At 33.3% G+C, this 57671-nt stretch carries 47 protein-coding genes and 9 pseudogenes (1 of these 56 cut by a window edge); 12 read left to right on the top strand and 44 right to left on the bottom strand.

Features of this window, described 5'->3' with window-relative positions; all coding sequences use genetic code 11:
- Positions 1-414: 414 nt before the first annotated feature.
- The 4 genes from ycaC (at position 415) to ACK1U5_RS02825 (ending at position 4453) form a co-directional block, all read left to right on the top strand.
- Positions 415-1059: an isochorismate family cysteine hydrolase YcaC gene (ycaC, locus tag ACK1U5_RS02840; protein WP_274415584.1), complete on the top strand. Its 645-nt coding sequence runs from the start codon at positions 415-417 to the stop codon at positions 1057-1059.
- 310 nt (positions 1060-1369) lie between these two features.
- Complete coding sequence (locus ACK1U5_RS02835) at positions 1370-2014, top strand: hydrolase (protein ID WP_000067163.1); 645 nt, start codon at positions 1370-1372, stop codon at positions 2012-2014.
- The gene (locus tag ACK1U5_RS02830) at positions 2011-2604 is read left to right on the top strand and encodes an antibiotic biosynthesis monooxygenase (RefSeq protein WP_000806851.1); all 594 of its coding nucleotides are present in this window, start codon (positions 2011-2013) and stop codon (positions 2602-2604) included. The genes ACK1U5_RS02835 and ACK1U5_RS02830 overlap by 4 nt, the downstream gene beginning before the upstream one ends.
- Before the next feature lie 13 nt (positions 2605-2617).
- On the top strand, positions 2618-4453 hold the full coding sequence (locus tag ACK1U5_RS02825; protein WP_070756681.1) for an amidohydrolase: 1836 nt from the start codon (positions 2618-2620) through the stop codon (positions 4451-4453).
- Between the two features lie 305 nt (positions 4454-4758).
- Here ACK1U5_RS02825 and ACK1U5_RS02820 read toward each other — a convergent pair whose 3' ends face one another.
- The 3 genes and pseudogenes from ACK1U5_RS02820 to ACK1U5_RS02810 all read right to left on the bottom strand — a co-directional run.
- A complete protein-coding gene (locus ACK1U5_RS02820) occupies positions 4759-5637 on the bottom strand; it encodes a LysR family transcriptional regulator (protein ID WP_000423205.1) in 879 nt (292 codons plus the stop codon).
- A gap of 218 nt (positions 5638-5855) precedes the next feature.
- Positions 5856-6225 (bottom strand): annotated as a pseudogene (locus ACK1U5_RS02815) (MarR family transcriptional regulator).
- Positions 6226-6626: 401 nt separating this feature from the next.
- A pseudogene (locus ACK1U5_RS02810) lies at positions 6627-6755 on the bottom strand (MFS transporter); the annotation flags it as partial.
- Between ACK1U5_RS02810 and ACK1U5_RS02805 the strand changes: the two are divergent.
- Positions 6743-6987: pseudogene (locus ACK1U5_RS02805) on the top strand (TetR-like C-terminal domain-containing protein); the annotation flags it as partial. The pseudogenes ACK1U5_RS02810 and ACK1U5_RS02805 sit on opposite strands and share 13 nt — an antisense overlap.
- A gap of 413 nt (positions 6988-7400) precedes the next feature.
- Here ACK1U5_RS02805 and colA read toward each other — a convergent pair.
- The 10 genes and pseudogenes from colA to ACK1U5_RS02755 form a co-directional block, all read right to left on the bottom strand.
- Positions 7401-10283: a collagenase ColA gene (colA, locus tag ACK1U5_RS02800; protein WP_113710657.1), complete on the bottom strand. Its 2883-nt coding sequence runs from the start codon at positions 10281-10283 to the stop codon at positions 7401-7403.
- A 159-nt stretch (positions 10284-10442) separates the two neighbouring features.
- A pseudogene (locus tag ACK1U5_RS02795) lies at positions 10443-10589 on the bottom strand (IS4 family transposase); the annotation flags it as partial.
- A gap of 110 nt (positions 10590-10699) precedes the next feature.
- On the bottom strand, positions 10700-11500 hold the full coding sequence (locus ACK1U5_RS02790) for a hypothetical protein (RefSeq protein WP_000483298.1): 801 nt from the start codon (positions 11498-11500) through the stop codon (positions 10700-10702).
- A gap of 120 nt (positions 11501-11620) precedes the next feature.
- Positions 11621-13000: an alpha/beta hydrolase family protein gene (locus ACK1U5_RS02785; protein WP_097813982.1), complete on the bottom strand. Its 1380-nt coding sequence runs from the start codon at positions 12998-13000 to the stop codon at positions 11621-11623.
- Positions 13001-13437: 437 nt separating this feature from the next.
- Positions 13438-13995: a TetR/AcrR family transcriptional regulator gene (locus ACK1U5_RS02780; protein ID WP_223272768.1), complete on the bottom strand. Its 558-nt coding sequence runs from the start codon at positions 13993-13995 to the stop codon at positions 13438-13440.
- A gap of 288 nt (positions 13996-14283) precedes the next feature.
- Positions 14284-15234, bottom strand: coding sequence for a magnesium transporter CorA family protein (locus ACK1U5_RS02775; protein WP_087875543.1), 951 nt, complete (start codon positions 15232-15234; stop codon positions 14284-14286).
- Between the two features lie 294 nt (positions 15235-15528).
- Positions 15529-16554, bottom strand: a complete 1026-nt coding sequence (locus ACK1U5_RS02770; protein WP_087875544.1) for a ParM/StbA family protein — start codon at positions 16552-16554, stop codon at positions 15529-15531.
- Between the two features lie 35 nt (positions 16555-16589).
- Positions 16590-16991, bottom strand: coding sequence for a hypothetical protein (locus ACK1U5_RS02765; protein ID WP_000683210.1), 402 nt, complete (start codon positions 16989-16991; stop codon positions 16590-16592).
- 85 nt (positions 16992-17076) lie between these two features.
- On the bottom strand, positions 17077-17463 hold the full coding sequence (locus ACK1U5_RS02760) for a general stress protein (protein WP_000549439.1): 387 nt from the start codon (positions 17461-17463) through the stop codon (positions 17077-17079).
- Positions 17464-17798: 335 nt separating this feature from the next.
- Complete coding sequence (locus ACK1U5_RS02755) at positions 17799-19337, bottom strand: alpha/beta hydrolase (protein ID WP_113710656.1); 1539 nt, start codon at positions 19335-19337, stop codon at positions 17799-17801.
- Positions 19338-19910: 573 nt separating this feature from the next.
- Between ACK1U5_RS02755 and ACK1U5_RS02750 the strand changes: the two genes are divergently transcribed.
- Entirely contained in the window at positions 19911-20276 is a 366-nt protein-coding gene (locus tag ACK1U5_RS02750; RefSeq protein ID WP_000714887.1) for a YxeA family protein, read from the top strand.
- Positions 20277-20363: 87 nt separating this feature from the next.
- Here ACK1U5_RS02750 and ACK1U5_RS02745 read toward each other — a convergent pair whose 3' ends face one another.
- From ACK1U5_RS02745 to ACK1U5_RS02725, 5 genes are all read right to left on the bottom strand, one after another.
- Positions 20364-21074, bottom strand: coding sequence for an alpha/beta hydrolase (locus tag ACK1U5_RS02745; protein WP_061139104.1), 711 nt, complete (start codon positions 21072-21074; stop codon positions 20364-20366).
- 103 nt (positions 21075-21177) lie between these two features.
- Positions 21178-21633 carry a TspO/MBR family protein gene (locus ACK1U5_RS02740; protein ID WP_000749742.1) on the bottom strand — a complete coding sequence of 152 codons (456 nt, stop codon included), beginning with the start codon at positions 21631-21633 and terminating at the stop codon, positions 21178-21180.
- A gap of 97 nt (positions 21634-21730) precedes the next feature.
- Positions 21731-23161: a cryptochrome/photolyase family protein gene (locus ACK1U5_RS02735; RefSeq protein ID WP_061139103.1), complete on the bottom strand. Its 1431-nt coding sequence runs from the start codon at positions 23159-23161 to the stop codon at positions 21731-21733.
- Between the two features lie 72 nt (positions 23162-23233).
- Positions 23234-24055 carry an SDR family oxidoreductase gene (locus ACK1U5_RS02730; protein WP_000604774.1) on the bottom strand — a complete coding sequence of 274 codons (822 nt, stop codon included), beginning with the start codon at positions 24053-24055 and terminating at the stop codon, positions 23234-23236.
- A 5-nt stretch (positions 24056-24060) separates the two neighbouring features.
- Positions 24061-24486 (bottom strand): MarR family winged helix-turn-helix transcriptional regulator, encoded by a 426-nt coding sequence (locus tag ACK1U5_RS02725; protein ID WP_001061041.1) that lies wholly within the window; start codon positions 24484-24486, stop codon positions 24061-24063.
- A gap of 309 nt (positions 24487-24795) precedes the next feature.
- Here ACK1U5_RS02725 and ACK1U5_RS02720 point away from each other — a divergent pair.
- Positions 24796-25056, top strand: a pseudogene (locus ACK1U5_RS02720) (DUF3841 domain-containing protein); the annotation flags it as partial.
- A 65-nt stretch (positions 25057-25121) separates the two neighbouring features.
- Here the strand turns inward: ACK1U5_RS02720 and ACK1U5_RS02715 are convergent.
- From ACK1U5_RS02715 to ACK1U5_RS02665, 11 genes and pseudogenes are all read right to left on the bottom strand, one after another.
- On the bottom strand, positions 25122-26582 hold the full coding sequence (locus ACK1U5_RS02715; RefSeq protein ID WP_000567229.1) for a sensor histidine kinase: 1461 nt from the start codon (positions 26580-26582) through the stop codon (positions 25122-25124).
- Positions 26579-27265 (bottom strand): response regulator transcription factor, encoded by a 687-nt coding sequence (locus ACK1U5_RS02710; protein ID WP_001168370.1) that lies wholly within the window; start codon positions 27263-27265, stop codon positions 26579-26581. Before ACK1U5_RS02710 ends, ACK1U5_RS02715 begins: the two co-directional genes overlap by 4 nt.
- Positions 27266-27799: 534 nt before the next feature.
- Positions 27800-28381: a PadR family transcriptional regulator gene (locus ACK1U5_RS02705; protein WP_069604626.1), complete on the bottom strand. Its 582-nt coding sequence runs from the start codon at positions 28379-28381 to the stop codon at positions 27800-27802.
- Positions 28382-28457: 76 nt separating this feature from the next.
- Complete coding sequence (locus tag ACK1U5_RS02700) at positions 28458-29981, bottom strand: MDR family MFS transporter (RefSeq protein WP_000225814.1); 1524 nt, start codon at positions 29979-29981, stop codon at positions 28458-28460.
- A 224-nt stretch (positions 29982-30205) separates the two neighbouring features.
- Complete coding sequence (locus ACK1U5_RS02695) at positions 30206-31423, bottom strand: NAD(P)/FAD-dependent oxidoreductase (protein WP_069604627.1); 1218 nt, start codon at positions 31421-31423, stop codon at positions 30206-30208.
- Positions 31424-31597: 174 nt separating this feature from the next.
- Positions 31598-32623, bottom strand: coding sequence for an alpha/beta hydrolase (locus ACK1U5_RS02690; RefSeq protein ID WP_048568434.1), 1026 nt, complete (start codon positions 32621-32623; stop codon positions 31598-31600).
- Positions 32624-32880: 257 nt separating this feature from the next.
- A complete protein-coding gene (locus tag ACK1U5_RS02685; protein WP_001086248.1) occupies positions 32881-33402 on the bottom strand; it encodes a hypothetical protein in 522 nt (173 codons plus the stop codon).
- A 63-nt stretch (positions 33403-33465) separates the two neighbouring features.
- A complete protein-coding gene (locus ACK1U5_RS02680) occupies positions 33466-36072 on the bottom strand; it encodes a DUF2309 domain-containing protein (protein WP_087875548.1) in 2607 nt (868 codons plus the stop codon).
- Positions 36072-37604: an NADH dehydrogenase subunit 5 gene (locus ACK1U5_RS02675; RefSeq protein WP_048568432.1), complete on the bottom strand. Its 1533-nt coding sequence runs from the start codon at positions 37602-37604 to the stop codon at positions 36072-36074. The genes ACK1U5_RS02680 and ACK1U5_RS02675 overlap by 1 nt, the downstream gene beginning before the upstream one ends.
- 607 nt (positions 37605-38211) lie before the next feature.
- Positions 38212-38574, bottom strand: coding sequence for a DUF2294 domain-containing protein (locus ACK1U5_RS02670; protein WP_000842548.1), 363 nt, complete (start codon positions 38572-38574; stop codon positions 38212-38214).
- Between the two features lie 176 nt (positions 38575-38750).
- Positions 38751-39911, bottom strand: a pseudogene (locus tag ACK1U5_RS02665) (MFS transporter).
- A 137-nt stretch (positions 39912-40048) separates the two neighbouring features.
- Between ACK1U5_RS02665 and ACK1U5_RS02660 the strand changes: the two are divergent.
- On the top strand, positions 40049-40924 hold the full coding sequence (locus ACK1U5_RS02660; RefSeq protein ID WP_087875549.1) for a LysR family transcriptional regulator: 876 nt from the start codon (positions 40049-40051) through the stop codon (positions 40922-40924).
- Positions 40925-41043: 119 nt separating this feature from the next.
- On the opposite strand, the gene ACK1U5_RS02655 is transcribed toward ACK1U5_RS02660, so the two are convergent.
- Complete coding sequence (locus ACK1U5_RS02655; RefSeq protein WP_070756704.1) at positions 41044-41409, bottom strand: YxeA family protein; 366 nt, start codon at positions 41407-41409, stop codon at positions 41044-41046.
- A 349-nt stretch (positions 41410-41758) separates the two neighbouring features.
- Complete coding sequence (locus ACK1U5_RS02650; protein ID WP_087875550.1) at positions 41759-42601, bottom strand: polysaccharide deacetylase family protein; 843 nt, start codon at positions 42599-42601, stop codon at positions 41759-41761.
- A gap of 395 nt (positions 42602-42996) precedes the next feature.
- On the opposite strand from ACK1U5_RS02650, the gene satA reads away from it, so the two are divergent.
- Positions 42997-43554: a streptothricin N-acetyltransferase SatA gene (satA, locus tag ACK1U5_RS02645; RefSeq protein ID WP_113710655.1), complete on the top strand. Its 558-nt coding sequence runs from the start codon at positions 42997-42999 to the stop codon at positions 43552-43554.
- A 98-nt stretch (positions 43555-43652) separates the two neighbouring features.
- Here the strand turns inward: satA and menA are convergent, their stop codons facing one another.
- The 7 genes and pseudogenes from menA to ACK1U5_RS02610 all read right to left on the bottom strand — a co-directional run bounded on the left by menA (position 43653) and on the right by ACK1U5_RS02610 (position 48905).
- Entirely contained in the window at positions 43653-44564 is a 912-nt protein-coding gene (gene menA, locus ACK1U5_RS02640; protein WP_087875551.1) for a 1,4-dihydroxy-2-naphthoate polyprenyltransferase, read from the bottom strand.
- Positions 44565-44843: 279 nt separating this feature from the next.
- On the bottom strand, positions 44844-45248 hold the full coding sequence (gene arsC / locus ACK1U5_RS02635; protein WP_087875552.1) for an arsenate reductase (thioredoxin): 405 nt from the start codon (positions 45246-45248) through the stop codon (positions 44844-44846).
- Between the two features lie 25 nt (positions 45249-45273).
- Positions 45274-46314 carry an ACR3 family arsenite efflux transporter gene (gene arsB, locus ACK1U5_RS02630; protein WP_000826532.1) on the bottom strand — a complete coding sequence of 347 codons (1041 nt, stop codon included), beginning with the start codon at positions 46312-46314 and terminating at the stop codon, positions 45274-45276.
- A gap of 18 nt (positions 46315-46332) precedes the next feature.
- Positions 46333-46770 carry an ArsI/CadI family heavy metal resistance metalloenzyme gene (locus tag ACK1U5_RS02625; RefSeq protein ID WP_001270993.1) on the bottom strand — a complete coding sequence of 146 codons (438 nt, stop codon included), beginning with the start codon at positions 46768-46770 and terminating at the stop codon, positions 46333-46335.
- 60 nt (positions 46771-46830) lie between these two features.
- On the bottom strand, positions 46831-47136 hold the full coding sequence (gene arsR, locus ACK1U5_RS02620) for an arsenical resistance operon transcriptional regulator ArsR (RefSeq protein WP_002103330.1): 306 nt from the start codon (positions 47134-47136) through the stop codon (positions 46831-46833).
- 611 nt (positions 47137-47747) lie between these two features.
- Positions 47748-48164 (bottom strand): annotated as a pseudogene (locus ACK1U5_RS02615) (Nif3-like dinuclear metal center hexameric protein); the annotation flags it as partial.
- Between the two features lie 84 nt (positions 48165-48248).
- On the bottom strand, positions 48249-48905 hold the full coding sequence (locus ACK1U5_RS02610) for a CPBP family intramembrane glutamic endopeptidase (RefSeq protein ID WP_113710654.1): 657 nt from the start codon (positions 48903-48905) through the stop codon (positions 48249-48251).
- Between the two features lie 400 nt (positions 48906-49305).
- Between ACK1U5_RS02610 and ACK1U5_RS02605 the strand changes: the two are divergent.
- Positions 49306-50736: pseudogene (locus tag ACK1U5_RS02605) on the top strand (IS4 family transposase).
- 205 nt (positions 50737-50941) lie between these two features.
- On the opposite strand, the gene ACK1U5_RS02600 reads toward ACK1U5_RS02605, so the two are convergent.
- A complete protein-coding gene (locus ACK1U5_RS02600) occupies positions 50942-51451 on the bottom strand; it encodes a DinB family protein (RefSeq protein WP_001076310.1) in 510 nt (169 codons plus the stop codon).
- Positions 51452-51798: 347 nt separating this feature from the next.
- Between ACK1U5_RS02600 and ACK1U5_RS02595 the strand changes: the two genes are divergently transcribed.
- Positions 51799-52344: a dihydrofolate reductase family protein gene (locus ACK1U5_RS02595; RefSeq protein ID WP_050821975.1), complete on the top strand. Its 546-nt coding sequence runs from the start codon at positions 51799-51801 to the stop codon at positions 52342-52344.
- Between the two features lie 88 nt (positions 52345-52432).
- Here ACK1U5_RS02595 and ACK1U5_RS02590 read toward each other — a convergent pair.
- A pseudogene (locus ACK1U5_RS02590) lies at positions 52433-52597 on the bottom strand (IS4 family transposase); the annotation flags it as partial.
- A complete protein-coding gene (locus ACK1U5_RS02585; protein WP_001075128.1) occupies positions 52558-52995 on the bottom strand; it encodes a YkvA family protein in 438 nt (145 codons plus the stop codon). The gene ACK1U5_RS02585 and the pseudogene ACK1U5_RS02590, both read right to left, overlap by 40 nt.
- 423 nt (positions 52996-53418) lie before the next feature.
- Between ACK1U5_RS02585 and ACK1U5_RS02580 the strand changes: the two genes are divergently transcribed.
- Positions 53419-53805: a hypothetical protein gene (locus ACK1U5_RS02580; RefSeq protein WP_000135751.1), complete on the top strand. Its 387-nt coding sequence runs from the start codon at positions 53419-53421 to the stop codon at positions 53803-53805.
- A 337-nt stretch (positions 53806-54142) separates the two neighbouring features.
- Here ACK1U5_RS02580 and ACK1U5_RS02575 read toward each other — a convergent pair whose 3' ends face one another.
- The 3 genes from ACK1U5_RS02575 to ACK1U5_RS02565 form a co-directional block, all read right to left on the bottom strand.
- Entirely contained in the window at positions 54143-55999 is a 1857-nt protein-coding gene (locus ACK1U5_RS02575; protein ID WP_069604633.1) for an alpha/beta fold hydrolase, read from the bottom strand.
- Positions 56000-56057: 58 nt separating this feature from the next.
- A complete protein-coding gene (locus ACK1U5_RS02570; protein WP_061654899.1) occupies positions 56058-56624 on the bottom strand; it encodes a TetR/AcrR family transcriptional regulator in 567 nt (188 codons plus the stop codon).
- Positions 56625-56808: 184 nt separating this feature from the next.
- Positions 56809-57671: the 3' portion of a M20 family metallopeptidase gene (locus ACK1U5_RS02565; protein ID WP_069604634.1), read on the bottom strand. 343 nt of this gene lie beyond the right edge of the window; the window shows 863 of its 1206 coding nt (coding positions 344-1206); the start codon falls outside the window, past its right edge; the stop codon is at positions 56809-56811.

The raw sequence follows: 57671 nt of genomic DNA, 5'->3' as shown, positions 1-57671 counted from the left end.
GTGAACTCTAAGTATGAAACTCTATTGTTCCAATGCATTCATTTTCTCCTTTTGGAACAATCCCCCCTCTAATACCTTTTTCATCATAAAATAATTACTGAACATTACTCCTATTCAATTGTAATAACAAAAATAGGTGACTATCAATATTGTTCTATCTATAGGATGTATAGGTGAAACCAATCTATTTTATAGTGAAAACAACTATAGTTACGACCTATACGAATTATAGATAATTTAGAATTGATTAACGAATCAGTTTTCAAATACTATAAAATTGTATAGCACTTCATGTTCTGTGAATGCTGCTATAACCAATATTATTGGTCAGCTTAGTTATAAACGAAGAAACTTATGATAGTATCCGACTATTTAAACTTTCTTCGATTACTTAATTTTTAGGAGGAATACATAATGACTGATCTCTATTCTCGTATTAACAAAGATGATGCTGTTGTGCTTTTAGTAGATCATCAAACTGGTCTTATGTCCGGACTAGTACGTGACTATGGTGTTGATGAATTCAAGAACAATGTTTTAGCTCTTGCTCATACTGCTAAGTTTTTTGATTTACCAGTTATTTTAACAACAAGTTTCGAAAACGGGCCTAATGGACCTTTAATGCAAGAATTGGTTGATCTCTTTCCTCATGCACCAAAAATAGCTCGACCTGGACAAATTAACGCATGGGATAATGATGATTTTGTAAAAGCAATCGAAGAAACTGGAAAAAAACAACTTATCATCGCAGGCGTAGTTACGGACGTTTGTGTTGCTTTCCCGGCACTTTCCGCTATAAAAGCTGGATATGAAGTATTTGCTGTTACGGATGCTTCAGGAACTTTCAGTAAACAAATTGCAGATGCTGCCAATACTCGTATGGCACATAGTGGTGTGCAACTTATGAACTGGTTTAGCGTAGCTTGCGAATTACAACGCGATTGGCGCAACGATGTCGAAGGTTTTGGCAATTTGCTTGCTAGCAATCTTCCAGGCTATCAAAATATAATTGGAAGCTATAGGGGAGCTCAGCGAGATCTTAGTAAACAAAATGCATAAAGTGAAACTTTAATCAGTGGGGGTTTTGTTCATCCCCCACTGATTATTAGTTGAACCAATCGGGCTTTTACAGGCAGTTGATCCCCCACCTAACTTCTTTGCTTCCGCTGAATTTTGAGGTGGGGGTCTTACTGCCCGTTAATGCGGGATAAATGTATTTCAAAGAAATAGCTTTAAATCACTTTCAAAAAAATGGATAGTATACATTTAGTGCTGATTAAATCAGCACTCTCTTTTAATTTAAAAGGTATAGCAAAAATTTTATTTTTACGATTACAATTTTAAACAATTAAAAAAGGAGCGTTTTATTATGAGTAATTTAGAATTGTTAAATCCGGAGAACAGTGCATTAATTTTGATTGATTTTCAACCTCAAATGACTTTTGGAGTTGCAAGTATTGATAGACAAACATTGATTAATAACGTTATGCTACTTGCTAAATCAGCAAAAACTTTTAACGTACCTACTATTCTTACTACAGTTGAGACACGCAGCTTTTCTGGTTATTTTTGGCCACAAATTCTTGATATATTCCCAAACCATGAAATTATAGAACGCAGTTCAATGAACTCTTGGGAAGATCCAAAATTTGTTGAAGCAGTTAAAGCAACAGGTAGAAAGAAATTAATATTTGCAGCACTTTGGACTGAAGTTTGCCTTGCATTCCCTGTGCTTGAAGCAATGAAAGCTGGCTATGAAGTGTATGCAGTTGATGATGCTTCAGGTGGTACTAGTCTGACAGCACATAACGCTGCTATGCGTCGTGTAGAACAAGCTGGTGCAATTCCAGTGACAGCAATTCAAGTTTTACTTGAATACCAACGTGACTGGGCACACAAAGACACTTATGATGCTGTAATGGAAATTGTAAAGGAGCACACTGGCGCTTATGGTCAAGGAGTAGAATACGCATATACTATGGTGCACGGCGCGCTTCCAAGCAGGAAAATATGAAACAAGAAGGAGTAGCTGTCGAAGAGACTTATACAGGGAACACGATGGATGCTGCTGATCCAGTAACAACGATTGTTACATGGGAAATTCAACAAGGTAAAGAAAAACAGTTTGAAACATGGAGACATGAAATCGAAGCTGCCGCTACTAAATTCCCAGGGCATTTAGGTGTAAATCTAATAGTCCCAAATAACGAATCGAGAGAGTATACTGTTATTTTTCGCTTTGATACGTATGAGCATCTACGTGCTTGGCAAGAATCAGACATTCGCCGGGATTTGTTAAAAACGGCAGAACAATTTCAAGTTACTAATCCGAGTTACAAAACTGAAAGTAGTTTGGCTTATTGGTTTGTTACTCCGAAAACGCCAGTTCCACCGCCAAAATGGAAAATGTCTATCGTTACCCTTTTGGGTGTATGGCCTCTTAGCATGTTAGTTCCTAAAGTGATAGGACCTATTATAAAACATATGAATCCTATTATGTCGGCCTTTTTTGTTTCAGTATGTATAGTGTCCTTGCTATCATGGGTAGTCATGCCGATTTTCGGTAAATTATTTCATCCATGGTTACAAAATAATAGAAAGTAGACGAGGTGTGAACATGAATTTACCGGATATGATCTTATATAACGGAAAAATTACTACCCTTGACCCTTCTCAGCCTGAGGTATCTGCTATCGCCATAACTGATGGTTTAGTCACTGCAGTAGGTGGAGATGAGCTTCTTAATAGTGCCACGGAAAAAACAAAGAAAATAGACCTTAAAAGAAAGAGAGCTATTCCAGGCCTGAATGACTCTCATATACACGTTATTCGTGGTGGTCTGCATTATAATATGGAATTACGTTGGGAAGGCGTGCCATCACTTTTTATTGCTCTAGAAATGCTCAAAGAACAGGCAAGGCGTACACCTGCTCCTCAGTGGGTAAGGGTAGTTGGAGGTTGGTCTGAATTTCAATTTAAAGAGAGACGGTTGCCAACTTTGGAAGAAATTAATGCCGTTTCTGAAGACACTCCTGTATTTGTGCTACATCTTTACGATAGAGCACTGGTAAATCGTGCTGGGCTGCATGCACTGGGATATACAAAAGATACACCAGACCCTCCAGGCTGCTTAATTGAGCGGGATAAACGAGGTAATCCAACGGGCCTTTTAATTGCGAATCCTAACGCTTCTATTCTTTATTCAAGTTTGGGTAAAGCACCAGCACTTAATTTTGACGACCAGATTAATTCAACTCGCCATTTTATGCGCGAATTAAATAGATTAGGTATTACAAGTGCTATTGACGCAGGTGGTGGATTCCAAAATTATCCTGATGATTACAAAGTTGTTGAACATTTAGCCGAGAAGGAACAATTAACTTTGCGTATTGCTTATAATCTATTTACGCAAAATCCAAATCATGAATATGAAGACTTTGCTTCATGGGCAAAAATTGTTTCTCCAGGTCAAGGAACTGATAAGTATAAAATGAATGGTGCCGGAGAGATGTTAGTATTCTCAGCAGCCGATTTTGAAAAATTTCAAATGCCACGGCCTGAACTAGCTACGATGATGGAAGCTGACTTAAAGAAAGTAATTTCTCTATTGGTGGAAAACCGTTGGCCCTTCCGTTTACATGCAACTTACGATGAGTCAATCACACGTTTCTTAAATGTATTCGAGGAAGTTAACAGTGAAATTCCTTTTAATGGTCTACGATGGTGGTTTGATCATGCAGAAACAATCTCAGATCGTAGCATGGAACGTGTTAAGGCTTTAAATGGCGGTATTGCCATCCAAGACCGCATGGCTTTTCAAGGTGAATACTTTGTTGATTTATACGGAAAGGAAGCTGCAAAGCGTACTCCTCCGATTTATCGTATGTTAGACCTTGGTATACCTGTTGGCGCCGGTAGTGATGCAACTAGAGTTTCCAGCTATAACCCTTGGGTCGCTCTTTATTGGATGGTTGCCGGAAAAACCATTGGTGGACTTTCGATATACGATGAAAAAAATAAACTGGATAGAAAAGTAGCCCTGGAATTATATTCAAAAGGAAGTGCGTGGTTCTCTGGTGATGAAGGTAAAAAAGGAACCCTTGCAGTAGGTCAGTTTGCTGATCTTGCTGTATTGTCTGCTGACTACTTTACTGTGCCAGAAGAAGAAATCAAAAACCTTGAATCATTACTCACAATTATGGGCGGACAGGTTGTGTATGGAAATGATGAATTTAAAAATTTATCACCTGAATTGCCGCCAGCATCACCTGACTGGTCACCGACGGGAGTTTATGGTTATGGCGGTGCTAACCTAGCCAACACTATACTTTCTCACGATGCCCATGATAACAAGTTACATAGTTGCAGTAACCCTCTCCATCAACACACTCATACCGTAATAGGAAAAGATGGAACTACATGGGGTATTGGTTGTACTTGCTTTGCTTTCTAAGCTAAAACCACCGGTATAATGCCGGTGGTTTTCTTTCTGCAATAAGGATATGTAGATTCGAAATAGCATTGTATATCTCTATTGGAATCTATTACTATTTAATAGGACAAAAGAGTTGATAGCTTAAACTTGATTTGATTTTTACATCCTTCTCTCCGTGCAAAGCCTACCCCTTTCCCTTAAGTAAAAGTCAAAAATCGATCACACCACACATATAAAGCCACTGCCCTTTGACTTTAATATTTGCTTTATCTTAAGATTTATAGATTTTTTCAAATTTTACACTAGAATCATTATTATTTCTATTACACTGATACTTTTTGCGAATCATTTAACTTCTGCATAAAGATGCGTGCAGCAAAACTTAAAAATTTATCATCAAAGTGAATAAGATTAATATCTTGACTTGGTGTTGGATCAGTAATACGAACTATGCTCAAAGTATCATTATTAACAAAGTTAACCAGTGAACGAGGTATTATGGCAACCCCATGTCCATTGTATACAAGGCTCAATAGAGAAATAGAAGATTTTGTTTCTATATTTGCTTCAGATAAAGATAACCCTAAACTCTCACAATATATTTTAATAGATTCACGACAACTACATGAAACCATTATTCTACTCAGCCCTACTAATTCTCGAAAAGAAACAAATGATTTTTCATTCAAAGGATGATTTTTTGGAATGACAAGGACGAGCTCTTCACTATACAAAAGGGTGTTTGTTAATGTGTCTGGAATTTGAGCACTACGTGTAATCCCAAAATCAATATTTTTGTCAACGATTTGATTTACGGCAACTTCGGATTCTACAATTTTCACTACGATGTTGGGATAATGTTGTTGAAACTTCATAATATAAGGTGTTAAATAAGTAAGGTCCTCTAATAGACCTCCTATAGTAATCACACCTCTTTTTACACCCTTTAATTCAAAAATTTCATTATAAACGTCATCAAATTGTTGCATGATAAATTTTCCTTTATCAAATAGCAGCTTACCCGCTTCTGTCATTTTGATACCTCTTCCAACTCGATGAAACAAGGGTGTATCAAGTTCACCTTCTAACACACGGATTTGTTGACTTAAAGTCGGCTGTGAAATACCTAGAACTTCCGCAGCTTTAGTAAAACTATTATTATTACAAACTTGAATAAAATACTCTAAATGACGTAATTCCATTCTTGATACCCACTCTCCGCTTTATGAAAGATTTATAATTTAAAGGACGATATGTATACGTTAACATAACAACTTTATTTCCTACTATATTAATTGCAATTACATAATTTCTTTATTTTGTACTACAATACATTTACTACTATTTATTAATTTTCCCTCCTATTTATTTAATTTATATTTAATTAGGATATTACTAAACAGAAATAACATCTAAAAACTTACACTTTCTGTGCGTAATATCCTAACTTTTTCAACTGTTTACTTATCATTTTTTCTCAATATAGTCCAAACTACCAAATATTTGCCGAATCCCCTCTCTATGCTGTGGAAAAATTAGTGTCACCAATTCAATACCTTCTGAAATAATTGATGCATACGTGATACAAAAACTTACAAGTAATATTTTGTCCCCAATTTTTTTATAGGCTGATTAGCTTTACTGTATAGTAGCTCAAGCACTGCAAATTCAGTTGCATTAAGTCCATAAATTTTTAGATCCTTTTCAATAAGTTTAGTGATTGGCTGTAATTCCCTTGATAATATAACAATTAACTTTAAAGATAAGCTCTCATCGTTAATCACGCTCACAATTACCAATCCTTTACAAATTATCTTGAATTCGAGATTTATTATATTATCGTCTAAATATTATGTCAATCATTCATTTTAGCTTTATCAAGCCACTTATAATTTATTTCTCAACATAAGACATATGGAATTGTTAGAAAATAACTGTTAATATATAGATATCTCAATTACGTTATTTTTTAGAGGGCTTGTTGTCTAGCGCAAGCTCTCTTTTTTCATAGTCTAAATGGAATTCGGACACATTTTATATGGTGAGTTTTGCCCTCTTTTAGCGATAGAGACAAAAAATCTGGTTGTGATGTAAAAACTTCAAAATAACCGCAAATAATCTATAAAACTCAGACATATCAATGAATACGCATTCAAGCGATTCCGATCCACAATGCTACACTCCATCCACCTCAAGCGTATGCCCATCCTCCGACAAAGGATCCAACAGCACCACCCAAAAAGAAAATAGACATGAATAATCCATTTAAGCGACTACGAACTTCTGGTTGCAAAGAGAAAATCAAACGTTGACTTAAAACTGGCAGAAGAATATCGTACTCGATGTTTCCGCCCCGTCGACTGCAAGCAAAGCAACTTCTAGAGAAGGGAATTCAAAGAGGAGAATTGAAAGAAAACCTTGATATTGAATTATCCATCGATCTCATTTACGGACCAATTTTTTATCGGTTGCTAGTAACCGGTGATAAGTTGGATGATTCCTATGTACATCACTTGGTAACAAGCGCATTCGATGGAATACGATTAACATGAATAACATTCGAAAAAAGAATTAAATGCGCCTTCCTCCTATACGAATAAAATTTCGCTTAACTTAATAAATAAAATATCTAATTATTTAAGCAGATGTATATGAATCGGTCCCCCACATACATCTGCTTAAGAGTTGAGAATTACCCTAAATGAATGAACATGCAAAAAAATTTATTCTGAGGATTTTACGATATTTTATTTAATCGAAATGTGACATAACTCCTAATATTAGTTTTATTAAGACGCAAGCTCCCTCTCTTCTATTTTTTAATTGAATATTTTAGGTTTATAATGATTTATTTTTAGAGATAATTACCTAATTTATTAACTTATTTTAGAGTAAAAATTAGGAGAAGCCTATCGTGACAGACTCCTCCTAAAAAACAACCGTTATATACATATGGAAAATAAATTTATTTTATTAATAATGAATATTCACCAGTGTTATCATCAAATTTATACACATTCAAATAATATTTCCCTGGTTTCGCTACGAATTTTCCCTTTATAGCATTTCCTTCATCTTCACCACAAACTACGTAATTTTGCATGTCTGATTCATGATAAAGTACCCATGTCATCCCAATGTTTTGTTCATTTACCACAGAAATATCTACTTCTTTTGGAACTGTAACATCAAACGTATAAACATCTGTTTGATCAGGAGCAATCAGATTTCCTTTTACAAGCTTATTAAATGGGAGTACCTTTTCCTCTTCAAGGGATCCACCTGTTTGCGGATCTTGTTTTACAGTAACTTTTGTTTGTTCTTTACTTTCTTTTCCTCTACTATCTTTCACAGTTAGTTCCACAGTATATGTTCCTTTTTCCCCATATACATGGGTAGGGTTGGCTTCAGTACTTGTTGTACCATCTCCAAAGTTCCATAGATAAGAAATAATTTTTCCATTTTCACTTTCTGTACCATCACTATGGAATTGAATTCCTTCATTTACTATCCCGCTATATGGTCCATTCATATTTACTATAGTCGTTGTTTTTTCTTTTTCCTCTGTTGCAACACCATGGAAAACAATATCATATTCAAATTGATTGGCTGCATTCACACGATAGTTAACAAAATAGGCTGTAACTGTTTTATAGCCGCTCCATCCTGTTTGAGACAACTGCTCCAAGGTTTGATTGACTTGTTTACTCATTGTTTTCCAGTCTTCAGACTCACCTTTTGATGTACTACCTATGTACTTGCCTTCTACAGTAAATGTGTTAAAAAATTGAGACTCATGTTTTGTGATTTTTGCATCTTTTATATTAGTTACATCGACAATTTCTTTCTTCACTTCAGCTAACGGCTTAGGTGCATGTTGTATTAAGTAATCATTTGTTACTTGTGGTACATTGTATTTATCTTGATTATCAATCAACTGCTGCATATACGTTTGATATTCTGTATTCAGCTGTGCATCTTTACTTAATGCTTCACGATACGCGTCATAATTTTTCACATCGTTTGCACGGATTAAATCCTGAATCTTATCAAAGGTTTCAAAGTGGTGATTATATAGATAAGACTGTAGTGCAAAGGAATAATTATAAAAATCCCATGATCCATATTTTGCGAACAAAGTTTGCTTTGCAGTATAACGGCTTGCCGGATCAGATGATAAGCCACTTATAATACTTTTACGTGGAACAACATTATTTGTACGTGTAGATCCTGCAAAGAATTCTGCATTCCCTTCTTGGAACCAAGTTAAGCGTTCATTTTGATATAGTTCTCCACTCCCAAATAAACCAGGAACCTCGTATCTTCCTTGTAAATAATGAGTGAATTCGTGACGGAATAACTCTTCTAGACTATAAATACTCTGTTTTGGTGTACGCTCATATGTAAAGAAAGTACCCTTCTCTTCAATATAAATACCGCCGTTGTTCGTTTCATATCCATATAATTGTCTATTTAATTGATAATCATCTGGATTATTATAAATTACAATTGTCAGCACATCATCTGCGTTACCTGGTTCTAGTGCTTTATCATTTCCAATTACACGGTGATATTGTGCCTTTACTTCTTTGGCTGCCCAATATAACCTTTTAATTTTCTCTTCTGTTACTTTATCGCCTGTCTTAAAAACAATAGATCCATCATCAAATGTATATGTTTTAGGTAAGTATTGTAACTTCCCTTCTTCACGTATTTTCTGTAAATCTACTGTATTTCCATCATAATCTTTTCCACCGTAGTTTGTTTTGATTTGCTCTACCGCTATAAAATAAGGTCCACTTAGGCGAGGATACATATTCATCGCTTGTGTAATAACTTCCAATCCTTTGTTTGGATTGCTATGAAATTTCCCTAAACGTCCTGCATAATAAATCCCATTATTAATTAGCCAACTATTGTCAGTTGTTAAATTCCGTATGAGAGCAATTCTACTAACCTCATTTATAAAGTTATCTATCTTTCCATACCACATTGTTGCATTAGGCTTTTTATTCGTTTCCTGCAAATAAGATTGTATATCATAATCAATACCTTTTACGATTTCATATACAGCTTGTTCTTTCATATAATCATTAGCATACATAGAAAGGTTATCATTAAACTGTTTTAAAATATTTGCTGCATACTGTACTGTTTCAGCATCACTAGAAGCATTACTAATTAATTTCCCATACGCAACTACTACTCTATCTTGCTCAGCTGTACCTAATGTAAAGTTTGGATTTTTTGCAATAGCTTTTAATGCTGGTAAACATTTGTCATGGAAGCTTCTCTCATTTAAGTAACCTACTTCATTATTAAAATATCCCACATAAAAAGCAGAACGTAATATCTCAACAAAAGTTTCAATTCCCATTGAGTCCTCTTTCGTAAAAGATTTCCCTCGTCGTCCTAATTCATTAATGATAACGTTCATACGTTCTCTATTTTGATAAAAAGCTTTCGTATCTTGATTGAATTGAAATAAGTCTGTAATTTGATTCCATGAAACTCTTGATAGCGTATCAATGAATTGACTATCAGGCATTTTATTCAGTTCTGCCAGAGTATAGCTTTGCTTTAATTGCCTGTCATTATGTTTCATAACCGAAGTTGGCCTTTGTGAAAAATCACCTACTTTTAAACGCTCTTCAAAAGTTAAAGTTCCATCCGCTTTTGTAGCATGTGCAATTTCATCTTTTAAAGTTTCTGTCCCAATCGGTTTCATCTGTAACGTATTATAGGGTGCTTTTTCTTCTGCGGATACCTGTGTTTGAATACTTCCAAATGATAATGCCATCGTACTAATACCGATCATCATTTGAGTAAATTTTAAATTCTTGTTCATAACATTTCCTCCATTTATATATTCCACCCAAAAATATAACATTTCATTTTAATAAATTATCATAAAATGTATTATTACATATTGTTTAATATGAATTTCTGTATAAATTAATATTAAACAAAGCATTATTGAATCTCTTTCTTTTTCCATACATACTCATAAATTGAGTAAACTTTTTGTTTGGAATTTACAGGTTCGTTGCACGAAACCAGACTCTCTGGCAAGATTTCTTAAGATGTTCGGGGATAAATAACATTGAATTTCTTGAGCAAATAGTTGTAGTTCATCAGATACAAAAATAGACATAAAAAACGCTATCCTTTCCTAGGATTCTAGAGAAAGAATAACGTTTTTTTACTCGTTCAGTACTTAGTAGGTATAACTTTTTATATTTCAAATGACTTTTCTCTCTAAAATTATTTTTCATACAAATTTTCAGATTCTAAAAAATCTATAAATTTCTTATAATGTGTCACTGTTCTTTCTAAAGCAATCATTAAAACAAATATAAAATAAATTGCTTGAATTCCATTCATATAATTAAAGAGTGATTCAAATATATATACAATACTTGCAATCATAGAACAAAACCATAAATAAAATTTCATTTTCAGTTTTTTAATTTTTTGCTTAGTTGTCTTACAAGGCTGGCCATGAACTCTTATAAACAAATAAATTGCTGTATGCAAAATAATAATTGAAAATTGGAAACTTCGATTGTCCTCTGAACTAAATTCAGAGAAACCTATTTCTAATGAATGTAATACTATCCAAATAGAAAACAAAGATAGCACGAAGACATATAAAAAACCAAATAATAATTCAAAAATAAATAACCAAGGTTTATTTAATATTGAGTAAAATGGATTTAGATATTTTATGGTTAATAAAAATTTCTTCACTAAATCAGTAATAATAATTGATGTATTAGTTATATTCATATAGAAAAGTAATGTTATTGGAACCAATAACATTATAGCAATGCCCCAAATGGTAATCTTAATACCGGATAAAAAGAAAACAGCTCCAAAAATTACAACTGAAAAAATAAAAGTTGATATTGGAACAAACATTAAAAATATAAGAGTTCTTATTAAGATTAACTCCCCTAAAAAATCTTTTATTATGAAAACATGTATTTTTTCCTCCTTGTAATTCTTCACAGTTTCAACTATTTCTTTCTCGGATAAAAGAAAATACTTCAATCTATTAAACATAAAAAAACTCCTTTATATTAATTTAAAAAAGATTGACCTCTGTATGCTACAGAGGGCAATCTTTCTTGATGATTAAAATATATACCCAACTGTTAGCAAATATATTAAAAGACATTGTCATCAATTCACTTTAAATTTCACTTCTGGGTATTTGGAGTCCAATTTTTCAAGCGCAGAGCTATCGTCTACCTGTTTCACATATCGATCAAAAAAAGCGAGACTGAATTCGTTTATAATACGGTGAACGTATCTTGGATCTTCATCTAAGCTTCGTAACAAAGGAGAGAACAAATGAAAATCAGTGAAACTCGTATGATTGGTATGGGGAATAACCATTGACATGCCACCACCTGCAAGTGCATGGTCACTACGAACTTTTCCCTCTAAAAAATCTTCCGTGGAATCATCACTAGTCTCTGCATTCATAATCAAAAACGGTTTTCCAACTCTAGATTTCGGAACATTTTCCCCATATAATGTACCATCCATATTGATGGCTGCTTTGACACGGGAGTCTTCCACTAACACTTGCGCAGCTGTAGCTCCACCATAAGAATGTCCAAACATTCCAATTCGGGATGTATCCATTCTTCCTGTAAAGCGATTATCTTTATCGCTTTGGTTAAGCTTCTCTATTTGATTAAGTACAAAAACAACATCTTCCTTCCATAATTTGATATGGCGATCTCGTTCGGCAAAATCAGTTAAATTGATCGACTGTACAAAAGCGGTTCTGCCATCTGGAAAGACGGTAGCTGCAGCATCATAGGTATGATCAATTCCTACGACGATGTAACCTTGGCTGGCCAACTCCTCCACCTCAAACGTGTTTTGATTGCGAAAACCGCTTAAACCATGGGAAAAGAGTAGGACCGGATAACGTTCCTCTGAATCTGACAATTGAGCTTCCATGAATGCATTCGACTTCATCAAGCCTAGATGATGAAACGCGAATGCTGGAATAGACAATGATTTTTCCAACCCCTTGGCAATCTCATCCGAGTTATGGATATAAGGTGCGCGATTCATCTCTCCTTTTTCTTTTGCAGGATACCAAACCTGAACCATCAGCTCGCGCCGGCCGTTCAAATCTTTCATATAAGGTTCTTCTCGATTATAATCAATCCAATGATAAAGTGTAGTACCAACCTTGAAGGGACCGCTCGTTTTTTCAAATAAAACTACCGGCATGAGGGAAGGAAGCATGACCGCAATAGTCAAATAAATGACCAGTAGCGATGTCTTGACTGTGAATGCCCCACAACTTTTAACGTTCTTTTTTGATTCAGCAAATAGATAGCAGCTTGTTAAAATAAATGGGGACAAATAAGCAGGAATCATCTGCCAGCGATACCCTTCTACGATAAGCTGCACAACAACCACACAAAAGGCAACTGTTAGAATAAAGACAGACCATTGTTTTATTTTCTCACTAAAAAACAATATACAGCCTAGAATACTAAAATTCACAATGATTATAACAGTCTCAAAAAAATCCATTTACATTCCTCCTATACCCGTATTTTATCTTCAAGGACATCCCAGCCAAATTGAAAAAACAATTTAAAATTACAAACTTTTCGTTTCCATCTCTGATTACCTTAATTTGTACCTTTAGTACCAAAAAATTATTTTCGGTACTCATTTTATATTATACCGAAATCTTCCAGACTGTAAAGTATAATTACCCTTAAGTAAAATCGACATAAAGTGAAACTTTAATCAGTGGTGTTTTCTTCATCCCCCACTGATTATCAGCCCTCACCAATCGGACTTTTATGGGCAGTTGATCTCCCACCTAAATTCTTTGCTTTCACTGAATTTTGAGGTAGGAATCTTACTGCCCATTAAAGCGGGATAAAAATAAAAAATGAGCGGGGCTACGTTAACCTGTATGGTTATTGTGACCCTACTCATTTTTTATGTAGAAGTACTATTTAATCCTTACTTGTGATTCCATGCAATATGATATCGGTCATCATTGCAAGTGACTCTTGTAGAGTAATTTGGTTAGAGGCTATACTCCCCTGTTCAAAAATTGATTTCATTAATGTTTTGAGTGTTTGGATTAGCACTGGAATGTCCATTGAACGTAAAACACCGGTATTGATGCCCTCTTCAACTAGCCCAGTAATTACCTCCCATTCTTCATTTATGCCTTGTTCTATTTTTGCCCACTGCTCTGGATGGTAACGTCGCAGTTCAATCAGTAAACGTACGAAGCTGTGCTGAAAATCCTTAGGCACAATTAAAAGAATCCCTTTTAATTTTTCCGGTATGGTCAAATTCGAATTATCGATAATTTCCCGAAAACGTATTTGGGCTTCTTCATTTATTTGCTCAACTACATAACCAATAAGCTCGTCCTTAGATGGAAAATGCTCGTAAAGCGTACTTTTGCTTACACCTAGATCACGAGCTAAATCACTCATTGTGAATTTTATTCCCCTTACATGAAAAAGCGCAATAGCAGTTTTGGCAATCCGATCTTTCATCATTTATTCACCTCATACCAAAATAGTAAAGTTATTATCTCTCCAGTACTATAATAGTACTTCGAGTACAAGAATAGTTTAACTTTTTATTTCTTGAAGGTCAAACGTGATGAAGATGATGACATTTCACCTCATAGCCTTTAAATGAAAATATTATGTTTTTTATGGAAACCAAGTTTATTTTTATCATTGCGGGGACATCAAAACTTTAACTTGATAGGGATATGGCACTACCCCAATTAATAAATATTATTAACTATATGTCTATCATATTTTTTATAAACAGGATCAATTAGATTTAAAAAAAGACTTCTTTTTCTTTACTCGTAATAAATCACCTGTCCACCCTTTGAATCGCATATACATATACATACCCGCTGTTGTGAAAATAATAAATAAGAGAGCGATTAAATAGCTATATTTCCATTCTAGTTCAGGCATGTATTTAAAATTCATACCCCATAATGCTCCTAAGGCTGTCAAAGGCGTACTCACAGCAGTTAATACAGTAAGAGCTTTCATAATTTCATTCCCACGATGAGAAGAAACAACTTCTTGTAAATGAATCATCGTGTCTAATTCTTCTTGGTACTCTTTAACAAGTTGTAATCCACGCTCTAATTTTACGTGTGTTTGTTTATAACAAAGGGTGTTTATTAGTTTTTCTAACCAAGCTTCTTTTAGGCCTTGTAACACTTCTTGTATTAAGCGAAACACATGTGTGTTCATAAATAATTCATGACGAATATGATAAATCCTTTCTAAAACTGCTATGTTATTATGATGATAAAAATCCCATAACACATTTCTGAAATTGTTTTCAAAATAGTCAACCTTTCGTAAATAGTGAGATATAAATATCGATAAGATGGCACATAGTCCTTCAGCGGAACTATTACAATTTTTTATACCTATAGGGAAATTATGTATTAATTCTTGAAAATCTTCTTCCTCTTTTTCTTGGACCGTTATCAGTATCCCATGAGCTACGAAATAATGAAGAAATTTTTGAATTTTGGCGTCCTTTTTATCTTGATCATATAAAAACGAACCATATACACAAGTTTGACTTGGTGATAACGTATAAACATATAATCCATTTTCACAAGGAGAACTTATTTTCTTTACAAATTGAGGGAAATAAGATGTTACATCACGGGGGATTATAGAAGAAATTTCTTCAAGCTCACTAGTTTTCACATGATACCAACTCCATTTCGTCATTTTTATGCATTCCATATTATTCTTCCTTTCTAAATAGTTTTATGTTTGATTGAATCATATCCGTAATATGAAATTTGTATGTAGGTATCCATATCTTGGAGGAAAAGTTTTTAAATCATCTAAATTACAAAATAAATGCATAGGAGGTCTTATTCTTTAAAAAGGAAGACCCCCTATATATTAGTTATTTTTATTCTCAATTTTAAACATTTCCTCTATACAAGCACTTTTTATCTTTTCTTATTTATATTTGGAAAAGAAGCCACACAATTTGGCACGTCTATTCAACGAACTCCATTTCGGTCGTCATTATAATTTGGATTTATATGCAGATTGATTGGTGATGTCCTCAAATACTTGACTTCCAATAATATAGTATCCATGAAGCGCGGCCTCTTTTGAAGCGTCTACCATACGGAAAGAAACAATTTCACCTTGCATTTTTTCAATTTGTTTTTTGTGGAGATCTACTATTCCTCCTGTCCAAATAATAGTATCATACTGGTCTAACTTAAATTGTTCTTGTAATACACGCATGATGTCTTGGAAATGTGTATCCAACTCTTTTTGAATTAAAATATCCACCTGACTTGTCTCATAATTTTCTTCTTTATCTCCATATCCTTTTTCTAATATTTTTGGCATGTCATTAATATGCAATTGATTACTTTCATCCGCATGATTCTGCAGGATATTCTTAATATTTTTCAAAGGCTTGCTACATCCTAGTTCCGTCTCATAATGATTTAAAATGACATTCTGTTTCATATCTGTCATTTCTAATGTACGAAATCCACCATCAATAATTAAGATGCGATCTTGTTCCTGAATGATTCCCTCTTTTAAGAAATAGGCATGTAAAGCGATCGGTTGCTGAAGAATCAAAGCATTTTCAACCGTAATATTAATAAATTTCCCATCAATTTGTACGGAAGTTTCTTTTTTTAGTGCACGTTGTAATTGCTCATGCTGACTACCAAAACAAGTGACTGGAAGCCCGGTAACAACTAAAGGTAACACGACATTTTCTTTATAATCCTTTGCAATGCAACCAAATATTTGTTGTTTAAACTCTTCGCTTTCATAATAATTTTCTATTTCTTCGTCAAATGGAGGAAGAAATGAAGCGTCAGATTGATGTGCTTCATTTCCCATGTAGTATGCAAAGTCTAAGTCTATAAAACTTACCTTTGTTAAATCTTCACTTTCAGCATGATTAGGTACAGGAGCTAGTGTGGCAGCTTCACTCTTAATCGTCACCTCAGAATCTACATCCTGTCGATATGCCCGCTTAGTAAAACCAATTCCTACATCAATTGCATACAGAGATTTCATACTTTTTTCCTCACTTTCTCTTTTTAGAATTAAATCTAAGCACTCTCTTCTTTCCCTTCTTTCACATATTTCTTTTCATTTTCCGTTTTTTCTCCGTCTAGGTTCTTACTATTTTGTTTTATTTCATTATCCTTTTCATCTTTTTTCTTTTTGTTATTTTCGTTTTCTGTTAAATCTTTAATAGTAGAAATGACAACCGGTGTGGCTGTAAGCAGTTGTGGTAATGTTTGTTTTGCAACATTAGCTGCAGTTACAGAGAATTGTTTACTTGTCTCGGTTACCTTCTCTAATGTTTCCTTTATGTTTCCTTCTTGTAGTTTGTCTTTTACGCTTTTTCCTTTTGTTTGTATAGCTTTCCGATTTTCTTTTTTTAACAGAGATACTATGACTCCGGTCGTAATCCCAATCACAGCATATTTAAATATTGTATGTTTCATTTTTCTCACCCTTCTCTACTTTTATTTTCTTCCATGCTACAACCTAAAATAATTAACTTATCTATTTATCAGATATTGCAATCTATTAGAGAGAATGATAGTTTTGCGGCTGCCTATCACTCGCCGTTAGTGTTTCATCTGTTACTAGAAGTAAAATTCTCCCTTGATCTAGTTTTTCTTCATATAAGTTAGCTTCCTCCTTCGACAACCCCATTTCCTCCATTTGATTTCGGAGCTCGTCCCCTTTTTTGGAGAAAAAGTTGATAATACTTGTGCCCAACCCTTGTTCTTTTACTCCAATCGTATTTGTGTTTGTATCATCCGCAATCTTTTTTGTTATATGTTTTTCATGTGTTAAGACGTAAATGTCATCTTGGTGAATCCCTTTCAATTCTAGCTCTTTTACTTTCATAACTACTTCCTGTTCATTTTGATATTCATAAACCACCGGTTTTCTTTCATTCTTATGCATCGTATTTTTCCTCCCTTAGATTTTTTATTTTCTTATTTAGTTGTTATGTAATATGTAATACACCTATTTTAAAGATGTTAAACCTAAATTTTCAAAAAACTTCACATAATAGGTTATTAATGTTTTTGAATATCAAGGAAATGTCACGAGCACTTTGCTTTGATAACAGCGTTACAAATAACGCTTTATTTGGAAGACAAGTCCATTATTTTATAGAAATCATAGAAAAATAAAAAAGCACTCCTTTTCAAAGAGTGCTAAAAAAAACATATAACCTAATAAAAATATTTCTATTTTGATTACAGAAAGAAAGTCTTTATTAAAACATATGGTTGCTAATTTAATTGCGATCTGCCTTGCACCCAAGCAGCAATATCATTTATAACATACTCAGGAATATTAGCAGGACTATAATATTCATCCGGTTTACTTATTTCCCCATCGCCCTCTGTAAAGAAATGATTTAACTTTGGATATAGTCGATAATCAACGTTATTTCGTTCTTTTAATTGTTCTTTCCAAAGAGGAATTTCGATTTTTGATTGAACTTGATAGTCTCTTTCTCCTTGAATAATAAGAAGTGGTGTCTTTTGTTCTTTTGATATTTCTGCTGCTTTAGTTTTCCGAATAGAATCCCAAAATACTGCTGATCCTAAGTAAAAATCTTTTGGAGGATTCTGACCAGAGAAATTTGGATCATTTAATAATTCAAATTGCGATTTGTAGAATTTATATTGCTCCTGGTTCATTGCTCCAATAGAAAAAAGATACTCAAATTGATCTAAAACAACGTCTTGAATCGTACGAGCTGGTCCACCCATTACAATTGCCCCAGCAATATTTTGATTTTGGTCTTTTTCAATCATTTTCGGAAGCATCATTCCACCTTGACTATGACCAAGAATATATATTTGATTCTTATTTATTAGAGGCTCATTTTTAAGAAATTGAGTTACAAGAAGAGCATCATCTGTTGTCTCTTTATCAACTGTATAGAAGGGACTGAATTGTGTTTTCAGCCCATGTTCATACGTTCGTTTATTATAGCGAAGGACAGCAATTCCCTTCGATGCAAGACCTTCAGCTAAATCGCGAAATGGTTTTAAAGCAAACGCTGTTTCATCCTGATCAGTTGCTCCTGATCCTTGAACAAGAATAACCGCTGGAAAAGGACCATTTCCTTTTGGAACCGACAATGTTCCTGGTAATGGAAATGCACCACTTCCAACTACTACTTCTTTATCAACAAATGATTCAGGCTTACTATATGATGGACGCTCAGCAACAGGACTAAACGACATGCTTAGTTGAAAATCGTCTATTTTTCCAGATGGATCTAGTTTAATTAGTAAAGGTACAGTCATTTTTTCAAAAACTAATTGAATCTCCACATTTGTATGAACAGGATTTGTCTCTTTTTGTGTAACCTCTCCAATTTCTATAAAAGAACCTGCTTGTAATTGAACTGGCAGTCCCTCCCAATAGCTCTTCAACCATTCTTCGGATATTATTTTCTGTAATGACCTTGAGGTTAAATCAAATGCAGATTTATAATCTTCACTATTCATATGGCGAATAAATGAAAGAGTAGTAGATATAACAGGATTTTCATCATCACTATTGTCTATTTTTTTTATATTTGTGTTTACTTCCTTTAATTTTGAAATAAATTGGTGGTTAAATGGATTATTATATGTATTAGGATATAAATTTGTTTTCAAAATTTCCGTATTCCGTGCCTTATACAAACTTGAAGAACTCGTAAACTTTTCAGGTGAAATTACTTCCTCCGCATATGAGACTGAGGGAATTGCTATTGTAAAAATTGCACTGATAAGTAATAACTTATTACTTATTCTTCTTTTCTTACCCATACTTATTGATTCTCCCTTCAAAATTTAAAATTTCTAATACAATATGCCAACTATAAGGAAAATAAAAATTACCAAAGAGATTAATAATCTATTTTACGATCCCCCTCTCAAGTTAAAAATCTATCATTAACAAACTTCAATAAAAAACGCCTTCCCCCTCTTTTTTTATTGTTGGATTTTCCAATGACCTAGAAGCACAGCACGAAATTACATGTAACCTACCCATGAGATTCTCTGTTTCAAAAGAAAAAAGCACCCCACTAGATGCTTTCTTTAATTGTTCTCACTATCATTTATTTAGGTAATTCTCTTATTACTGTAAGATAAATTCATTCTATTTCCTAAATCTCACTTATTTCTTAATTCACTCATACCAATATAAAACCTAATAACCTACCATCAAAAAATAAAGAAAACAGGTTATTTGGCTATTCATTTCGTAAACTTAATGCTCAAATTAGTTTTTTTCACAAAGTTAAACTTTATTAAGAAAAACTTAAAGAATTTCCCTCTATATTCATAAGAACTTTTTTCTATACTCAAAAATGTAAATAGACAAAAGGAGAAACGATCATGAAGAAATTTGTAATTTGCATACTAGGAATAGGCCTCCCTATATACTTACTACCTTTTATATTACGCGGAGATTTAGACAGATTTAATCCGATTGCTGAAGAAAAAAATGTATATGCCGTTGCGAAAGGATATGGTGTTCCAGATTATCATCATAAAGGCAAAGCTATGTACTCACTAAAAGCTGTTGACGAATTAAGTAATGAAAAAGAATATACAGTTGGAACGAACACGCCTAATGATTTTATAAGAAAAACTTACTTAAAAATTCATGTGAAAGGAAAATATGTGTATTCTTACGATATTATTTCTAAAGAGGATATTCCTGAGAAAATAAGGGGACAATTGGAGATAGCAAATAAATAAAAGAGCCAATTCATACGATTTGGCTCTTTATTCTCTCTCCCATCTACCGTTTGGATAATTCTTTCGGTAGATTTATTAAATTCGTTATCATTGTTCCAATAACCATTGTTCAATTACTTTTACTGTTTCATCTCGTTGTGCTTTTGCCGTAATTAAACTCGCATTATCACCTTTTTGCTCACCATACATGCCAAAATGAGCATGGTTTCCCCCTTTTATCATGTGCATAGTTGTATTTTTCGACATTAACTTTTTATTGTTCTCTATTTTTTCTACAGTTGCTAAAGCATCTACTTCCCCATAAATTGATAACATCGGAATCGATTTTGTAGAAAAGTCATCTGCAGGATACGAACCTAAGAAAATAATCCCGTCTACCTTGTCTTCATGCTGAGAGGCATACTTAGAAATCATAGCTCCGCCCATTGAATGCCCCGCAACATACCATTTTTGAACTTCAGGATACTTTTCAATTACACTATCTACCTCATTTATTCCAAATATCGCTAAGTTTAATGGTAACTTAGGCATTACTACAAAGTGCCCATCTTTTGCAAGAGCTTCTCCTAAGTAACTATAAGCCTCAGCTTCTACTTTAGCTCCTTGATAAAAAATAACCCCTACTTTCGCATCTTTCGCTCCAAAAACGATATTATCTTCATCTTTTTTATCATCTACTAACGACAAAGCCTCTTGCGTCGGTTTATAAGTAAACTGAGACCAAGTTAAAAAAGTAATACTTCCTATAATTAAAATAGCTAGTAAAGAGTACAGCGTAATTTTTATCCATTTCTTCACAAAGATGACCTCCATAAGATGTATATATTCCATATTTCGGATTATCATTAACACACATAAAAACTCGAGCATTTTTATTATGCTCAAGTTTTTATTTACGCCTTTAATTTATACTATAAATGGTCCAAGATAAATATGTAGCAAATGCAGTCCATAAAAAATATGGAATTAGCAACCATGTCGATACTTTAGATAAATTGGAAGAAACCGCTATGAGAAGCAACGTAGTAATAGCGACTAGTAAACAATCTATTGTTGCTAAAAACAAATTCTTTTGGCTAAATTGAAAATAGCTGAACGCTTGATTGAATATATAATTTAAAAGGAATAAAAACCAAAATGTTTTTGGCTTAAATCCATAGTTGTTGTAAATAATTGCTACTGATAATGCAATAAGTCCAAATAATACAGCCCATATCATTCCGATTGTCATACCAGGAGGTGTCCAAGACGGCTTTTCTAACGCATCATACCAAGTACGATCAATAGGGAATAAAACACTAGAAACATAAAACAAACCATATGTTAGTAAAAATACTATAATACTAGATTTTTTCATAAACATTCTCCTTTTTACTAGAAGATTATAGAAACTTTATATGATTAGTATGTCCTTATAATGGATAAAATTCTAAATACATATTGTTTAACCTATTTCATACAAATTCTTTTATATTTTTATATGCACAAAGGGCTCTCTCTCGTGCTGCCTTATGATCAACAATCGGATAAGGATATGTATTCCCAAGTTTTATATTGGATTTTTGTAAAATATGCTCAGGTGCTTCCCAAGGTTTATGTATATATTTGTTTGGGATATCTCTTAATTCTGGTACCCATCTTCTTATATACTCTCCATTTTTATCAAACTTTTCTCCTTGTGTGATAGGATTAAAAATACGAAAGTACGGGGATGCATCTGCTCCACTTCCAGCAACCCATTGCCATCCCATTGTATTATTTGCAATATCAGCATCTAGTAGTGTATCCATAAACCATTTTGCACCTTCTTGCCACGGAATTAACAAATGCTTTACAAGAAAAGAGGCTACAGCCATTCTTGCCCGATTATGCATAAAACCGGTTTGCCATAGTTCTCGCATTCCCGCATCAATAAACGGATAACCAGTTTCACCCTTCTGCCATACTCTTAATAACTCCTCTTCCTTATTCCACGGAAAATGTTCAAAGTTTTTATTAAGAGGTTTATATACTGTAAACGGATAGTGATATAGCAAATAATAAGAAAACTCTCTCCAAATTAATTGGCGTATAAAACTAATCACTTGTTTTTCAAAAAAACTACATTGTCTTTCGGTACTTTTATTTATTAAGTAGTGATACATTAACTTCACTGATATTTGGCCAAATGAAAGATATGGCGCCAACATTGAATGAGCATTTTGATTTGGAAAATCTCTTCCTTCACTATAAGAGGCTAATTTACTAGAGAAAAATTTCTTAAATGTTTTGTATGCCCCTTCCTCTGTAGGCTCCCATATTGCTTCCATATGAGATGTCCACGGTATAGTCGGCAACAAGTGTAATTCTGAGACAGATAAGCTTGCTGGTAAAGAACTTCCCCACTTTATACTCTGTACTCTGCTAATAGGTTTAGGTATTACCTGCTTTTGAAATGCATTGTAAAAAGGCGTAAACACCTTATATTCAGTGTTATCCTTCTTTTTTATAATCCACGGTTCTAATAATAAATGCGAATTAAATTCCTTACAAATAATACCTTTATCTTCTAATATCATTTTCATTTTTTGATTAGATTTTAACCTGTCTGGATCATAACAACTATTCCAATATACAGCCGTTATATCTAATTGTTTTATGAGAGAAAGTATTTCTTCCTGTGTATTTCCTTTGCGGATTATTAAAGTAGAGCCCAATGCCTTAAGTTGCTTTTGGACATCCATTATAGCATGGCGTAACCACCACTTTGCCGCACTTCCTATTGAAAAAGTTTCATCTTGTACATATACCGGAAGAACCTCCCCGGACTGAACAGCCTCAAATAGAGCTGGGTTATCATATAAACGAAAATCTTTTTGAAACATAACGATAATTTTGTTTTGCATGGCTATCCCCTCTTACTCTTAAAACATAATAGATTCTTTATGTGAATAATCCTCTTTTTTACTTTTGCATTATTATATTAATAATTCTTTGTAATCGTAAACAAACGTTTCCATAGTTATTGGACTTCTATCTAGTAAATTCGATAAATCTGATGTGACTTTTTTAGCTAACCCTAATTTTGCAGTTGTATATATTCCAATCATAACCCAAATAAAGTCACTGTTAAGTCCCTTTTGAATCATTCTTTTTCTAAATTTAAATATACTTGGATTTGTATAAGTAATATCTTTATTTATTATTTTTGAAATAATAGCAGCAACTTCATAATATGTTAATGCCTCATTTCCCGTTAAAGAATAAGCTTTAAATTCATGTCCCTCTTCGGTTAATATTTTAGCTGCAACTTCTCCAATATCCCGTACATCTATAAAACTTGTTTCCCCTTTACCAGCAGGTACTTCAATTATTTTTTCATTTCTTAATTCATCACCATGTTGTGATAATAAATTTTGCATAAAAAAACTCGGTCTTAGGAATGTGTAAGGGATCCCAGAAGCCTTTATCATAGCTTCAATTTTAGCATGAGGTACTATCGGATTTTTTTCTACACCTAATAAAGATAAAAATACAATGTGTTTTATACCTATTTCTTTTGCGACATCTACAACAGGCTGGAAATACTTTTTTGCATCAGCTAGATGTGGTGGTCTTATTAGAAAGACTTTAGTAACACCTGTTAAAGCCGCCTTTACAGATGAAGGGTTTTCAAAATCAAAATACACTCCTTCAGTTTCTCTACTGCGCGTTGTGACTTTGAAAGTAGCATTTCTTTTTATTAGGCATTTTACAACCTCTTTTCCTACATTCCCCGTAGCACCTGTTACTAAAATCATTTTAATCACCCTTTATTTTTTTGTAAATTTTGAATCATACTTTGCAAAACTCGAACTGTATTTTCTACTTCCTCTTTAGGAATACTAGCTGTAGCATTTTTTATAACTTCATCGCTTACATTTTCTATCTCCTGTATTAATGTCTTAGTTTCATCTGTTAAAAATATTAAATGTGACCGTTTATCTTTAGGATTATGTTTTATAAGAATCCATTCTTTTTGCAATAATCTTTGTATAATTCCGGTTACTGTTGGACGGTCTGCTAAGAGCCTTTCAGCAATCATAGCCGGGGTGGTTCCATTTGGATAAAGAGATATATCCTTTAGCACAGACCATTGCTGAGCTGTTATTTTATATTCTTTTAATTGATTTGATAATTCTGTTTTCGTCATTATACTTACCTTGTGTAATAAATAGCCTAAATTATTCATATAACCTCCAATATAGTTAGCACACTAATTATATAGTTAGTATACTAACTATAATGTGTAATTACAAACTTCAATTAATAGTTTATATATAAAAGATATATCAAATTCTTATTTTGTACTATTTCATATTATATTTAAAATCTTCTTTAATCCTGTTTTGCATGTATTGTACACTCTATATACAAAGGTTATTCCTTGCTGTTACTTTAAATAAGCATTTACAATTGTATCTAGCATAGGTATTTCTTATTGTCCGATTAGTCATATTTATTCTTAATTCTGCAAAATAAAAAGAAACTGGAGAAAAATATAGGAAAACAATTTGATAAACAGTCAAACTTAAATACATTTATTGATTCAACAATCCTATGGACTTTTCAAAACAAAAATGCTATAAATACACTTTTGAATGAAGGTAAGCTTATAGCCAATCCTATTTTTGTTAGTAAAGAAGATTGCACAGCATATAAATACATTGTAAGACACATGAAACAGAAAGGTATTGACTTTACTATAGATTTCCCCATTTGGGCATGGCATTCATGCAATGGTTACAAAAAGAAGCCTACTATTGTTTATAAATGCTTTATTTAAGCATTTATATTAGTTACATAATGAAAATTTTTAAATAGTTTTTAAACATTTTTTAAAAGTTGTAATTCTACATGTATCGTAAGACTATTTCCATGACTTTCAGCCCATACTTTACCCTCATGCAATTCAATTGTGCGCTTTACAATTGCTAAACCAATTCCGGATCCGTGTATTTGACTCGACCGTGATTTATCAACTCGATAAAACTTCTCAAACATCTTGCTTAATTCTTGTGCTTCAAGATGATCTGTTTTATTTGTAATACAAATAAATGCCTTATCTTCTTCTTTTTTTAGTTCCACTATTACTGTTGAATTTGAAAAACTATATTTTTCAGTATTAGATAGTAAATTATCAAATACACGCACCAGTTTTTCTATATCTGCCCATACCCAAATATCCTTATTAATGATATTTAGTTTAACAATTAATTGCTGTTTTTCAAAAATCGGGATATACTCTCCTACTAGCTGACCTAACAAATTGCCCAATTCTACTTTTTCTTTTCTCAACTTAACATCAGGTAAAGATAATTTTGTGTATTCAAACAATTCATTAATGAGAGTTTTTAATTTTAATGTTAAATTATACGTATTTTGAATATACATTTCTAATTCTTCTTTATTTCGATATTGTTTTTCATTTACTAATGCTAAATATCCAATAATAGACGTTAAAGGGGTACGCAAATCATGAGAAATATTGGTAATAAATTCACTTTTACCTTTCTCAATTGCTCTCTCTTTCTCAAAACGCTCCCTTAATTGACTAGCCATCCAATTAATATTATAAGCTAAAGAAGATAATTCATCTTTTCCTTTAACACGTATGGAATGTTTCCAATCTTTTTTTACAATCTTTTGAATACCTCGTTCAATTTCTTTAATGTATCTTGTAATAGGGATCATAAACAGCAAAAATAAAAGGATGAAAATTAATATACTGCTCACCAAAGCAAGTAATAAATTTTGATTATATTGAGTTGGTGAGATTGTTTTATTCGAATTTGGAGATTGTACCATTACATATCCAATTCCATCTTGAAATGAAACTGGTGAAACAAACAATATGAACTTCTCAAACAAAGGATTTCTGACGTTTGGTGTAACATTTAATTTCTCCTGTAATAATTCCTGTGGGAGATTATCCTGCAATTGAAAATTATGTGAACGATAGATAATATGGCCTTTATAATCTAATACTAAAAACCTTAAATTTTCATTCTTCTTTTGGATAGATTGAATCATCGGTATAACTTGTTCTATATGCCCAGATTCCAAATTACGCTTTTGTATATCATTAGTTATCCCTATCGCTATTTCCCTTATTTCGGCTTCTTTTTCAATCTGTTGATTATAAGAAAGTAGATTTGCACTTTTCATTGCTATGAGAAAAAAAGTAACAACCGCAACGATGAAACAGAGCAAAAAAATTAAAATAAGCTTTATATTTAAGCGTGTAGAAAAGAATATATTATCCCTTAATTTCGTACGATCGATCATACTCTATAGCCAACTCCCCATACTGTTTTTAAATAAACAGGCTGACGAGGGTTTTCTTCAATTTTTTCCCGTATTTTAGTAATATGAACCATGACTGTATTATCTGATTTATAAAATGAATCTTCCCAGACCATCTCGTATATTTTTTCTACACTAAAAACCTTTCCTTTATTTCTCACTAATAAAGAAAGTATGTCAAATTCCTTTGGAGTTAACCTTACTTCTTCATTTCTAATGAAAACTTGTCTTGTCTCCTCGTCTACCTTAAGATGGCCTATTTCATGAATAAATTGTTTTACTTCTTCTGTTTGATAAACACGATATCTTCGTAATTGAGATTTAATTCTTGCCATTAATTCAAGTGGATTAAACGGTTTGGTAATGTAGTCTTCTGCCCCACTCATTAATCCCTGGATCTTATCTATATCCTCATCTTTAGCTGACAAAAAAATTATAGGCATTTGATACTGTTCTCTTATTTTTAAACAAGCCTCTATGCCATCCATTTTCGGTAACATAATATCTAAAATGATTAAATCAATTGTTGTATTTCTTAAAGTTTCTAAAGCTTCTATAGCATCCGATGCATCTATAATTTCATACCCTTCATTTTTTAAATAAATGGATACGATTTTTCTTATCTCTATATCATCATCTACAATCAAAATTTTTTCTTTCTGCATCATATTTTCTTCCTCTCTGACATCTCGTTCTATGCTGTAGTATTATACATTTAGTTTTACCTTACACGTATAAAGTGAAACTTTAATCAGCCCTCACCAATCGGTCTTTTACGGGAATCCCGCCCCCCACCTAACTTCTTTGCTTCCACTTAATTTTGAGATGTGGGTCTTACTACCCGTTAATGCGTGATAATACACTTTGCTTTTTTAAACATATTGAAGAAACCATCTGTTTTGCAAGTTGATTTGAACTGGGTAAAATAGCCCCCTACGATCCGAGGCCGCTTCACATACTCTTACATAAAACAAATAACATTCATAAATTCCTCTCCAATGTTAATTTAGAACATACAATCAATCTACTGAAAAAATCTTAATTTTCACCCTACAAAAATATTAAGATTTCTTAACATTGAATGGAGAATTTACATATTAAAAATGGACAGTTCCCTATACTATTAGACCTGTCCAAATTAACGTTTTTAATTTATGAATTAAAATATTATACTTTTCTTTATTTTATAATATCTGTCACTATAAACATTGATTTTCTATCTCTCTAAGTACATCATTTCCAATATTATCTATCTTTTCATTTTTTATAGTGTTATATAAACCCTGTAAAACTTTTAACTCTGTTCTTAAATGTAAAATGACACTAGATAATATATATAACTTAGCTACACTCTCTTTTCCACACTTCTCTTCATATACTTTTTGAAGGGTAGTAAGATATAACGTCAGTTGAGAAATTTTAGTTTTTAGCTGTTCTAGAATTAATTCTTCTTCCCCATATTGTGCAAAAAGTAGCGCTTCATATATAGGACGATGCATATCCTCTTTCTTTATCATTTGCTCTAATAATAAATGTTCAAATTCTTGTTTACCACTTTTAGTAATACCGTAAATAGTCCGTTCAGGACGTTGTTCATTACGAATAATATCAACAACCTCTATAAAACCCTTCTTTTCAAGTTGCTCAAATGTATAATATAAAGAGCCTTTAGTAATTTTTATATAATATTTCATTTCACTATTTTTTAAAAGTTGCTGGACTTCATACGGATGCCTATTTTTCTCCATAAGAAGACCCAGCATAAAAAGCTTTGTATTCATAACTCTCCACTCCTTAATAACCTATACCAATAGTATAAGCTAAAAATAAGTAAAGAATCTTTTTGTTTTATAAAATTTATAACTTCAAATTCACTTTATTATCCTTTGTACCAGCTTTGACATTCCCCATAAATAATATTGCCATAAACGAAACGATAATTGGAATTAAAGCTAATAGAAAAACAGTAGTAATGGAAGATGACATAGCAGCTATAACCTTTTCAAGAATAAAAGTAGGTATACTGGACCTTACATCTGAGCGAAATATTGCACTCGGATCACCTAGATTATTTAACATGCTGGAACCATGTTCTATTCCCTTAAAAGCATCCTTTAAGTTAGCTGTAAAGGTACTATTTTGAATGGAGCCAAAAATCGTTACTCCAATTGTCATACCTAGTGAACGAAAGAATGAATTTGTTGAAGTAGCTGAACCACGGAATCTCGGTTCCATATTATGAATAGAAACTGTGGGAAGCAAAGAGAACGAAAATCCAACTCCAAACCCCGTTATAATCATGTATATCGTTAAAAGTACACGGCTTGTTTGTGGATCCATCGTTCCTAACAAATACATACCTATCCCAAAGGATATTATAGATAATAACATCAAGTTGCGGTAACTAATTTTCGTTTGAAATATTCCACCAATTGCACTACCTACTACAGAACCTAACATCATTGGGGTTAAAATTAATCCAGCATTAGTTGCTGTTCCACCATATACAGCCTGAACAAAAATAGGAATAAATACTGTTAAAATAACAAATGTTGCTCCATAGAAAAACGTAATAATTTGTGATATTGCAAACTCCTTACGCTTAAACATCCAAAATGATATTATCGGATCTTTCACTTTTCTTTCTACCAATAGGAAGCCAACAAAAAATACAATAAACGATGCAAATAACCCAATAATTTGTATCGAATCCCACTTAAATTCCTTTCCTCCCAACTCTAAAGCGAACATTAAGCTAATTACTGCTATGACGAGTGTTATCGCCCCCCACCAATCAATATTTTGCTTAGTAGGTGGATTATTTTCTTTATAAGCTTTTAAAATAAAAATTAATGACATTAGACCAATTGGAATATTGACGTAAAAAATCCAATGCCAACTTATATTTTCTGTTATATACGCACCTAATAAAGGTCCTAATACACTTGAAGAACCAAATACGGCCCCTAATAATCCAGTCATTTTCCCTCTTTTTTCAATAGGAAAAATATCAAATACAATGGTAAAGGCGATTGGCATCAGTGCCCCCCCACCTATACCTTGAATTGCACGATAAATACTTAGCTGAACAATACTTTGCGCAGTACCACATAATGCAGAACCAATTAAGAAGATTAATAAACCAAAAATATAAAACCTCTTTCTACCATACATATCAGATAATTTCCCGAAAATAGGCATACCCGCCATAACTGCAACCATATAAGCAGAAGTAACCCAGATGAATTTATCCAATCCACCCAAATCTGAGACAATTGTACCAATTGAAGTGGCAACAATTGTATTATCCATTGCAGCCATTAAAATGCCTAGCATTAACCCAGCTATCACTAAGCGTAAGTTGCTCTCTTTTGCAACCATACCTCTTTCCTCCTTTTTTCACACTCAATAAAATATATAGTCTAATTAAACTATATACTCATTATAGTCTAATTAGACTATTTTTCAATAAATCATAAGAAAAAAATAAATCCCCCCAAATATATTGGAGAGATTATAATTGTAGAGTTGCTTCCTATATAAAGTAATTAAAACCGTAAAAACTATTACTTTTTTATACTACCTTGATTTTGCATACATGTAGCTTACTCATTTAGTTTTGGTCTAGTTTGTAAATATAAATTCAAATCCGGACTTGAACCGCTAATAATTATATCTCGAACAATTTTAGAAAGCACCATACTATATACTAATCCATTATCTCCATACGCATAGATAAAGTGACAATTTGGAAACTCTTCATACATTCCAATTATAGGTAAACCATCATGAGTACCACCATAAAAAGCACTTAAATAAAATTCAGGTTCAACTGTTATATTGGGAAAGAGCTTATTAAATTCATTTACTAATTTCTCTTTTTTATGGATTAATTTTGAATCTCTTTCTTGAGCAATGTTTGTATCTTCATCTAACCCACCTATAATAATCCTGTTATCTGCAGTAGTTCTCATATAAATATATGGTCTCGCAGTTTCCCAAATGAGAGTACGTTTATACCAAGAAGATAAATCTTCTACAGGATTAGTAACAACTGCATATGAGCTAATCAGTGTAGCGTTCTTTTCCTTTTTAAATTCTAACCCTTCATATCCTGCAGCCACAATTACTTTATTGGCAGTAATAGAATTGCCCCCCTTTGTATAAAAGATAGCACATTCTTTCTCTAACTTTTTGCCAACAATCTCTGTATCTTCATAAATTTGAACTCCTTTATTAGAAGCTTGTTCTAATAAACTATGTGTAAATTTATAAGGATTTATTTCACCATCATTATACGTATAAATAGCTGCACGTTTTTTAAATGGATATCTCTGTCCAATTTGTTCCTCTGATAGCCAAGTCGCTTTAAAATCATGCTTATGTAAATAATACAGTTCTTTTTCTAATTTCTTTATATCCTCTTCATAACTTGCATAATATAAACTGTCACGTCGTTTAAAATCAGAGCAATAAGGCAAGTTTTGATCAGCATATTCAATATCATTAATAGCTTGTTCACATAATTTCATATGCTTAACTGCATACTCTTCTCCAAATGTATTTACAAGTTCAAAAAACATCTTGTCACCTAAATATTGAATAAGTGCTGTATTTGTAAGGTTACTCCCGTGTCCTACCTTTCTTTTATCAACGACAACAATATTTAAATCTGATTCACTCAAATAGTATGCTGATTGAGCACCTGAACTTCCTGCTCCTATTATTAGTACGTCACATTTTATATCTTCTTCCAACCGAGGATAAGAAGGTGTATTAGAAAAAGTTGTGTTCCAATATAATTTCCCTTTCTGTAAATCCATTTAAAGTGCACCGTCCTAAATAAAATAGTTATATCCCCATCTGTATCTCCAAATCATTCTTACTATATACTTCTTATCAAATTTATTTTTGCTACCATTAGATTATTAATGCAATATTTTGTTCACCCATATATGGTATTAAACTAGGCTTATAAAAAGTTAATAGTATATATATTATTTATTTTCATTTAGAAATTTAAGAACTTGGTTAAAAGCTTCTTCACCTGCTGGAGTGTTCATTTTAAATTGAAATTCATGTGCTAACTCGCCAGAGATATTTTTATCAAAGAAAAGTGTATCTACAGGTACTCCTTTATTTTGTAAAGTAGAAGCTAATGCTTTACCTTGCTCTTCAAATGATGCAGTATTTCCATCTGTGATGAACGTTGGTGGGTAATCTTTTGTAACGTGTTTATAAATAGAGGCGATTTCCATTTCAGGTAATGTTTCAAATTTCTTTTTCCCAAAGTAAGCCCAGCCAGTAGTACGCATAAAGTCTTGCACTTCTTTGGATGTTTCCATTTTAGCTAATGCAGGCATATTATACGGGCCGCAAAATAGCAATATACCTTTAATTGTAGAAGGAGCAACAACAGCGTCAATCCCGGTTAATTTCGCATAATCTGGAGATGTTTGAATAGTAACAAATTGTCCAGATATTTGCGCTCCCGCAGAATCTCCTGCAAAATATAGGTCATCTAGTTTTACATTATATTTCTTTGCATTTGCTTTTATATATTCATAAGCCTCACCAAGTTGTAGTACTGGTGTAGGATACTTTCTTTTAGGAGCAAGAGCATAATTTATATTTATCACTGTATAACCACGAGCAGCTAATTCTACTGCATAACCAGTAATGTCTGATTTATCTCCACCTACAAATCCACCCCCGTGCACCCAAAAAATAACAGGTGTTTTCCCTATAAAATTTTTGGGATAAATAATGTCTAATGTACCATCAGGAAATTTAGAATTATAATTGATATCTTTAACAATTCGTGTCTCTTTTAGAGCGTTTTTATAATTATTAGATTGAACAAACATTCCACCTTCAAATGCTTTTTTTATGAGAAACGCTTTCGGAATAGGTGAAACATTCCAAAAAACAACCCCCGCAATAATCAATCCGAAAACAATAAAAAGAGTTAGCAACATTCTTTTTTTCCATATCACTTTAGGTTTTAACTTTTTTATTCTCATAATTAAAGAATCTCCATTCTTTTTAATAATAATCTTGAAATAAATCACAACATAATTTTTTATTTTCCGCTTGCTAATCCGTCCTTAAAATCTCATACAAAAGGTTATATATTTTTATTATGTACATATTAGATATCTCCTATAAAACACATGAAAAATTCAAACAAAAAGAGCAAAAGATCCCCATTTATAGAAGATTTCTTTTGCTCTTTGTAAAAGATATAAGTCCAAATAAAAGTTGCTTATCTATCGATAACTTACACATAAGAATGCATTTGTTTCAGTACTTTATTAGCAAAAACTTTAACAACCGTTTCTTTTTCACCCGTTCTATCAATTATGAAACCATGAACTTCAATATCAGAAGGTACTAATGGATGATGACGGATCATATCTATACTCTTTTCAATATTTTCACTAACATTTTTTTGTGCACTCAGCCATTGATTAAGGCTACCACTTGAAAATTCAGGCATGCAATTTTTAAAGAGATAGTCTAATTCTATATTATCTTTTATGAAATCACGTTGAGTTTGTAGATTAACTGAAGAAGTTTCTTTATCCTCTATTCCGACAACAAAAATTTCTTTAACATTTTCTTGATAAATAGCAATAATAATAGATCTCATTATATCTCCATAAGGATGTACAATTACAGAATCATAGCTGTGTATAGTCAACATGTTTTCTTGTTGAATGTTAGTTACTTGTTGGATACTAGGCTCTATTCCGTGTTCAATGTCTGTTAATAATAAAACTTTTTTATTCTTTGAATTCATATGGAGCACTCCTTCTTCATTATTGTATTTATGAAACTTTTAAGCTAGTAACAATAATAATTGTTACCAGTTTTTCCAGCGTCCCTCTGGATCAACACTTGCAAGTCTAACCCATCCATTTTGAACTTTTTCTCGAAATGTGAAATCATTATTTAACAAACGTTCTATATATCCAATAGGTGCTTGAATGACAATTAGTAAACGAAGTGGTGAATGATACGTCTCACTATCTGACTGCATAACCGATTGCCAAGGTAAGCCTGGCAACAGGTCACTAGCATTCCCTTGCATAACACCGAGACCCGCCGTTACGGTTTGGGTTGTTTTATTTCCACTACCATAATAATGAGGAGCTACAGTTGATGCGTAATATTGTAGATTTATCCACTGTGCAACTGTTCCTGGTCCTGCAATAATGTTAGCTAATATATCGCCACTTTCATCCTGTTTCCAATCATAATTATGAAGGAAAGCCCTACCTTCTAAATCACAATCTTGAGTTAATTCACGCTTTCCGATAATAAAAGATGCATTACGCGCTAATCCCCATTCTGGACGTATTTCACTCCAATCTTCTGCAAATCGATGCGCCTCTTTACTCGGATTTTTTATTTTCGTTTTAAAATTAGGTAATTGCGTTAAACGTTCTCTATTTGCATGTTGGCTCACATTTGGCATAATCTTCTCGATACAATCAAACGCTTCTTGCGCAGTTTTCGAAAGTTCTGGGACGTAAATCCATTCCAATTCGTCCACTGTTGTTTTATGTTCAGCTGCTGCAAAAATGGTATCCTCAGGAATGTTAATGCCTTCAGCAGACAACGCCTCTCTTACTTCTGGAAGATTACATAAAGTAGCGAAAACTCTTGCATTGAATCCCCCTGCTGCGCCTCCACAAGCACCACACTCAAGTGCTGCCGCATAAGGATTGTTCGTACTTTGACTACTATGTCCACACATTACAACTAAAGGAGCAAATTTTTCTGTCAGTCCCACCATTTTTAAAGTTTGACGCACATAGTTCACTTTTTCTTCTTTCGTAAAACCGATAGGTATCTCACCTTTTGTGTCATGAACATAATTAAGCGAGAATGTTGTATCAGGTTTTTGTAACATAGTTTTACGAAGTTTACGAATGAAACCACCAACTCCTCTTGGGACAAAGCTTCTTGTCACCATCTGTAGACCAAGTAAAGGACCACTTAACTCAGGTAGCGCCATACTTGTCAGTACGTTCTGTTTCATCGTTTTAAATGTATAACGCACCGAACTGCCTACCCTCTTACGTTGCTCATAAGATTTAAATTCATTTTCATCTGTAAGCTCTTTTATTTGATGCTTCGGTTTCAGTATAACTGGCAAAGAAGGATGGCTGTCATTACTACCTAGTTCACTAGTCGCAATTGGTAACCCAAAGAAACCAGCTATTCCAAACGTTTCAAACGGACCTAGTTTTTCTAAGTGGCGACGAAACGGTTCTGAACGTACATCAATACAAAATGCTAATTGAGCTAATACACGCTTTTTATCATTGGTTGCACGTTGTTTAGAAGCAATCTTCTCTCTTAATTGCTCTGCATGCGTTTGTTCCCAAGCTTCCAGCCAAAGTTTCCTGCGAATATTTTCATCAAAACGATATGCAAATGCTAACAATTCGCTTTGTTCAGCTGCAGACATTTGTGACCATTCCCGTGTTGAAATATTCCCCCAATAGATCCAAGAAGCTATAAGTGGGACGATCGAAACTTTTTTCTCAACCTTTTGATTTTTTAAAGGTAAATAAGGTTTTGCAATAGCCAGCTCCATAGAAATTCGAACTGCTAAATATTCTATTAAAAGCCCCTGTTCCTGAATTGATTGTTGTGAGCGCCATCGTATCATTCCTGCCCACCCAGGTAAAGAAAGTAAGTGCCCTTCAAGATAAGCTTGTATGTTAGATTCAGAAATTCCTAGTTCAAATAACGCTCTCGCTAAAGCTACTTCGGCATCTTGTGGCCAATCTTTTAAAACTTTACGCTCATTTTTACTGAGCGCTGGATCAAATGTAATAAGGTGTTGCCATGCGCGATAAAAACCTTTCTCTCGATTTGGCATCGTCCAACTTGATCCGGAGTCATCAAGATATAATTTACACCATTTAATGATATGATAATTAAGAATATCAGATAGGTTTTCACTATTTTGATTCTCTATAAGCGAACTTATTGGCTGCATAACAGAGGCTTTCATATTTGCTGTATTTATATAACTCATTTCTTCTGCCAATTTATTTAATTCTGGCGATGATAATAGACTAGAAGGTAATTTTTCTAACTTTAAAGCCGCTTGGCAAAATCGCTCTACTTTCTCTCGCGGAATATGAAAAGATTGTGAATCCAGCCAACGAGACAAACTCATTTGTAAAAATGATTCCTCAATCTCACCTTTCGCTTTTGCCGAATGAATCATGGAAGTACTAGGATACATATCCACATTACGAGCTTCTTTTAGCCAATTTGCGACTTGTTCAAATGATTGCTTTTCAAGTCCCATCCAAGGGTGGTGAGCTGCAAACGTAGAGATAGGCCAAAGTGGTGCAATAACTCGGCTAGCAGATGCAACTAAATCATTTATATTATTTTCTTGCATATCAATGTTTGTATCTTTCTTTAATATTGACGATATGCTCATCACGAATTACCTCCCTTTGATACATAATGTTTCAGATAGCTTGGGTGACTTTCTACTGATTTTCTTCTCGCCTCACCTACTCGAACTAACCAAAGATAAAGTACAGCGAATAAAGTAGAAGATTGATGACGAGTAACGAAAGTACTAGTAACACTACTAAATAGTAAAATACATATAACAAAGATAACGGCTGGAGCTGAAGGTTGAACACTTTGATAAATATCAGTATGCAACCATTTATAAAGAGAATTATGAACGGTAAAGTAAATGAGAGAAAATCCAATCAAAACAATTACGCCAGCAATTCGTCCCATTCTTCCCTCTCCAAAAACAACAAGCTGTTTCCATGAAAAGTATAGTGACCAGCCTAAGATTAACGCACTAACTAGCTGATACCCCTCTCCAGAAGTCATAAACCAGAAAGTAATTGCTATAAATACTCCTAAAACACGCCCGACTATAATCCATAAATTGGACATCTTTTCATTAGACTGATTCACTATCCCAAAACGTTGCACTGAAGAACCAGCTTGTAAAAACAGTGTAGCTTTAAACAAACCATGTAAAATTAAATGAATAATAGCCGCTAAATAAGCGCCTAATGCACATTGAATAAGCATAAATCCCATTTGTGCAATAGTTGAACCTACTAGCTGACGTTTATAATCAACTTGGACTAAACTAATTCCTGTTCCGATTAAGACAGAAATACTAGAGAAAATAAGTAAAAAGATTTGTGCAATATCATCATGAAAAAGAGGTGAAAATCTAGTTAACATGATACCGCCAGCATTTACTAAACCTGCATGCATAATAGCTGAAACAGGAGTTGGAGCAACGGCAGACTCAATTAACCATCTTTGAAAAGGCCATTGTGCTGCTGGAATCATCACAGCTAGTATAATGAATAAATTGATTACTGTTCTTTCTAATGTTCCAAATTGAACTAAATTTTCATTCGTTAAAACTGATGTTAACTGCCACTGTCCAGTTATTTGAAAAAGCCAAATGATAGCTGATAGCAACGCAATCCAACTTATTGTAAATAAATAGCCAGAGATTTTTGTTGCTTCACTAACTACTTTCCACCCTTTATTTAGCCCTATGAGTAGAACCAATCCTATAAGCGTTGCTCCCCAACAAATAATCATGAAACGAAGATCATCACTTAACCATGCAACCGAAGATACACCTGTAGTAAATGTAAAAAGTACAAAGTATTTTCGATATGAGCGATCTCCCATTAAGTAACGTACAGAAAAACGCTGAATGATTAAACCAATTGTAAGAACAAAGAAAGCCATTAACCAAGCTAAAGTATCTAGATGCCAAGGCCCCACAACTCTATCTCCATTGTTATTAACAAGTGCGAGCAAAGAAACCAATGAAGGTAAAGCAGCGATACCAATATGGATATGAACAAAACGTAAAGGAATCCTTGCATGTAAAAACAATAATCCACTTAGCCAAGAAGCACTAAGCGCCATAAAAAATAAAGTTAACAGTGTTGATGAACTCAGCGAAATTAACATGTTAAATACTCCCTTCTAAACGAAAATAACCTATAAAAATTCCTTTTAATTACGATAGTTTTTTAAATTTCAATTTTCATTCACTCTTTTTAGTGCATCGTTTTTTCCCATAAAAAAAACCGACAACTTCCATAATTCAATGATTTTATATCATCATTGAATTATGGAGATTGTCGGTTTCCCTTCAACTAACTTCAATAAAGTTTTTTGAAGAGCTCCCATTTTATAGAGGATAATAATGTATGTATTACTCCTGTTAAAAAGAAATGTATATTTCTGATCTCCTAGATTATGCAATCAATATATCAATTTATGTTATACGCTATCTTTTAATTAAGAAACTTTTTCATTTAGTCAATATGACATATTAAAAAAATGCTAAAGCCTTAATTATAGCAAGCTGTTAAAATGAGCATCTATCAATTTTTTAAAACAATTATAAGATAAACCATATTAAGCAGTTTGTCAATTTATTTATCCGTTTTTTAAGAGTTATTAGAATTAAGTTTTATTATACCTAAATAACTTCAAGTTTTTAATTATTAGCCTGTTAATAAAGTGCAAAACTTGTAGGTTTCTTAATCCTTCCACTAACCTTAAGGTATTTTTAAAATTTCTCCTCAAGATTATGAAGCAATTTAAAAATCATTACTCGTTCGCCTGTACGGGAGCTTATATCCGTATGAAAGCTTTTCACTTTCTCTCCAGTTAATTCTAGTATAATCTCTTTCAGATCATCAATTCCAGATTCAACTAGCTCCGAACGATTCTTCTTTATCGTTAGCATCCCGTCTTTTGTTTCGCAAACACTATATTCAGCCGGCGTTAAAACACCTTGTAAATTTACGATAATCATATCCCGTAATATATCTGTCTTAACGGATATAGACCCGCGTCCTAGATAGTCCTTTTCCCAGTGAGTAATTGCTTTGCTTATCTCTGATTCAATAGAGCCTTTTGAGCTTTTCATCTATGTATCCTCCTTCAATAAAATAAATTTACAATAACAATATAATAATCCGGATTGATTTTATTTTCAATTATTGAGAAGAATTTATTGGGATTGCAAAAAAGAACTCTTATAAAATTAAGAGTCCCTTTTATATTAAATGCGCTTTTCCTTAGTAATGTAACGCAAAATAGCACTTAGGCATTTGTAGATTTATACAACATATTTCGAAGCAGAATACAAATAAACCCTAATACTAATGCAAACATGCCTACAAATAAAATATATTTCGTTCCAATTTGTGCAATAATTATCCCTGCGATCCCAGTACCAATTGTAGTCCCTAAATTACAAGAAGTTAAAAATAATCCATTAGCGAAATCTGGTGAATTAGGTGCTGAAGACATCATCCAATATTGATTGACATTACCACCAATCCCGCCAAAAACACCCCAAATTACAATAAAAATTGCAGTTGGTATCGCAAGATCTGATACAAAGAAAAAGACAAAATATAATATCATTAGAGCAATGGGATAAATGATTACCGTACGGAAAGGAGCTATTGTCAGTAATCTCCCTGCAAGAATATTCCCGACAATATTTGCTAACCCATAAAAAAATAGCATGATACTTATCATATACGGCGACATTTTCGTAACTACATCTAAATATTCGGCTAGATAACTATAAATTCCAAATACCGCTCCATTTAAAAAAGTTACAGCAAGTATGGATAGCCATGTGATACCTTTCGTTCAAATCTTAAGCTGCGAACCATAAGAAAGCTTTTTCTGAACAGGCATAGAGGGAATAAATACGATTGTCATAATAAACGCAAAAATATTAACAAGTGCAAAAAATGTTAATGATATTTCAAGTGTAAATACATTTGCTAAAAAGTTGACAATCGGTACACCTAAAACCATACCAGCTGAAACCCCAATAAACACTTTGGCAACTGCTTTTGGAGCTTCTTTTGCACTAACTGAAGTTGCTGCTACTGATAAAGCCATCGATACGTACACTGGATGAAAGAAAGCCGGAATTACTCGTGCAACTAAAGCAACTGTAAAATTCGTTGTAAAAATTGAAATAACGTTGCCGATAATAAAGATTGCTAGTACGAACAACATAACCGTTTTTCGATTTACACCCGAAAAAACTAAAGGGAGCGTTGGAGCCGCAATGGCAATGGCGAGCGCGAACAAACTAACCATTAAACTTACCTTCGAAACACTTACATCAAAATGATCTGATAATGCCGGAAGCAAGCCAATATATCCCATTTCAGTATTAAGAATACCGAAAACCCCTACTGCTAATATAAAAATTAATACACTTTTTGAATTCTTCATAAAAAACACTTCAACTCCTCTTTCACTTCTTATCAATGCTTTTGGTAATGTGATTATAAAATGGTATTATTGAGATAACAAATACCTATATTGAATACATTCCTATAACAAATAGGCATACGAAGGAGAAGAGTTTTTTGGACATACGTGTATTACGCTACTTCATTGCGGTAGCAACGCAAGAGAATATATCTGCTGCTGCAAATGCATTGCATTTATCTCAACCTACATTATCAAGACAGTTAAACAACCTGGAAGAAGAGCTTGGAACTACTTTATTTGTGCGAGGAAATCGAAAAATCACTTTAACAGACGAAGGTATGTTTTTATTAGATCGAGCAAAAGAAATTGTGGATTTAGTAGAAAAAACAGAAGCTAATTTTAACCAAAAATCTGAAATTATTAGTGGAGAAATTCATATTGGAGCTGGAGAAACAGAGGCAATGCAGTTCATTGCACAAACTATAAAAAAAGTTGTTGCCCATCACCCTAACATTAAATTTCATTTATATAGCGGCAACGCTGATGACATTACAACAAAATTAGATAGTGGTTTATTAGATTTTGGTATCGTTATTGAGCCAGCAAATAAACAAAAATATGACTACTTAAAGTTGCCAGCTACTGATGTATGGGGCGTACTTATGCGAAAAGACAGTCCCTTAGCGGAAAAAGCTTATATCCATCCAACAGACTTACTAAATAAACCTCTTATCATATCAAGACAAACGGCTGTAAGTAATGAATTATCAGGATGGCTTGGAGAGGAAATTGAAAACTTGAATGTTATAGGTACATATAATTTACTCTATAATGCATCCTTACTCGTAAAAGAAAATATAGGCTACGCATTATGTATTGATAAGCTTATGAATACGTCTGAGGAAAGTACACTTTGCTTTCGCCCCCTATCTCCTAAGCTAGAGGCTGGACTAAATATTCTTTGGAAAAAACATCAAACATTTTCAAGTGCTACAAAGATTTTTCTAACATATATGCGAGGAGGTATGTAAATATTTTCTTACAAAAACTACATGTTTGAAAAGCGGCATAACCTTCTTTCTAGGATAAATTTTTAGAACGAAACACATATACACAAATGTAATACATCAATGAGATAACTATTCCTTGATTATTTTTTAATTTTTTCTTTTGCTTTTTCTGGAACATCACTTTCTTTTACTTCTTCTAATGAAAAAACATAACCTCCTTTTACTCGAACTTTTATATAAGTATCTTGATATTCATGTTGGCCGGTAATCCCTACCTTAATTACCGATTCCTTTCCTGATTCATCCACTCCATTTAGCATATACATAAATCTCCTAGGGTAATCAGGGTCAGGTTCAGATGGTTCCTTAGTAAGAGCATAGACATCTTTTTCTATCACAAGTGGATTATATCTATCTATAATTTCGTTTTCTGTAAAAGTTAATCCCGAACACACTATAATTAGCACTACAACTACTCCAGCAATTTTAAATAATAATTCTTTCATGTTTAAATTTCACCTTTCGTTAATTAATATATTTATAATAATATTTATATTTTTAAATTTTAAAATGATAAATATGTTGTATAAGACCTTTCTAAATATAATGGGTATATCTTAATAAAAAGTAAATAAATAACTTAAGTTTTTCTTAATCTCCCATAATGAGTCATTATCATAACGGACATAGACACTGTAACAGTGAATAAGAGCTATCGAAAAAATAAAGTTACCTCTCTAAGGAGCTACCTGTAGCAAAAGAAAAAGCCGATTTCTTTATCGTATAGGAAATCGACTTGTGGCTTAATTATTGATTTAGTAACAAAAACACCTTTTTAAAATAACTATGTTTATACTATAGACGTTGATCTTTTTGGAAGTTTAGACGAAAATGATCCTCGTCATTATATACCCCAAATCCATACCCTTGCTCTTTATAAAATTTAATAATTTCAGGAAGTGCTTGTAATGTTTGCGCCTTTTCATGCATTAAAACAACTTCTACTTCTTCTGTTGTTTGTTTCTTTACATTTTCGATAATCTGAGTTGGATTATCTTTTAATTTCCAATCATTTGAGTCTATTGTCCAATCCCAAACTTTTATTGCTGCTTCTACAATTTGGTTACGAATTTCCTCACCCTTTAATCCTGGTGCAGATCCATATGGTGGACGAACTAGTTTAGGAGTTGTACCCGTAATATTATGGATAAGAGCTAACGTTTCTTGCATTTCCGGTACAAATTGTCCCTTTTTGTATAGCTTATCACTATTATGTGTCATACTATGTGCACCAATATAATGTCCTTCTTTTACTGCTCGTTTTACATTTTCCTGAAAACCTGTATTTTGTAAATTACTACCTTGCATAAAAAATGTCGAAGCAACATGTTGCTCTTTTAGTACATCTAAAAATTTCCCAGTTAGTTCGCTAGGACCATCATCGAATGTTAAATAAACAACCTTTCCCACCGGTTTTCCATCAGGTCTTTTCTGTTTTGCTGGTGGTGTTTCTTTTTTCTTTTCTTGTTGTTGCGTGTTAACTTGATTACTACTTTCGTTAGCTATTCCCTTCGCTGGGATAGAGTTCCATTTTCCTATTAAAAAGAAGGTGAAAAAGGTCGTTGCTAAAACAACTCCTAGAGATATTATTACCTTAGTTAGTCGACTTGTTTTTTTCTTACTTTGTGATTCTTTCATTATTTTTCGATCCTTTCCCTATTAATTTTTATATTCATTATTTATACGGCTGAGCATTAACTCCAGCTGATGTTTACAATAAATAGATTAATAGAGGAAGGTGAAGATAAAATGCAGATCATGTCGAATTTAGTTAAAGAATAACGTATGGCATCCACTCTTTAAAAAAATATTTGTTTCTCTACTACAGTTAAATTTGAAAACTGGATATACATCCAAAATAAAAAATACTACTCTTTCTAAACAATATTTTTATATCAATATAATAACATGCTGGTATAAAGATAAAATACAAAGATAGCCGTACTATTGAAATTCTATTATAATTTTGTAATTGGAATTCATTTGAACCAAATGAAGAACTAGAAGAAATATTATTATGTGGAGGTGCCCCGATGAACCTTGTAATTAGAGAGTTAGAAACAAATGATTTAGATAATCTCCCGGAGATTGATGACAGTTTTATAGTGAATGCTCGGTTAATTCTTTCTCTTTCCAAAGGAAATAAACGTATAGAATATACAGTAGAAGACGTTCCGAGTTATGAAAAAAGTTATTTACAAAATCAAGATGATAATGAAGAACTGGCTTACAATGAATATATAAATAAACCTAATCAAGTCATTTACATAGCACTGTTACATAACCAAATCATTGGATTAATGGTATTGAAAAAGAATTGGAACCACTATGCTTACATAGAAGATATAACGGTAGCTAAAAAATATCGTACACTCGGAGTTGGTAAAAGATTAGTTGATCAAGCAAAGCAGTGGGCAAAAAAAGGCAATATGCCAGGTATCATGCTTGAAACACAAAATAATAATGTCGCAGCATGTAAGTTCTATGAAAAATGCGGATTTGTAATTGGCGGGTGTGATTTTCTTGTTTATAAAGGTTTGGATATTGAAAACGATGAAGTTGCAATTTATTGGTATTTGCATTTCAAATGAAACTGTTTTTAACATTAAACAAAGTCAAAATAAAAACCCCAATCTCTCTATATTAAAATTGAGAAACTGGGGTTAAGTTATTTAACCATATTTTTTATTTAAAACAAATAACTAATTAATAATCCTGCTGATAATAAGAAGCCAAAAATCGTATTTGTCATCGCTGTTGATTTCATTGCGATGCGCATATACCCAGGATCCTTTGCCCCTTTTTGGAAACTTTGAATCGCAGAAATTGGCTTTCTCAAACCTAGGAACATAACTAATGCCCAAGGGCTTATATAACCCATTAATACAATTACGGCAATCCATAAATACGCAATGAAAAAGGCTACCGCTAGTGTTACCACAGCTTTCTCTCTCCCAAGGAGGATTACTAATGTCTTTCTTCCACCTTTAATATCTTCTTCGATATCTCTGATGTTATTCGACATATTGATTGCACCGACTAAAATTCCAATTGGAATGGAAATCAATACACTTTCAGTCGTTACAGTATCCGTTTGAATAAAGAAAGCAATGAGTACAAAACATGTCCCCATTAACAATCCAGAAACTAATTCTCCAAACGGGGTGTACGCAATTGGTAATGGACCGCCTGTATATAAATAGCCAACTGCCATCCCAATTAAACCAATGACAACTAACCACCAGCTGCTATTCATACAAATATAAATGCCAATAAAAGCTGCTACGACATACAATAAAAGCGCAACTGTTAAAACATTTTTTGGCTTCAATCCATGACGGACAATTCCGCCACCGATGCCAACGGATTCAGCAGTGTCTAATCCACGTTTAAAATCATAGTACTCATTAAATAAGTTCGTTGCTATTTGCAATGCTAAACATGCAACCATCATCGCAATAAATAAAAGCCAATCAATTTTGGCAACATAAAGTGATGCCACTGTTCCTAAAATTACAGGAGAAAACGTCGCCGTTAATGTATGCGGGCGCGTCATCTTCCATATTAATTTAGCGGAACTAATTTCTTTTTCTGTCCCCATAACTCTGTTCAATCTCCCTACATTTTAAGTATAAATTACTAGCAGTATCTTTCTATCTATTTCCTGCCACGCATCCATTCATTATATCAATAAATGATTATCCTTTCTAACAAATCAACTTTTAATAAAGTAAAAATTATAAAATGAAACTTTACCATATTCACATAATATTCTGTATTATTTCTAAGAGTGGTTTTAAAGCGAAATGATAAGTAAATGAAATACATAATAAAAAAGAGCCAATCTCCAACACAATAGAAGATTGACTCTTTCCTTTATTTACTCCCCTGTTTCAGAAAATCGCTTTATACGTTCTCCAATTTCATCGCGAACACGTTGAAATTCAGACCATTCTTTTCCTGCTGGATCATCAAATCCCCAGTGAACACGATTCACATGCTGCGGAGTAGATGGGCATACAGCATCCGCATGACTACAAAGCGTAACGACTAAATCAGCACTATTTAAAATGTTTGCATCAATTATATCTGATGTTTGATTTGTTATGTCGATATTTACTTCGTTCATTGCTTTAATTGCGTTTGGATTTACTCCATGTGCTTCGATTCCTGCAGAATACACATTCCACTTATCCCCTAAATATTGTTTACCCCACGCTTCTGCCATTTGGCTTCGGCATGAATTTCCCGTACATAAGAAATAAATTGTCTTTTTGTTTTCCATGGTATTTTCCACCTTTATTTTTAAATTATGCTGGTTGATCATTAAAATATTTACGTTTAAACCAAAAAGCGACGTTTACAAGTGCAATCATTACAGGTACTTCAACTAATGGTCCGATAACTGCTGCAAATGCTGCGCCTGAATGAATACCAAACACCCCAACTGCTACAGCAATTGCTAACTCAAAGTTATTACTACCTGCTGTAAATGCTAACGTTGTCGTCACCGGATAGTTTGCACCAATTTTTCTTCCCATAAAGAAAGATACAAAAAACATTACAATAAAATAGATTAATAACGGAATCGCTATTCTTACCACATCTAGTGGCACGCTAACAATCATCTCTCCTTTTAAAGAAAACATAATGACGATCGTAAATAGCAATGCAAGTAATGTAAGTGGACTAATTTTAGGTATAAACACCTTTTCATACCACTGTCTTCCTTTTAACTTAACTAGTACAAAGCGTGTCAACATACCTGCTATAAAAGGAATTCCCAAATAGATAAATACTGATTTTGCTACTTCTATCATTGTAATATCGACAATAGCACCTTCAATCCCTAACCATTCTGGAATTACAGTTACAAATACGTATGCATAAACTGAGAAAAAAAGCATTTGGAATACCGAATTAAAAGCAACTAAACCTGCCGCATACTCTTTATCTCCATCGGCAAGATCGTTCCAAACAATGACCATCGCAATGCAACGTGCTAACCCAATCATAATGAGACCAACCATGTATTCTGGTTTATCAGGAAGAAAAATAATTGCTAACACAAACATAAGTACCGGACCAATAATCCAGTTTTGTACTAAAGATAGAACTAACACTTTTACATCTTTAAATACTCGGCCCATTTCCTCATAGCGAACTTTCGCTAATGGTGGATACATCATTACAATTAAACCAACAGCAAGTGGAATAGACGTCGTTCCAACCTGTAATGTATGTAGTCCGTCTACTACACTAGGAAACACAAACCCTAAACCAATCCCAACAGCCATAGCTAGAAAAATCCATAGTGTTAAATATCGATCTAGAAAAGATAAACGTTTCATTTTATTTTCCATCTCCTATTAACAACAAGAATTTTGTTCTACTACGTTAGAAGTCGTACAACAAGATGGATCTTCAATTTTATGAACATCACTCTGTGCTTTTGTATAAAAGAATTCCCACTCGTTCCCATCAGGATCCGTTACCCAAAACTTATCTTGTACTGCATAGCAACAAGTCGTATCCATCTCATCACGTGCAAAGAACCCTTCTTTTTCTAATCTTTCTTTATGCAATGTAATCTCTTCAGCTGTATCCACTTGGAAACCGAAATGATTTACTTGGTTTCCCTTCACTTCATCTCTTACGTTCAGCGTGAAATTAAGTCCTGGCGTCTCTAATAAAAATTTTGCATAATCCACCTTCACCTTAACTGGTGACACACCAAATACCTTTTCGTAAAATTCAATAGACTTCTCTAAATCCGTAACGTTTATACCGACGTGAACATATCTCATAGCTTATTCCTCCTCTTTATATATTATTAATCAATTTTTTTTGATTAATGACTCAAAATTTTAACAGCAACTACCTTTCCCTGTTTTTCTAAAGATACAGCATAATTCTTCTGATAATAAATTATTTACTTCCGCATCATTTAAATCATAATAACTCCACGTACCTTTTGTTTCTTTTACAATTAAACCTGCATCTAATAAAACCTTTAAATGATAGGACAACTTAGATTGTGTCATTTCAAAGACCTCTGCTAAATCACATACACAAGTCTGGCCTCGCTGGCAAAGTTCATACATAATCTCTAAACGCTTCTGATCCGCTAATGCTTTGAATTTTTTCTCATATAACTGAAAATTTTGTGCCATTGTAGTTCACTCTCCTTTCAACAATTTTTTTGATGTTTATAGTATATACGCTAGTGAGTTTATTATGCAACTTATTAATCAATTTTTTTTGATTTAGAAAAACTTCCTCCCATTATATCTTTGCTACAACTAAAAAGGACCCTAGCTTTTTCAAAAATGAAAAACTACGGTTCTTTTTACAACTTAATAGTTACAATATTTCCGAGAAATGGAGTCTCTATAACTATTTTAAATTTTAATTTGATCATTATAGAGTAGTGCCCCATCACCATCAATCTAAGAAAAACAAATACCCCAAAATGAGAAAAATCGATATAACTCTTGTTTTTGGTGCATATTCATAAAAATAGTTTAAATCCTTAAGTTGATGGTTGTGGGGCGGGCCCCATGCCCATCAAGCTAAGATTTTAAGACACCCCCATAACGAGAATTTTACTTTTTTACAGTTATTTATGAAAATTCGGCTTGTTTTTTTCATTTTTGGGGTGCTAGACCTAAAACTTCAGCAATATGCATAGACTGAAACATCTGGTTTTCACGATATAATTCTCAGCTAAATTCGAAAAAAAGAGCTTGAATTCCCAAGCTCTTTTAAATATTACTTAATAACTTTATAACCACCATTTTTCCTGTGGAATTAAAACTGTTTCAATATCAAAGTTATTCTCAAACCATTCCTTCATCAATGTTTTATGGACCAGATATTCTGATGCAGAATGGGAAACGCCGATTAAAGACATCGAAGTATTAGAAACATAACCCATCATTTGTTTGTATCTTTGTTTACCATATTCGTTATCAATATGGCAATGGATTTCGCCAGTGATATAGGCTTGAACTCCTCTTTTTTCAGCTTCCTCCATCCAACTTACTTTGTCGCCACAACCTGCAACGATAGCTATTTTCTTTACGTTATTTATGTTCTTACCTTCAAAATTAACATATGGAATATCGAATATTCCTTTTAAGTGAGAAGTTAGTTCACTTGTACTCTTTTCTTCAATGTTACAAATTAGAACTAGGTCTTCATTATTTACATAAGAAAATAGTAACGTGTTTTTAACTTAAAAAATAGTCTAAAACCTTAAGGTGACAGAAAGCGATCTAGTTTCTTACAGAATTAAACTAAGGACATTGTTTAACACATGTATTGCTATGATATATGCAAGGAATCTTTTAGAAATAAGATAAGCCACAGTAAATATCACCGAGCCTGGTAAATAAATAGCAAAATCGGAAAGGTTTTGTGAATGAAGAACTGTAAAAATTAGAATGGAAATGATTGATGCAATAGCAGTACCAACATAACTAGAAAATTTATTTACTAATATATGACGAAATATAATTTCCTCGACTATTGGACCTGCAACACCAACTAAAATCAATGCAAATATAAAAGGTACCTCTGAAGCGGCTTGATTAACGGCATCTTGATTAACGGACTGATCTGTATTTACTAGAAATTTCGTAACAAATTTTTCTAGAATTCCCGTAAGTAAAACCACCATAGGAATACTTACTACTTTCAAAATTGTTTTCTCTTTAAAATAAGAAAAACTTTGAATAATTTCTTTCCTATAGAAACTTATACCTATAATAGCAGGTACAATAAAAGCGGCGGCAGTATTGGCAAATTCTGATTCAACTAAATTTACATTAGTTAAAAGTGATACTCCTACTAATATGAGGACGCCAATCTGAAGTATTACAAACATTGTAAAAACTACTAACATAATAAGATCTTTTTTATTCGTTTTTATAAAGTTCACTTTATTATCCCCTAATTAAATTGCCTAGAATCTTTAATTTTTCTTTCTGCATAAATTTCTCCTTTTAAATATATTCACACATGATTCCGGACCATTCGGTCCGGAATCTAATGATACTATATGTCTCTAATTTTTTAAACCCCTTTTTAAATTATTAACGATTAGCCTTTTATAAATTGAAGTGAAATTAGGAGTAGTTTAAACCCTTTAGCTCAATATATTTATAAAATTATATATATAAATAAAATAAATATACGTTAAAATTAACTTTATTTTTATATTTTCGACGATTATAGGGGTCCCACCCCATCGCTATCAAGCTAATAAAACAAAATCCCCCCTAAAATGAAAAAATACGCTATTCTTTCTATAGAATCATAGGAAAGGATGGCGTTTTAGTATGAATTTATCGATTTCTGATGAATTAGAATTGTTTTCTAAAGAATTGCAACGATATATGTCACCTGATGCTTTAGAGCAATTAGCTAAAAATGTAGGATTTGTTAAACGAAAAAGTAAATACCGCGCACAAGATTTAGTGGCTCTATGTATTTGGTTAAGTCAAAATATTGCCCATACTTCATTGGTACAATTAAGTAGTCGATTAGAAGCTAACACAGGCATTTCTATGAGTCCAGAAGGACTCAATCAACGTTTTAATTCTCAGGCTGTTCAGTTTTTACAACAACTCTTAGCACATTTACTTCACCAACAATTTTGTTCTTCTAACAAGATTCCAACTTTGTATACAAACTATTTTCGACGTATTCGTGTATTGGATTCTACACATTTTCAAATTCCGGATAAATTCACTTCTATATATCAAGGTTCAGGTGGTAGTGGTCAAAATGCTGGTGTGAAAATTCAACTAGAGTATGATTTACTAAGTGGTCAATTTCTTCATATTCATGTAGGATCGGGAAAGCACAATGATAAAACGTATGGTTCTACTTGTTTAGCGTCCCTTCAACCGAACGATATATGTATACGTGATTTAGGATACTTCGACCTAAAAGACTTACATACTATAGAAGAGTGTAATGCTTATTTTATTTCAAGATTAAAGCTCAATACACGTATATATCAAAAGAATAATGAGCCTGAATACTTTCAAAATGGAACAATAAAAAAGCACTCTGAGTACATCCAATTAGATATGGAGCAATTCATTGACCAATTACAGTCAGGTGAAACATATGAAATTCCCGAAATTTATATTGGAATGTATCAAAAACTTCCTGCAAGACTCATTCTGTACAAATTAACTGAAACACAAATGAAACGTAGGCAAAAGGATTTAGCATCTAAAGAACATAAGAAGCAAATTACCTATAAAGAACGTAGTAAGAGGCTTAGTGCAATTAACTTTTACATTACAAATATTCCTTTAGAATATCTACCAAAGGAATAAGTATACGATTTTTACTCCTTACGCTGGCAAATTGAACTTATTTTTAAAACATGGAAATCATTTTTTCGTATTCATCACTGTAATTCTGTAAAATTAGAACGACTAGAATGTCACTTATACGGACAATTAATAAGTATCCTTCTTTGTTCCTCCACCATGTTTCAAATGCGCCAATTACTCCTCATCAAGAAGAAACGAGAATTAAGTGAATATAAAGCAATTTATATCATCAAAGATTATTTTCCACTTATTTATCAATCTTTACAAAAAGACACCCAAGAATTAACAAAGATTCTCTTTCGTCTGTTTAATCTCTTACAGAAAAACGGACGAAAATCCCATAGGTATGAGAAGAAAACAGTCTTTGATATCTTTGGCGTCGTATACAACTTTTCTATGTCTCACAGTCATGTAGCGTAATCCAAAAAACTGAAACCTGATAGGGTTTATTTGGCATGCAAATCTTTAAAGAACTTACATTTGTGTTTAGAAAAACGAAAAAATTTCACGTGAAATTAAACTTATATAAGCTTAGCTTGATGGCGATGGGGGCGGGCCCCAATAAGAACGGTATCTAAGATTGTATGAAAGGTGTTAGTTCCATTCAAAAGGCCTCAGCCGACGATTAACTCAAGTACCGGTTTCGGATGACTCCCATGTGATGAAGTTCGTGTCCTGCGATGCCGTACGCGAGGGCGCGCGCCGTAATGCTTAGGTTGTTGGCTGTACCCTTGCGGTTCCACGCCTCCGCCGGTAGCCCGCGCAGCAATGTGATCGTTGATTGCCGGACGGCCTGGTAGTCTTCGGCCAGTTGCGCGATTGTCCAGCTTCCGAAAGGAGGCATGAACAATTCCTGATCGAAACCGGTCAGCGGCGTCTGGTCCCCTCTTGCGAACCGGAGCAGGCGGTAGGTCATGACACGTTCCGCGTCTGTAATGTGGCCCACAACTTCTTTCAGTGTCCATTTTCCTTCCGCATACCGATATGCTGCCTGGCTTTCGGTCAACGATGCCAGGAACTCGGTCATTTGCTTTTCCTGAGCGAGCAGAATGTCGATGATGTTACCGTCTGGCACCAAACGGATATATTCGCCGGAGCTCCCAGCGTATTCTTCTTCTGATGGTCTTTGATTCATGCGTAGTCACCTCTTTATGTATATATAGAAAATTATAGCACTCGTCTATGTCTAATAAATTCGCGAAATGATAGAACTTCCCTTCTAATAATTGAGGCTAAGCAACTATTTAGTCGGTCGCCACACTATCCTGATTCCTTAGCGCAATAAGCAATTCTAATCAATAATGCATAAAAATTAGAAGTTATACAATATTTCAAAGTTATTAATATATATTAGTTTATTCCGAAACACACATAAATATATTTTGTCGAAACTATTAAAAAGGGAGAATTTCTCTAGCTGAAGAATTAATAATTGTGTTACCAATATGTAAAAATCTCAATTTAAAACTAAAGGAGAACAAAATGGGACAAATAATTGTATCGATGTACCTCTCACTAGATGGTGTCATTGAGGAACCAGCTTGGACTGCTCCATACTTCAATGAAGAAGTGGCAAAGTTTCAATCCAATTTACTGTTTGAAAGTGAAGCTCTTCTACTAGGGCGAGTAACCTATCAAGGTTTTGCAGCTGCTTGGCCTTCTATGACTGATGAAGAAGGTTTTGCTGATAAGATGAACAGCATGCCTAAATTTGTTGCTTCAACAACTTTGGAAAAAACCGAATGGAATGCAAATCTTATCAAGGGTAATATTGTAGAAGAAATATCGAAACTGAAGGAACAGCCTGGTCAGAACCTTTTAATCTATGGCAGCAGTGATCTTACACAAACATTAATGCAACATGACCTCATTGATGAATATCACTTTATAGTCAATCCCGTTATCGTAGGGAGCGGAAAGCGTCTCTTTAAAGACCAGAACAATACAAAAGCATTAAAACTTATAGAAACAAGAACGACCAGTTCAGGTGTCGTTATTCTTTCCTATCAGCCGGAGAAAAAAGAATAATTACTGATAAATTATATAAACAAAAAAACTCATCAGAATAAATCCTGCTGAGTTTTTTTATAAGATAATACATATATTAATTTATAAAAATTACACGGGTTAGTACTTTATCAGTCATACCTACATAGGCATCGGATATTCCATATGTTTGCCCTGTTTGGAGAGAGCTCATTAATACCTCCATATCTAGCTGTATATACTCTGTACCTTTCTTTATTCTTCCATCCTGAAAATAATCAGGTTTGCAATTTTTACAGCCCATACAAAGACAAGGATCCAGAGAGTAATGATAATAATGCCTGTTATCCAATTCTTTGGTTTGCTTATTGTCTGTCTTTCCTCTACCTTTCTTTTACAATCCTCCAACACTTCTTTAGGAATAAGTTTTAATGCCAAGTATACACCTAATGGTACAAGAATCAAATCATCAAGATACCCCAAGATTGGAATGAAGTCTGGGATTAAATCTATAGGACTAAAAGCATACGCAACAACAAGCATTGTAAATAATTTAGCATACCAAGGGACTCTTTCATCTCGATATGCCAAATAAAGTACAAGAAGTTGTTTTTTTAAGTTTCTAGCCCATTTTTTCATTTTTTGTATGATAGATATTTTTTCTTCTGTTTCTATCGGTTTATTTTGATTCAAATTATTCCTCTCCCATTTTATTACTTCGTACATCTTCTCAGAATTGTTCTTATTAACTGTATAATAATTGCGTAGCTACTATTGAGTCTAATACTTTATTTTAATAAAAACTATTTATAATATAAAACCTAATGATCAGTCTACATTTTAATAATCAATAAATTAGAAAGATAAGGGATAAGAAACACGTTTAAATCAACTAGGTTTAATCTAATCCAGTTTTTAAGTGGGAACAAGCATGTGAGGGAGGGATCCCCAGATTTTCGTTCTGGGGTATTCTTTAATTTTAACCTGATAGACATAGGAGAAAACTTCTAATTTAGTAATTTGTGCAGTACAAGCTGTAACTAAATCTATTAATCTGACATACCATATAAATGTAACTTTAAATCAATAAAAAGTTGCAAAGGAGGCGAATATAAAATGGCATCATTTGAAATTGGAGCAAGATCTCTTTTTAACTTTCGAAACGAACGCTTTTTCTTATTAGTTGAAGATGAAATTACAATTCCAGATAAAGGTGTAGAAATTGATCCAGTTAATATCTATGAAATTGACGAGCAAACTTTCGATTTTATCAGAGATGAAGGAGATACACCTGTAATTGAACCAGTTGATACACTTCCAACTGTACCACCTGAATTTAAATTAGAACGAAAATGTATTTTCACAGTCGATAATTCATACTTTGTAATATACGATTTAGAAGATGGAACTGATAACAACGTCCTATTAAGAATCAGTGCAGCATTATTTAATTCATTAAGAAATTCTGGTGTTCGTGAATGTTTTCCTCAAATTTTCATTTAAGAACATAAATTAATTAGACCTCAAATGGAATACTCTTCGAACAATTTAACCCCTCGTAGTTTTCTACAAAGGGTTAAATTGTTATGTAAAAAGTTTTTTAATTATTAGCAGTTTTTGGCGGTTCGACAGGTACGATTGCTAGTCCAATTCGAGCAACCTAAGAAAAGCAAATACCCCAAAACGATAAAATTAGCATCTCTAGGTGAAAATGTACAATTTTTTGTTTTGGGGGCACTTTAAAATGTTAGCTTGATAGGCTTGGGGTGGGACCCCAAACAGTACGATTTTATTTCAAAGACAACGATCTTACTACACACTTTTTATTTATCTCACACTCTCATATGCTAGTATTACTATTTTTTATTACTAATGTTGCCGTTTCACTCGGATGGCTAAGAGGAAAATGATGACCATATGGAACAAAATCAACCTTACCAAGATGCGATGGAGCAGAATAGCCTCTGTCATACTCCCCCCAAATAATGTGAAGATTATACTTTGTTACTTCATTGAAATCACCTTGATCATTTTTCAGTAGTAAACTGTTAAGCTGAACCGTAGTATTTAAAATTCTAGGAGAAGTAAAACTGTTCCTTATTTTTTCAATATAATGTTCAGGGATACTCTCCATACTTTCAAACAAACCATTACTTAATAAATATCGCTCTATGAAATTAGTAGTTGCCAGTTTTAATGTCCATTTGTTCATAAATTGAGGAACATTTAGCGATTTAGCATTTTTTTTAGCAATAGGTGGCTGAAGTAAAGTGATTGCATACTTCTCATCTATGTACTCTTGTACCAATGCTTCCAGAAGAATAAACGCACCGAATGAATGGCCAATTAGATGTGCACCATTCGTAGCTTTCTCCAATAACTTTTTCACTACATTCAAATAGATAGCTAGAAGATTTTTCTCTCGTTTAAAAGGAGAACGTCCCAAACCTGGAAGATCCAAGATCCATACAGGTTGACCAGTTTTTTTATGAAGCTCTTGTGCTAAAGGAAATAAATCCTCTCCATCACTCAATAAACCATGTAATAAAATAAAGGGTTTACCCTCTCCTTGTAATTGGTAAAGGGTATTGTTATCGCATAATGTTCGTTTAAATACATGATTATGCTGGCCATATTGATACATCATTCGATAATCCAGATCAGCTACTACGGCAGGGAAAAATTTCATTACACTCGTCTCCTTAAACCAATCTCCTCCCATAATTTTTTTCGCTGAAACATTTGAAAATTTTCGTTTTGTAATAAAATTCAGTCCATCAGAAGGAATTTTTGTTATTTTACTTACTCCACTATTCATAATTGCTTTCATAAGTGGCATTGGGACAGAGATTTTTGGTGCCCTCATATTCATACTTTCTGACATAATACTTAATAACTCAGCAATGTTCTGATCGTGCTGTTTGTCTTCAACAAGTGTATATGTTTGAATAGTCAGTTGCTCTAATCTGAAAACCTGCACAATAAACTTCGCAAGCTCATCGTTTGAAATAAGTGGTAACCTATATCCCTTACCTCCAGGAATCATTGGCATGAGCCCTCTTCGCATACTCATCACAAGCAAACCTAATCCTGCTATCTGCTCTGTACTCCCTGTTTTACTACTACCGACTACAGTTGGCGGATTAATTACAGAAAGCGGATAACCTACTGCTGATGCCTGCTGACGGATATAAAGATCTGCTAAAAATTTTGTTCTCTCATATGGATTTTTTATTTTCAAATAATTATTTCCTTCTTGAAACACATCAATTGCAATCTTGCTATTTTTATCATCAAAGGGACTCATATAACCTACAACATGAATAAATTGTTGCAAGCCCTTCAATTGATGAATACTTTTAGCTAATTCACTAATATGTTTGGCACCATGTAAAAATACGGAAGCTACCTCTTTACTTGTCGCTTGAATATCCATGGGGCCTCCTGCGTGAATAATCACATCCGTTTTCAACACCCTCTCCTTATCTTCAGCACTTAGACCTAAATCTATTTTCGTCAAATCACCTTCAATAAAGTGCATAACTGCCTTTTTTAAGATGCCTCTTTCTTGAAAAAGGCGTATTGCTTTACTTTTCGACCTCACTAAAAGAAGAATTTTAACATCCTCTTTGGCTAATTCTTTCACTAATTGCTTTCCAATAAAGCCTGTTCCACCAGTTAAAAATACTGTTCTCATATAAAATCTCCTTTTTAGTACTACTTAGTACTAATTTGATGTAAAAAAAATGCTTCTTTTATCGAAGCAATTTTAAAAAATGATCTGCTGTTTTCGTGATTACAGTTGCATCCTTCAATGTTTCTGAAATAAATAACGCTCCTTCAAGATTTGTAATAAAAAGTGATGCAACCTCATCAATATGAATCGTATTTCTAAATTCTCCATTCTCTACCCCTTGTTTAAGTAATAGAGAAACTTTCTTTTGTAATCCTGTAAAAAAAAGACCTATTTTTTCTTTTATTTGCGTGGCCTGTTTAGGACTTTGAATATAAAGAGTAATAAATGGACAGCTCCCCTTATACTCTCTCGACTGAACTCCTTGTGATAATTGCTTTAAAAACAGTTGGATACGATCTTCAACTAAAAATTGCTTCTGAGAAAGTACGTCATCAATTGCAGATTGATACATTTCAATCCAATAATCAACGACCGCTTCTAATAATACTTCCTTATTAGAAAAGTGATAATACACATTAGACTTTGAAACTTTGCTTACACGTACTAATTCATCCATACTTGTATAAGCAAACCCTTTTTCTAAAAATAATGTTGCAGCTACTTCAATCACACGTCTTTGATTCATTAATTTTACCTTTGTCATAACTAGAACTATATAGTACTAATTTAAATATTACAAGTATTTATGTTCATTTAGAAAAAAGTTTGATTAAAAATGTTCCACTAACATTGATTTTACTGCAAAAAAATCTTAGCATCAGTGTTACGAAAAAAAGAAAGGGAGTGGATCCCCCACTCCCTTTAACCATCTACCCCTGATTCTTCTGCGCCTCTCTAAACTCCTCCTTCACCTTCTCTAACAACCCTTCTTCCGTAATTAATCGATACGCTGTATTTGCTAATGCTTTTGCCGATGTAATTAATGCTTTATCTCCAAGTTCTGAACGTGCTGCTTCTCTAAATTCATTCGTATGTGCAATTAAATCATCTGGTCCGATTTTAATGTACGGATGAATTGTCGGTACGACTTGACTTACGTTTCCTGCGTCGGTTGAACCAATCCCTACTCTTTCTTTACGATTTACATCTTCACCTAATAGTTCTAGTTCTTCCGCTACGATATCGTTATATGTTTTTGTTACGAGTAATTCATCGATTTCATTTTGAAATTGATGGATTTTTACTTTTGCACCTGTTGCTAATGCTGCTCCCTGTGCAATGTTTCTTACTTTTTCTGTTAATTCCGCGCATCTTTTTCTCGTTGCTGCACGGATGAAGAATCTTGCTGCGGCATAGTCAGGAATAATATTAGGTGCTTTTCCGCCCTCTGTAATGACACCATGAATTCTCACGTCTGACGGGAGTTGTTGGCGAAGTGCGTTAATACCGTTATAGAGCTGAATAACCGCATCTAATGCGTTAATCCCTTCTTCTGGCGAAGCTGCAGCGTGAGCTGTTTTTCCGTAAAAATGAAAATCAAGTGGATCGACTGCTAGTGAAGGACTCGTTGTCGCTGTCTTTCCGCTCGGATGAATCATAAGCGCCGCATCAATGTCTTTAAATAAACCTGCCTTTACATAACTTGATTTCGCGCTACCATTTGGCCCGCCTTCTTCTGCTGGCGTACCAAACACGACAACTTCCCCGCCAATTTCTTCAAGCGTTTCTGATA

This window comes from Bacillus sp. XB1, from assembly GCF_053557995.1.
The sequence above is the reverse complement of the archived record's forward strand: the minus strand, read 5'-3'. Positions and strand labels throughout refer to the sequence as shown.

Bases quoted from the DNA above. Each gene is read 5' to 3' on its own strand.
- ycaC (WP_274415584.1), top strand. From the start codon at position 415: ATGACTGATCTCTATTCTCGTATTAACAAAGATGATGCTGTTGTGCTT.
- ACK1U5_RS02835 (WP_000067163.1), top strand. From the start codon at position 1,370: ATGAGTAATTTAGAATTGTTAAATCCGGAGAACAGTGCATTAATTTTG.
- ACK1U5_RS02830 (WP_000806851.1), top strand. From the start codon at position 2,011: ATGAAACAAGAAGGAGTAGCTGTCGAAGAGACTTATACAGGGAACACG.
- ACK1U5_RS02825 (WP_070756681.1), top strand. From the start codon at position 2,618: ATGAATTTACCGGATATGATCTTATATAACGGAAAAATTACTACCCTT.
- ACK1U5_RS02820 (WP_000423205.1), bottom strand. From the start codon at position 5,637: ATGGAATTACGTCATTTAGAGTATTTTATTCAAGTTTGTAATAATAAT.
- colA (WP_113710657.1), bottom strand. From the start codon at position 10,283: ATGAACAAGAATTTAAAATTTACTCAAATGATGATCGGTATTAGTACG.
- ACK1U5_RS02790 (WP_000483298.1), bottom strand. From the start codon at position 11,500: ATGTTTAATAGATTGAAGTATTTTCTTTTATCCGAGAAAGAAATAGTT.
- ACK1U5_RS02785 (WP_097813982.1), bottom strand. From the start codon at position 13,000: ATGGATTTTTTTGAGACTGTTATAATCATTGTGAATTTTAGTATTCTA.
- ACK1U5_RS02780 (WP_223272768.1), bottom strand. From the start codon at position 13,995: ATGAAAGATCGGATTGCCAAAACTGCTATTGCGCTTTTTCATGTAAGG.
- ACK1U5_RS02775 (WP_087875543.1), bottom strand. From the start codon at position 15,234: ATGGAATGCATAAAAATGACGAAATGGAGTTGGTATCATGTGAAAACT.
- ACK1U5_RS02770 (WP_087875544.1), bottom strand. From the start codon at position 16,554: ATGAAATCTCTGTATGCAATTGATGTAGGAATTGGTTTTACTAAGCGG.
- ACK1U5_RS02765 (WP_000683210.1), bottom strand. From the start codon at position 16,991: ATGAAACATACAATATTTAAATATGCTGTGATTGGGATTACGACCGGA.
- ACK1U5_RS02760 (WP_000549439.1), bottom strand. From the start codon at position 17,463: ATGCATAAGAATGAAAGAAAACCGGTGGTTTATGAATATCAAAATGAA.
- ACK1U5_RS02755 (WP_113710656.1), bottom strand. From the start codon at position 19,337: ATGGGTAAGAAAAGAAGAATAAGTAATAAGTTATTACTTATCAGTGCA.
- ACK1U5_RS02750 (WP_000714887.1), top strand. From the start codon at position 19,911: ATGAAGAAATTTGTAATTTGCATACTAGGAATAGGCCTCCCTATATAC.
- ACK1U5_RS02740 (WP_000749742.1), bottom strand. From the start codon at position 21,633: ATGAAAAAATCTAGTATTATAGTATTTTTACTAACATATGGTTTGTTT.
- ACK1U5_RS02735 (WP_061139103.1), bottom strand. From the start codon at position 23,161: ATGCAAAACAAAATTATCGTTATGTTTCAAAAAGATTTTCGTTTATAT.
- ACK1U5_RS02730 (WP_000604774.1), bottom strand. From the start codon at position 24,055: ATGATTTTAGTAACAGGTGCTACGGGGAATGTAGGAAAAGAGGTTGTA.
- ACK1U5_RS02725 (WP_001061041.1), bottom strand. From the start codon at position 24,486: ATGAATAATTTAGGCTATTTATTACACAAGGTAAGTATAATGACGAAA.
- ACK1U5_RS02715 (WP_000567229.1), bottom strand. From the start codon at position 26,582: ATGATCGATCGTACGAAATTAAGGGATAATATATTCTTTTCTACACGC.
- ACK1U5_RS02710 (WP_001168370.1), bottom strand. From the start codon at position 27,265: ATGCAGAAAGAAAAAATTTTGATTGTAGATGATGATATAGAGATAAGA.
- ACK1U5_RS02705 (WP_069604626.1), bottom strand. From the start codon at position 28,381: ATGAATACAAAGCTTTTTATGCTGGGTCTTCTTATGGAGAAAAATAGG.
- ACK1U5_RS02700 (WP_000225814.1), bottom strand. From the start codon at position 29,981: ATGGTTGCAAAAGAGAGCAACTTACGCTTAGTGATAGCTGGGTTAATG.
- ACK1U5_RS02695 (WP_069604627.1), bottom strand. From the start codon at position 31,423: ATGGATTTACAGAAAGGGAAATTATATTGGAACACAACTTTTTCTAAT.
- ACK1U5_RS02690 (WP_048568434.1), bottom strand. From the start codon at position 32,623: ATGAGAATAAAAAAGTTAAAACCTAAAGTGATATGGAAAAAAAGAATG.
- ACK1U5_RS02685 (WP_001086248.1), bottom strand. From the start codon at position 33,402: ATGAATTCAAAGAATAAAAAAGTTTTATTATTAACAGACATTGAACAC.
- ACK1U5_RS02680 (WP_087875548.1), bottom strand. From the start codon at position 36,072: ATGAGCATATCGTCAATATTAAAGAAAGATACAAACATTGATATGCAA.
- ACK1U5_RS02675 (WP_048568432.1), bottom strand. From the start codon at position 37,604: ATGTTAATTTCGCTGAGTTCATCAACACTGTTAACTTTATTTTTTATG.
- ACK1U5_RS02670 (WP_000842548.1), bottom strand. From the start codon at position 38,574: ATGAAAAGCTCAAAAGGCTCTATTGAATCAGAGATAAGCAAAGCAATT.
- ACK1U5_RS02655 (WP_070756704.1), bottom strand. From the start codon at position 41,409: ATGAAAGAATTATTATTTAAAATTGCTGGAGTAGTTGTAGTGCTAATT.
- ACK1U5_RS02650 (WP_087875550.1), bottom strand. From the start codon at position 42,601: ATGAAAGAATCACAAAGTAAGAAAAAAACAAGTCGACTAACTAAGGTA.
- satA (WP_113710655.1), top strand. From the start codon at position 42,997: ATGAACCTTGTAATTAGAGAGTTAGAAACAAATGATTTAGATAATCTC.
- menA (WP_087875551.1), bottom strand. From the start codon at position 44,564: ATGGGGACAGAAAAAGAAATTAGTTCCGCTAAATTAATATGGAAGATG.
- arsC (WP_087875552.1), bottom strand. From the start codon at position 45,248: ATGGAAAACAAAAAGACAATTTATTTCTTATGTACGGGAAATTCATGC.
- arsB (WP_000826532.1), bottom strand. From the start codon at position 46,314: ATGAAACGTTTATCTTTTCTAGATCGATATTTAACACTATGGATTTTT.
- ACK1U5_RS02625 (WP_001270993.1), bottom strand. From the start codon at position 46,770: ATGAGATATGTTCACGTCGGTATAAACGTTACGGATTTAGAGAAGTCT.
- arsR (WP_002103330.1), bottom strand. From the start codon at position 47,136: ATGGCACAAAATTTTCAGTTATATGAGAAAAAATTCAAAGCATTAGCG.
- ACK1U5_RS02600 (WP_001076310.1), bottom strand. From the start codon at position 51,451: ATGAATCAAAGACCATCAGAAGAAGAATACGCTGGGAGCTCCGGCGAA.
- ACK1U5_RS02595 (WP_050821975.1), top strand. From the start codon at position 51,799: ATGGGACAAATAATTGTATCGATGTACCTCTCACTAGATGGTGTCATT.
- ACK1U5_RS02580 (WP_000135751.1), top strand. From the start codon at position 53,419: ATGGCATCATTTGAAATTGGAGCAAGATCTCTTTTTAACTTTCGAAAC.
- ACK1U5_RS02575 (WP_069604633.1), bottom strand. From the start codon at position 55,999: ATGAGAACAGTATTTTTAACTGGTGGAACAGGCTTTATTGGAAAGCAA.
- ACK1U5_RS02570 (WP_061654899.1), bottom strand. From the start codon at position 56,624: ATGAATCAAAGACGTGTGATTGAAGTAGCTGCAACATTATTTTTAGAA.